This window comes from Schaedlerella arabinosiphila (genome assembly GCF_003885045.1).
Taxonomy (GTDB): domain Bacteria; phylum Bacillota; class Clostridia; order Lachnospirales; family Lachnospiraceae; genus Schaedlerella; species Schaedlerella arabinosiphila.
Genome location: NZ_RHJS01000002.1, coordinates 2,535,722 through 2,593,392 on the forward strand (window position 1 = coordinate 2,535,722; position 57,671 = coordinate 2,593,392).

At 47.5% G+C, this 57,671-nt stretch carries 63 protein-coding genes and 1 pseudogene (2 of these 64 running past the window's edge); 7 read left to right on the top strand and 57 right to left on the bottom strand.

Going from position 1 to position 57,671, the window contains the following annotated elements:
- The 36 genes from EBB54_RS12390 to EBB54_RS30395 all read right to left on the bottom strand — a co-directional run.
- On the bottom strand, positions 1-259 hold the start of the coding sequence (locus tag EBB54_RS12390; protein WP_125127646.1) for a hypothetical protein. The gene continues 338 nt to the left of window position 1, outside the view; the window shows 259 of its 597 coding nt (coding positions 1-259); its start codon is at positions 257-259; its stop codon lies off the left edge, out of view.
- Positions 260-277: 18 nt separating this feature from the next.
- Positions 278-922, bottom strand: coding sequence for a hypothetical protein (locus tag EBB54_RS12395; protein ID WP_243127643.1), 645 nt, complete (start codon positions 920-922; stop codon positions 278-280).
- Between the two features lie 45 nt (positions 923-967).
- Entirely contained in the window at positions 968-1,414 is a 447-nt protein-coding gene (locus EBB54_RS12400) for a zinc-finger-containing protein (protein WP_125127648.1), read from the bottom strand.
- A 183-nt stretch (positions 1,415-1,597) separates the two neighbouring features.
- A complete protein-coding gene (locus EBB54_RS12405; protein ID WP_016294871.1) occupies positions 1,598-2,566 on the bottom strand; it encodes a S1 domain-containing protein in 969 nt (322 codons plus the stop codon).
- Between the two features lie 145 nt (positions 2,567-2,711).
- Positions 2,712-3,020 carry a hypothetical protein gene (locus EBB54_RS12410; RefSeq protein ID WP_125127649.1) on the bottom strand — a complete coding sequence of 103 codons (309 nt, stop codon included), beginning with the start codon at positions 3,018-3,020 and terminating at the stop codon, positions 2,712-2,714.
- Positions 3,017-5,062 (bottom strand): VirD4-like conjugal transfer protein, CD1115 family, encoded by a 2,046-nt coding sequence (locus EBB54_RS12415; protein ID WP_330554491.1) that lies wholly within the window; start codon positions 5,060-5,062, stop codon positions 3,017-3,019. Before EBB54_RS12415 ends, EBB54_RS12410 begins: the two co-directional genes overlap by 4 nt.
- 17 nt (positions 5,063-5,079) lie before the next feature.
- Positions 5,080-5,739, bottom strand: coding sequence for a DUF6017 domain-containing protein (locus EBB54_RS12420; RefSeq protein ID WP_330554492.1), 660 nt, complete (start codon positions 5,737-5,739; stop codon positions 5,080-5,082).
- Positions 5,697-5,972, bottom strand: a complete 276-nt coding sequence (locus EBB54_RS31895) for a hypothetical protein (RefSeq protein WP_330554493.1) — start codon at positions 5,970-5,972, stop codon at positions 5,697-5,699. Before EBB54_RS31895 ends, EBB54_RS12420 begins: the two co-directional genes overlap by 43 nt.
- Before the next feature lie 31 nt (positions 5,973-6,003).
- Entirely contained in the window at positions 6,004-7,068 is a 1,065-nt protein-coding gene (locus EBB54_RS12425; RefSeq protein WP_125127650.1) for a hypothetical protein, read from the bottom strand.
- A 178-nt stretch (positions 7,069-7,246) separates the two neighbouring features.
- Positions 7,247-7,906 (bottom strand): DUF6100 family protein, encoded by a 660-nt coding sequence (locus EBB54_RS12430; protein ID WP_125127651.1) that lies wholly within the window; start codon positions 7,904-7,906, stop codon positions 7,247-7,249.
- Positions 7,907-7,925: 19 nt separating this feature from the next.
- The gene (locus EBB54_RS12435) at positions 7,926-8,477 is read right to left on the bottom strand and encodes a DUF5697 family protein (protein WP_125127652.1); all 552 of its coding nucleotides are present in this window, start codon (positions 8,475-8,477) and stop codon (positions 7,926-7,928) included.
- A gap of 182 nt (positions 8,478-8,659) precedes the next feature.
- A complete protein-coding gene (locus EBB54_RS12440; RefSeq protein ID WP_193554408.1) occupies positions 8,660-11,272 on the bottom strand; it encodes a VirB4 family type IV secretion system protein in 2,613 nt (870 codons plus the stop codon).
- Between the two features lie 46 nt (positions 11,273-11,318).
- Entirely contained in the window at positions 11,319-11,864 is a 546-nt protein-coding gene (locus EBB54_RS30680) for a hypothetical protein (RefSeq protein WP_193554353.1), read from the bottom strand.
- 5 nt (positions 11,865-11,869) lie between these two features.
- The gene (locus EBB54_RS12445; RefSeq protein ID WP_125127653.1) at positions 11,870-12,694 is read right to left on the bottom strand and encodes a hypothetical protein; all 825 of its coding nucleotides are present in this window, start codon (positions 12,692-12,694) and stop codon (positions 11,870-11,872) included.
- Positions 12,695-12,708: 14 nt separating this feature from the next.
- Positions 12,709-14,838 carry a transglycosylase SLT domain-containing protein gene (locus tag EBB54_RS12450; RefSeq protein ID WP_125127654.1) on the bottom strand — a complete coding sequence of 710 codons (2,130 nt, stop codon included), beginning with the start codon at positions 14,836-14,838 and terminating at the stop codon, positions 12,709-12,711.
- Positions 14,839-14,853: 15 nt separating this feature from the next.
- On the bottom strand, positions 14,854-16,740 hold the full coding sequence (locus tag EBB54_RS12455; RefSeq protein ID WP_125127655.1) for an ICP22 family protein: 1,887 nt from the start codon (positions 16,738-16,740) through the stop codon (positions 14,854-14,856).
- A gap of 75 nt (positions 16,741-16,815) precedes the next feature.
- Positions 16,816-17,208 (bottom strand): hypothetical protein, encoded by a 393-nt coding sequence (locus EBB54_RS12460; protein WP_243127644.1) that lies wholly within the window; start codon positions 17,206-17,208, stop codon positions 16,816-16,818.
- Between the two features lie 335 nt (positions 17,209-17,543).
- Positions 17,544-18,275, bottom strand: coding sequence for an RpnC/YadD family protein (locus EBB54_RS31175; RefSeq protein WP_243127645.1), 732 nt, complete (start codon positions 18,273-18,275; stop codon positions 17,544-17,546).
- 615 nt (positions 18,276-18,890) lie between these two features.
- Positions 18,891-19,244, bottom strand: a complete 354-nt coding sequence (locus EBB54_RS12475; RefSeq protein WP_125127656.1) for a hypothetical protein — start codon at positions 19,242-19,244, stop codon at positions 18,891-18,893.
- A gap of 234 nt (positions 19,245-19,478) precedes the next feature.
- Complete coding sequence (locus EBB54_RS30390; protein WP_162307124.1) at positions 19,479-19,940, bottom strand: defense against restriction DarA-related protein; 462 nt, start codon at positions 19,938-19,940, stop codon at positions 19,479-19,481.
- Between the two features lie 274 nt (positions 19,941-20,214).
- A complete protein-coding gene (locus EBB54_RS12490) occupies positions 20,215-20,676 on the bottom strand; it encodes a hypothetical protein (protein ID WP_125127658.1) in 462 nt (153 codons plus the stop codon).
- Positions 20,677-20,692: 16 nt separating this feature from the next.
- Positions 20,693-20,869 carry a hypothetical protein gene (locus EBB54_RS30160; protein WP_154677789.1) on the bottom strand — a complete coding sequence of 59 codons (177 nt, stop codon included), beginning with the start codon at positions 20,867-20,869 and terminating at the stop codon, positions 20,693-20,695.
- A 41-nt stretch (positions 20,870-20,910) separates the two neighbouring features.
- Positions 20,911-21,273: a hypothetical protein gene (locus EBB54_RS12495; protein WP_016294893.1), complete on the bottom strand. Its 363-nt coding sequence runs from the start codon at positions 21,271-21,273 to the stop codon at positions 20,911-20,913.
- Between the two features lie 24 nt (positions 21,274-21,297).
- Positions 21,298-21,489, bottom strand: a complete 192-nt coding sequence (locus EBB54_RS12500; RefSeq protein ID WP_016294894.1) for a hypothetical protein — start codon at positions 21,487-21,489, stop codon at positions 21,298-21,300.
- A gap of 38 nt (positions 21,490-21,527) precedes the next feature.
- Entirely contained in the window at positions 21,528-22,313 is a 786-nt protein-coding gene (locus tag EBB54_RS12505; protein ID WP_125127659.1) for a hypothetical protein, read from the bottom strand.
- Positions 22,314-22,339: 26 nt separating this feature from the next.
- A complete protein-coding gene (locus EBB54_RS12510; RefSeq protein ID WP_016294896.1) occupies positions 22,340-23,038 on the bottom strand; it encodes a hypothetical protein in 699 nt (232 codons plus the stop codon).
- A 42-nt stretch (positions 23,039-23,080) separates the two neighbouring features.
- Positions 23,081-23,287, bottom strand: coding sequence for a hypothetical protein (locus EBB54_RS12515; RefSeq protein WP_125127660.1), 207 nt, complete (start codon positions 23,285-23,287; stop codon positions 23,081-23,083).
- Between the two features lie 306 nt (positions 23,288-23,593).
- Positions 23,594-23,815, bottom strand: coding sequence for a hypothetical protein (locus EBB54_RS12520; protein ID WP_125127661.1), 222 nt, complete (start codon positions 23,813-23,815; stop codon positions 23,594-23,596).
- A 310-nt stretch (positions 23,816-24,125) separates the two neighbouring features.
- A complete protein-coding gene (locus EBB54_RS12525; protein ID WP_125127662.1) occupies positions 24,126-24,353 on the bottom strand; it encodes a helix-turn-helix domain-containing protein in 228 nt (75 codons plus the stop codon).
- Positions 24,343-24,786: a sigma-70 family RNA polymerase sigma factor gene (locus EBB54_RS12530; protein ID WP_125127663.1), complete on the bottom strand. Its 444-nt coding sequence runs from the start codon at positions 24,784-24,786 to the stop codon at positions 24,343-24,345. Before EBB54_RS12530 ends, EBB54_RS12525 begins: the two co-directional genes overlap by 11 nt.
- 370 nt (positions 24,787-25,156) lie before the next feature.
- Positions 25,157-25,609 (bottom strand): hypothetical protein, encoded by a 453-nt coding sequence (locus EBB54_RS12535; RefSeq protein ID WP_125127664.1) that lies wholly within the window; start codon positions 25,607-25,609, stop codon positions 25,157-25,159.
- Positions 25,610-25,625: 16 nt separating this feature from the next.
- Entirely contained in the window at positions 25,626-26,084 is a 459-nt protein-coding gene (gene lepB, locus EBB54_RS12540) for a signal peptidase I (protein WP_243127646.1), read from the bottom strand.
- 29 nt (positions 26,085-26,113) lie between these two features.
- A complete protein-coding gene (locus tag EBB54_RS12545; RefSeq protein ID WP_125127665.1) occupies positions 26,114-26,455 on the bottom strand; it encodes a hypothetical protein in 342 nt (113 codons plus the stop codon).
- A 19-nt stretch (positions 26,456-26,474) separates the two neighbouring features.
- Positions 26,475-27,416: a ParM/StbA family protein gene (locus EBB54_RS12550; protein ID WP_125127666.1), complete on the bottom strand. Its 942-nt coding sequence runs from the start codon at positions 27,414-27,416 to the stop codon at positions 26,475-26,477.
- 106 nt (positions 27,417-27,522) lie between these two features.
- Complete coding sequence (locus EBB54_RS12555) at positions 27,523-28,092, bottom strand: hypothetical protein (RefSeq protein WP_125127667.1); 570 nt, start codon at positions 28,090-28,092, stop codon at positions 27,523-27,525.
- Entirely contained in the window at positions 28,071-28,247 is a 177-nt protein-coding gene (locus EBB54_RS30395) for a hypothetical protein (RefSeq protein WP_162307125.1), read from the bottom strand. Before EBB54_RS30395 ends, EBB54_RS12555 begins: the two co-directional genes overlap by 22 nt.
- A gap of 589 nt (positions 28,248-28,836) precedes the next feature.
- On the opposite strand from EBB54_RS30395, the gene EBB54_RS12560 reads away from it, so the two are divergent.
- Positions 28,837-29,583 carry an RES family NAD+ phosphorylase gene (locus EBB54_RS12560; protein ID WP_125127668.1) on the top strand — a complete coding sequence of 249 codons (747 nt, stop codon included), beginning with the start codon at positions 28,837-28,839 and terminating at the stop codon, positions 29,581-29,583.
- Between the two features lie 211 nt (positions 29,584-29,794).
- Here the strand turns inward: EBB54_RS12560 and EBB54_RS12565 are convergent, their stop codons facing one another.
- From EBB54_RS12565 to argC, 14 genes are all read right to left on the bottom strand, one after another.
- The gene (locus EBB54_RS12565; RefSeq protein ID WP_125127669.1) at positions 29,795-30,055 is read right to left on the bottom strand and encodes a hypothetical protein; all 261 of its coding nucleotides are present in this window, start codon (positions 30,053-30,055) and stop codon (positions 29,795-29,797) included.
- A gap of 95 nt (positions 30,056-30,150) precedes the next feature.
- On the bottom strand, positions 30,151-32,154 hold the full coding sequence (gene ligA, locus EBB54_RS12570; protein WP_125127670.1) for an NAD-dependent DNA ligase LigA: 2,004 nt from the start codon (positions 32,152-32,154) through the stop codon (positions 30,151-30,153).
- Positions 32,155-32,435: 281 nt separating this feature from the next.
- Complete coding sequence (locus EBB54_RS12575; protein WP_193554354.1) at positions 32,436-32,750, bottom strand: hypothetical protein; 315 nt, start codon at positions 32,748-32,750, stop codon at positions 32,436-32,438.
- A gap of 64 nt (positions 32,751-32,814) precedes the next feature.
- Positions 32,815-33,492, bottom strand: coding sequence for a DUF4131 domain-containing protein (locus EBB54_RS12580; RefSeq protein WP_243127647.1), 678 nt, complete (start codon positions 33,490-33,492; stop codon positions 32,815-32,817).
- A gap of 59 nt (positions 33,493-33,551) precedes the next feature.
- On the bottom strand, positions 33,552-34,496 hold the full coding sequence (locus EBB54_RS12585; protein WP_125127671.1) for a GerMN domain-containing protein: 945 nt from the start codon (positions 34,494-34,496) through the stop codon (positions 33,552-33,554).
- Between the two features lie 69 nt (positions 34,497-34,565).
- Positions 34,566-35,963, bottom strand: a complete 1,398-nt coding sequence (locus EBB54_RS12590) for a sensor histidine kinase (RefSeq protein WP_243127648.1) — start codon at positions 35,961-35,963, stop codon at positions 34,566-34,568.
- Between the two features lie 49 nt (positions 35,964-36,012).
- The gene (locus tag EBB54_RS12595; protein WP_125127672.1) at positions 36,013-36,702 is read right to left on the bottom strand and encodes a response regulator transcription factor; all 690 of its coding nucleotides are present in this window, start codon (positions 36,700-36,702) and stop codon (positions 36,013-36,015) included.
- 13 nt (positions 36,703-36,715) lie between these two features.
- A complete protein-coding gene (locus EBB54_RS12600; protein WP_125127673.1) occupies positions 36,716-37,477 on the bottom strand; it encodes a helix-hairpin-helix domain-containing protein in 762 nt (253 codons plus the stop codon).
- A 142-nt stretch (positions 37,478-37,619) separates the two neighbouring features.
- Positions 37,620-38,054, bottom strand: coding sequence for a DMT family transporter (locus EBB54_RS12605; protein WP_004081025.1), 435 nt, complete (start codon positions 38,052-38,054; stop codon positions 37,620-37,622).
- A 226-nt stretch (positions 38,055-38,280) separates the two neighbouring features.
- Entirely contained in the window at positions 38,281-39,462 is a 1,182-nt protein-coding gene (locus tag EBB54_RS12610; protein ID WP_125127674.1) for an aspartate aminotransferase family protein, read from the bottom strand.
- Positions 39,452-40,351 (bottom strand): acetylglutamate kinase, encoded by a 900-nt coding sequence (gene argB, locus EBB54_RS12615; protein WP_004081035.1) that lies wholly within the window; start codon positions 40,349-40,351, stop codon positions 39,452-39,454. Before argB ends, EBB54_RS12610 begins: the two co-directional genes overlap by 11 nt.
- Before the next feature lie 28 nt (positions 40,352-40,379).
- Complete coding sequence (argJ, locus tag EBB54_RS12620) at positions 40,380-41,603, bottom strand: bifunctional glutamate N-acetyltransferase/amino-acid acetyltransferase ArgJ (RefSeq protein ID WP_125127675.1); 1,224 nt, start codon at positions 41,601-41,603, stop codon at positions 40,380-40,382.
- 29 nt (positions 41,604-41,632) lie between these two features.
- Positions 41,633-42,079, bottom strand: a complete 447-nt coding sequence (locus EBB54_RS12625) for a GNAT family N-acetyltransferase (RefSeq protein WP_004081039.1) — start codon at positions 42,077-42,079, stop codon at positions 41,633-41,635.
- A gap of 95 nt (positions 42,080-42,174) precedes the next feature.
- Positions 42,175-43,215: an N-acetyl-gamma-glutamyl-phosphate reductase gene (gene argC, locus EBB54_RS12630; protein ID WP_125127676.1), complete on the bottom strand. Its 1,041-nt coding sequence runs from the start codon at positions 43,213-43,215 to the stop codon at positions 42,175-42,177.
- Positions 43,216-43,386: 171 nt separating this feature from the next.
- On the opposite strand from argC, the gene EBB54_RS12635 reads away from it, so the two are divergent.
- On the top strand, positions 43,387-43,746 hold the full coding sequence (locus EBB54_RS12635) for a metal-dependent transcriptional regulator (protein WP_004081042.1): 360 nt from the start codon (positions 43,387-43,389) through the stop codon (positions 43,744-43,746).
- A 49-nt stretch (positions 43,747-43,795) separates the two neighbouring features.
- Here EBB54_RS12635 and EBB54_RS12640 read toward each other — a convergent pair whose 3' ends face one another.
- Positions 43,796-46,942: a hybrid sensor histidine kinase/response regulator gene (locus EBB54_RS12640; protein ID WP_125127677.1), complete on the bottom strand. Its 3,147-nt coding sequence runs from the start codon at positions 46,940-46,942 to the stop codon at positions 43,796-43,798.
- A 515-nt stretch (positions 46,943-47,457) separates the two neighbouring features.
- Here EBB54_RS12640 and EBB54_RS12645 point away from each other — a divergent pair.
- Both EBB54_RS12645 and EBB54_RS12650 read left to right on the top strand, forming a co-directional pair.
- On the top strand, positions 47,458-48,075 hold the full coding sequence (locus EBB54_RS12645; protein ID WP_004081044.1) for a TetR/AcrR family transcriptional regulator: 618 nt from the start codon (positions 47,458-47,460) through the stop codon (positions 48,073-48,075).
- A 53-nt stretch (positions 48,076-48,128) separates the two neighbouring features.
- Positions 48,129-48,548 (top strand): hypothetical protein, encoded by a 420-nt coding sequence (locus EBB54_RS12650; protein ID WP_125127678.1) that lies wholly within the window; start codon positions 48,129-48,131, stop codon positions 48,546-48,548.
- A 46-nt stretch (positions 48,549-48,594) separates the two neighbouring features.
- Here the strand turns inward: EBB54_RS12650 and EBB54_RS12655 are convergent, their stop codons facing one another.
- Both EBB54_RS12655 and EBB54_RS31900 read right to left on the bottom strand, forming a co-directional pair.
- Positions 48,595-49,065, bottom strand: coding sequence for a hypothetical protein (locus EBB54_RS12655; RefSeq protein ID WP_004081046.1), 471 nt, complete (start codon positions 49,063-49,065; stop codon positions 48,595-48,597).
- A gap of 291 nt (positions 49,066-49,356) precedes the next feature.
- The gene (locus tag EBB54_RS31900) at positions 49,357-49,449 is read right to left on the bottom strand and encodes a putative holin-like toxin (RefSeq protein WP_004075933.1); all 93 of its coding nucleotides are present in this window, start codon (positions 49,447-49,449) and stop codon (positions 49,357-49,359) included.
- A gap of 480 nt (positions 49,450-49,929) precedes the next feature.
- On the opposite strand from EBB54_RS31900, the gene EBB54_RS12660 reads away from it, so the two are divergent.
- The gene (locus tag EBB54_RS12660) at positions 49,930-52,986 is read left to right on the top strand and encodes a glycoside hydrolase family 2 TIM barrel-domain containing protein (RefSeq protein WP_125127679.1); all 3,057 of its coding nucleotides are present in this window, start codon (positions 49,930-49,932) and stop codon (positions 52,984-52,986) included.
- 24 nt (positions 52,987-53,010) lie between these two features.
- Here EBB54_RS12660 and EBB54_RS12665 read toward each other — a convergent pair whose 3' ends face one another.
- The 3 genes from EBB54_RS12665 to EBB54_RS12675 all read right to left on the bottom strand — a co-directional run bounded on the left by EBB54_RS12665 (position 53,011) and on the right by EBB54_RS12675 (position 56,191).
- A complete protein-coding gene (locus EBB54_RS12665) occupies positions 53,011-53,817 on the bottom strand; it encodes a carbohydrate ABC transporter permease (protein ID WP_125130765.1) in 807 nt (268 codons plus the stop codon).
- 16 nt (positions 53,818-53,833) lie between these two features.
- The gene (locus EBB54_RS12670) at positions 53,834-54,724 is read right to left on the bottom strand and encodes a carbohydrate ABC transporter permease (protein ID WP_193554356.1); all 891 of its coding nucleotides are present in this window, start codon (positions 54,722-54,724) and stop codon (positions 53,834-53,836) included.
- 153 nt (positions 54,725-54,877) lie between these two features.
- Positions 54,878-56,191, bottom strand: coding sequence for an extracellular solute-binding protein (locus EBB54_RS12675; protein ID WP_125127681.1), 1,314 nt, complete (start codon positions 56,189-56,191; stop codon positions 54,878-54,880).
- A 120-nt stretch (positions 56,192-56,311) separates the two neighbouring features.
- On the opposite strand from EBB54_RS12675, the gene EBB54_RS12680 reads away from it, so the two are divergent.
- On the top strand, positions 56,312-57,118 hold the full coding sequence (locus EBB54_RS12680; RefSeq protein WP_125127682.1) for an AraC family transcriptional regulator: 807 nt from the start codon (positions 56,312-56,314) through the stop codon (positions 57,116-57,118).
- Positions 57,119-57,179: 61 nt separating this feature from the next.
- Positions 57,180-57,272 (top strand): annotated as a pseudogene (locus tag EBB54_RS32620) (IS982 family transposase); the annotation flags it as partial.
- Positions 57,273-57,505: 233 nt separating this feature from the next.
- On the opposite strand, the gene EBB54_RS12690 reads toward EBB54_RS32620, so the two are convergent.
- Positions 57,506-57,671: the final stretch of a GGGtGRT protein gene (locus tag EBB54_RS12690; protein WP_004081047.1), read on the bottom strand. Its footprint extends 845 nt past the window's final position; the window shows 166 of its 1,011 coding nt (coding positions 846-1,011); the start codon falls outside the window, past its right edge — the gene reads right to left on this strand; the stop codon is at positions 57,506-57,508.

The following is a 57,671-nucleotide window of genomic DNA, read 5'->3' on the forward strand; positions in this document are numbered from 1 at the left end:
CCCTAGTAAGAAGCCGCCTGAGACAGAGCTGAAATTCCTCCCGGTCAATGTCTGTCTTCTCCGGCTGCCCTGGAAATGTAAGCTTAAGCAACCACACCATCCGTTCGTAGATTTCTGCCTCCTGGGTAAAAGACCAGAGCAGCGTGTTCCATACGTAACATTCCACTCCCAGCAGGTTCTTTGTATCTCTCCCTGCCCGGACACGGAATGCACCGTCTCTCGATTCCAGTTTCACTCCCACCGCCGTATACCACTTCATATAAACCTTCCCCGCTTCCTATAAAATTTCCAGAACCAAAAGCAGCTTAGGGATCAGGTAGCACAAAACAAATGCGAGTACAATATACACGCCCTTACGTTTCTTCTTCCGGTCCCACACCGTCTGATGTCTGGTGCCGATCACCCGTACCTTCCCCGGCACTTCCCACCGAAGTTTCCGGTAAAAATTTTTGAACTCCTCGTTTCCATAGCCCAGGGACCGGACACAGAAGATCTGCCGTGCCTGTTCCTCCTCATCCAGAAGGATGAAGCTCTCCCTGTCCGCCGCCTTCCCTGTGACAACATAAAATTCAGGAATTCCCCGCCTGCTGCCCTCTACAATCTTTTCCATCTCATTGTAAAAAATCCTGCAGGATTCATACCGTCCGTTCTGCTCCGGCTGGCAGACCGCCAGCGATTCCCCGTCAAGCTCCAGATAACAGCACCCCGCTTCCATGACCTGCCGGCCGGCCTTCCCTGCCAGACAAAGGCATAAGATACTGCAAAACCCGAATACGGCAGTAAAGTACAGGCAGTCCCAGAAAAAGACCTGCTGCATCATAAGATAACCGGAAACAGCCGCCGCTGCCAGGCAGAACCCGGCGCCATAAAGGTACCGGTCCCTTACATCCATCAGCTTATAAATATCCTCTTCTTTTGCCATCAACCGCATGTCTTATATCCTTTCTGTCAGATTCTTTCTTTTCCTTCACGCGCATTTTCCTCCTTTCCGGCTCTCCTTATGCCATTTCATAAACTCCTCACATTCCCGGATGGTCTGGCCGCAGTAGTAATCAGAGAACATGCCGATATGCATATCCTTTTCCCGCAGGCACAGCCGGGTCTGCAGCCAGATATAAGTACTGTGCCGGGTCATATACCCCTGCTTCCACAGCGCGTCCAGCGCCCGGTGTGCCAGGATTCTCTTGTGCCTTAACTCACTGTCGGCCAGCGTCCCCTTCGGGAGCAGGGATTTCTTATGTGCCCCCACATAGGCGTCACAGGAATCCGGATACCCGTCGCATACATACAGGAAACTATCCGCATCCAGCGTATCATCCCCATAGACGTAAGCTGCCGGACGCAGGCGTGCCGTCCTGCCGCAGTATGGACAGCGCAGTGTAGTCTGTACGGGCTTTTTCTTTCTTTTCTTCATTGATACCCCTCCTCCTGAAACCTGTTTTTGTTAATTTCAGGTATTGTAAACAATCCGGTTTTTGCAAGTCAACAGAATTTTTAGATTTCCCATCTAAAATATTTCTAAATTTTTATCCCGGATTCCCATGATACAGACTCCTGCCGGAGCATGTATCATGATTCCGATACCCTCACCGGGGCATTATACGGTTCCCCTTTTGATCAGCCTGGTAATGATCCCCTCTGCCACTTCGTACCGGTCATTGATCCTTGTTACCACGAACCCGACCTCATCCCGCTTAGAGGGAAGGCTTGCCATGTTACAGGAATGGGCCACCGCATTCACCCCGATATTGAGCCGCATAAAGTAAGTCCCCTTATAAACATCCGTAATGATCCCCACATATTTCCCCTGCCGGACGCATTTTTTTAAATTGTCCTTACTCACATTGGCCGCCGCGCTTTTAGCATCTACGGAAACTTCCATGTCCTCAATAGATTTCATCCGGATCTGGTTGACCGTCACTAACACCAGTTCCCCGACCTGGAATTTCTCCCCGGCATCCACCATCCACTCCCAGGCCATATCCCTTGCCCGTACGGATACTTCCACGCCAAAGACCTCCAGCCGTACGACCCTTGGGGCTACCGCAATCACACGGGCCTCCACCACGCGCCCCGGATACAGCATCGGTTTTTCCCCTTCATTCTCCGAGGTATAAAAGGTCTGGCGCTTTTTCAGCATGGCATCCTTTCTGGAGGCTACCACGCTCCTGCTTGCTTCGTCCAGATCCCGGATAATGAAATCAATGTCACTGCCAAGCATGTTGTTGGCGATCCGGGTCTGCCGGTTTAAGGTTTCCGCATGTTCTTTTCCATCCCCGGAAAGGTTGATCATCATCTCATCCATCGGAATAATGATACGGAATCCGTTATAATAAGTAACCGCAACCACCCATCCGCTCTCCAGCTTCTCAATACCGGCAAGCTGCCCGGTGAGGATCTTCCTGGTACGCTGCGCATTCAACAGCTGATGCCATCTGGCATCCTCCTGTTCCTCCGGTGTCTCCACGTGGGAATCCACCTCGATTGTCAGAATTCCTTCCGACAATACCGCTCTGGGGACTTTCTGCTCTGTTTCTCCCTTTGCTGCTTTTTTTATTTCTGCCATTACAAACCTCCTCCACATTAAAACAGACACTAAAAAAACAGCCATCCCTGACTGCTCTTTCGTGTCCTGCACTCTTTTACAGTTACCATTTTAAACCGGACGGTATCGGATGTCAATTTCACAGCCGTCTCAATACCGTCGCATTTTAGGTGCAATCTGATTTCCCTGCACATTTCACCCCGTCCTCATACCGGATTCTTGAAAAATACCATAGTTTTCCCTGAATCTCTGCCAGAATCCGGTGCGCTAACAGATACTCCCGGCCGGACTCTTCCGGATTATCCCTCTGCCATCCGGTCGCTTCATAAAATTCCTCCACACTGCCATAAATCTCAATGCTCTGCTTTGCCAGTTCAATCTTTTCTGTCTCATCTTCCCTTAACTGTATGCCAAACTCCCGCTCCAATAATTCTAAGAATGTATATTTCACCAGTATGCTCTCTGTAAATTTCATGACTCCTCCTTCCTTCCGGATGTGTGGTCTGCAAACAAGTCCTCCACCCTTGTAATGCGCGCCCCGTCCTGCTGTTTCCCTGCCGGCTTTACCCGCTCCCGTTTCCTGACCGGCGTATCCACTGCAAGCGGCGGTTCCGATTCTTCAGCGGTTCTCCCGTTTACAGGCTCTTTTATTTCTCCTCCTGAAACTTCTTTAAAACCAGACAGGCCATATTCTTCAGATATCGCAGTTTCCGGAAAATTCTCCTGAAGGACAATCTCCTGAGATAATGTAGTTTCTTCCATAGCCCCATCCATTTCTTTTGCTTCTCCAGGTTCTGCCCTTTCCCTCCCTTCCAATATCTGAAACTGCTTTTTTTCTTCCTGGCTCTTCTGATACCAGTCCGGGATATGCGCCTCCACTTTTTCCAAAGTCAAATGTTTGGAATCCGGATGCTCCAGATAATCCATCTTCCGGAATCGGCATACCTTCTGCCCCCGGATGATCAAAAGCCCCTGATCCAAGGGATAGCGTAAGATCTCGTCCGGCAGAAGCAGCATCCGCTTCCCAAGAGACGTAGATTCTGAATATTCCGGCACGTAATCGGTCACCCGCATCGTATAATAATTCTTCCGGGTGGAGGAAACCGATACCGTAATCTCCCCTGTCCGGTCACTGTAATAGCTGGCCGTTGTGATATCATTACAGCCTAAAAAAATAGAAAAATCACAGCCTCCTAAGATTTCTTCCCACTGGTTGTCCGGGTAACGATTCTGCAGCTGGGGGATGTTCTGGAACAGGATGCTCATCCCAATGCCCCTGCTCCTTGCCGTTGCCAGTTTCTTCTTAAAATCCGGGACAATACCGAGATTCGGGAACTCATCCAGAATGAACTGTACCGGAACCGGCAGCCTCCGTTCCTCCGTCCGGTCCGCATACCGTACCAGTTTAATGCTTAAAAACGAAGTAAACAATGTTGCCATCACGTCATAGGTGCTGTCCTGGTCCGAAGTAATACAAAAATAAGCGCATTTCTCTCTTCCCGGCAGGGATAAATCAATCTCATTATGGCTCGTGATCTGCTGTACCAGTTTATTCTGCATGATCTGCAGGCGGGTTCCAAGCCCTAAGACCGCATTTCCCTTCACCTTATCTGCCTTTGCAAAAAGCTGATACGGCCCCCTTGCTGGGTGGCTGGTGGGGAGACGCGCAAAAATCGCATCCAGCATTTCCACGCTTTTATTGATCAACAGTTTATAGGCCTCCGCAAAGGTCCGTTTTTCCGGCGGGTAATCATTGAACACATAAAGGCATAAGGCTTTTAATAAATCCATCTCCGTATTGTCATAGAAATGATCGAATTTGTCTGTTGTATTCCGGATTACTACATCACAGAATACATCAATCAGGCTCCCATCGTCAATCTCCCCGAGACAATTCCATGCATCCGAATGCTCCAGATGGATCAGGTTCAGCTGCCGGACCGTATAGCCACAGGAACGCAAATATGCACAGAGATCCTCGTAAAGCTCCGACTTGGGATCAGTTAAATAAATACTCTCCCCCCGCCGGACGCACTGCAGCGCCATCACCCTTGCAAAAGCCCTGGATTTCATGCTGCCCTGGGAACCGCATACGGCAAAGTTCCGGTTCAGCCTGGAATCTACCGGCAGGCTTAAGATCTGCCCGTCTTTTAAATCCCTCCCAAAGATTACGCCTTTTACATCTCCTGCCTGCCTGTTGGTCTGAAGCACCTTTTCCTGTTCCTCCCCATTCATAAACCCTGCCGTCCCGTAGGTTCCCTGTCTGGAAATCTCAAAATTCCGCTCATCGTAAGTTTCCTTCCCGGAACTCCTTAACATAATCAGTACTGCGATTACCCCGAAGAGGACTATCACTGCCGCCGTACACTTTAACCCTGAAACCCGGGATATTCCATGCCAGAGATTTCGTATGGGATTCAAACGCACCGCCGATTCCGTAAAAAGCTGCTCCAGGAATCCTCCCGCATAGCAGGCCAATATCAGAAACCCTAACCCGACAACGACAGACTTTCCCAACCTTCGTTTGTCCTTTTCTATTCTTCCACCTTCTTTCCATACTCCCGGCCGTTTTCCTGAACACCATTTGCCATATGGTACTGTACCAGGTTCCCATAATAGCTGGAGATCGTATTTACGGAGTTATATAGCGCCGTAATCAAAAGTGCACGTATATTCCTTGCCCTGGTACTGCTCTCATTCATACAGTGTAAGACAAACTCAATATGCTGTTTACCAATTTTCTGAAACTGCGCTTTCACCACCTCTGCCGACTTATCCTCCCGGTTCACCCGGATCACCTCTGCACCTGAACCCAGCACTTCCACCATGATTCCCAGCAGTTCATCAATCCGGTCATCATAAGGATAATCCGTTTTCAAGGCATCATAAGAAATCTGTTCTTTCACCAGTTCCTCTGTTTCCTGATAAAAATTCATGCTGCCGGATTGGAGCGGCGACCAACGCTCTTTTGCCTCTGGCAATGCTTCCTTTAATTCTTCCGGATAGGTCAATTTCATCAGTACATCCATATTCAGCTCTAAAAACATTACATCCGAACCCGCCCTGCTATCCAGCCCCTGTGTCTGTGATATCCGGCGGATGACTCCCATCTGTTCCAGTTCCGTAATGGTATTCCTAACACCTCTCCTTGTTAAGCCAAACTGATCTGCCAGCTCCTGACAACTTCTTTGCAAAGTATCCGTCTGGAGCTTTTCCCTGATGATAAACCGCCCGCCATCTCATCCCGTACTTCTACTGCCCGGTACCAGTATACAATATCTGCAAGAATCAGAACCGCTGCTAAGTTTGATCTTCCGTTTGGCTTTCGTATTGTCCGGTACCAGCTTACAGGAATCACATACCCGGTTAGCTGCATACAGCCCATCCTGTCCACAGTAGGGTTTCCCGTTTTAAATACATTTTCCATACTCCACCTCCATTATTTTTACACAGGCAGCCTATTCATCCTGATTTAAGAATTCCAAAACCTTTTTTGTAATGATTTCACGATATAATACTTTCTTTCCCAAAAATAATTCCAGCACCGGCTTCTGGTAAGAAAAGCAGAAAATATTCCCTTTCTGTTTCCACTCTGTCTCCTGCCTGATCCTAAGCAGTTGGCACAGATCCAGTTCATAGCAAAAATACACCGGATTCCCGGAACCGTCCGTGCCGACACTCAGCTGGTATTCCGTATGTTCCGCTTGCCCAAAAGCCGTACAGAGAAAGTTGTATAATTTTTCACGTTTCCTGCTGTCGGCCAGGAGCATGACCTGAATCTCTGCTTCCCGGATTCCCGGCACATAGTAATAATGCTCATAGATATCATCAATCTGGAATAAATCCCCTTTTACCCCTCCGTCACTTTCCAAAAGCTCTGCCAGAAGTTCGACGGTATCTCCCATCACAACCGCGTCAAACCGCCGAAGCTTCCCACACTTCATACTCTCCCTCTCCGCAAAGCTCCTCATGGTGCGCTCCATCTTCTTCGCCCACCGCATCCGCTGCGAAAGGGAATGATAAACAATATAACCGGACTCCCCGGCCAGCAGTATCCCGCATGCCCTAGAACCTTTGATGGCGTCTGTCCGCCCTTTGAATTCCTGGCTGCCGTAATATGCCCTTATCCCCCTCCCATCCTCCGAAGCTTTATAAAACAGCTCTGGCTTTTCACTCCGAAAGATGGGAATACCCGTTTTCCAAAAGAAAACCCATACCTTGCTCATCCGGTGTAATCGTAACCGTTTATCAATCTCCCCTTTCACATGGTTCGTCCCGGCCGCCCCTTTTAAGAAGCTTTCCGTATCCTCCCCAAACTTAGAAAGGACATAATGCCTGCCCTTCGCCCGCAGCACATATCCTTTATATCCGGATTTATTGCGTACAAGCACATACCCCTCCTGTTTAAGACGAGTAAGGACTGCCGCTGTATAGGACGGCGAACCAATCACCGTCTCTGCCATGTCCGCAGGCAGCTCTCCGCTCAGTGAAATCAGCACCAGCAATGTATCCTGCTTATTCATGTGAACCTGCCTTTCTTCCTCCTGTCCGCCCCAAAAATCAGTACCCTATCAGCGGATACTTGGGGCGTAAATAAGTCTCCCATCTGGCGAAACCCTCTGATATTTCCTGCATTTCCACTAATTTTTCCCATATCGAAATCGCATCGGTAAATACGCCTGTTTTTTCGATATGGATTTACTACCCGAATGCCCTTACCCATAAGGGAAATTTCTCCGCATCCATGACATAAATTTTCGTAGCATCCCGCTCTGCCATCCGGGTAAGATGGTAGGTATCCGCGTGTAACCCTCCGTCAGAAACCAGAAAGAAATTGGAGACCACATCCAGCACATGCTTTTCCTCCATATTGTCATGGTCACGCACCCTGCCAAGGGGCAATTCCCGGTCATACAGGTGTAAAAAGCAGACCGTACATTTCTGAAATTCCGGCACCTCTTTGTTTTCTTCCTTCCGTTTCCTGCACCACTGCCAAAATGCCGTATGTAAAGGCTTATACAGATAATCCGTATAGCTTTCCTTCCGGTGCGGAACCAATACTGGGGCTGTCACCTCCAAAATGCCGTCTGAAAATGCAACCTCTATCCCATGAATCCGCACCAGCTCCGACTGGTACTGCTCATATTTCATATCGTCTAAGACTACCTCCAGGGAGAGCCTCCTTAACTTTTCCGTCAGCTTTTCCCCCGTCTTTGACGCCTCCAGCACCATGTCTGTCAGGCTTTCGTATCCGGACTCGGCATGGCTTCTGGTATAACATGCTACAAGATTCCTTGACTCTGCCAGGAGGCGTTCCACATCCGAAGCCAGTTTCTGCGCTTCATTCAGCTGCTTTTTCATCTTCCAGAACGCCTCTTTATTACCGGCTGTCTTTTCGATAGTATTCGATTTGACCCTCCTCCTTCACTGTACAGTATCCGATGACATCCGGGATCCGGATTTTGGGAATATCCTCCGGCTCCTCCACGATCACGATATGCCCGCACCCGTCTATGCTCTTCCGGGCAAACAACTGGTTTGTCAGCTCAATATCCTCCGGCGCGGCATATAATATATCATAGATCTCCCCGTCTCCCACAAATACGATCCGGACCGGATATTCTTCCCTGGAAGCCACAAAGTGTTCTTCAATCTTTTTCTGATCCATCAGGCTTAACAGCACCCAGACAGAAAGGCCAAGACCCCGCTCCCACGCTGCATGGGCTGTCTCACTTGATGCCACCTGCTTCGTCTCCTGGCAGACGTAGACAGAACGCTCTTTTTCCAGATTCCTAAGCGCACGCCCTACAAACCTGTCCCGTCCGGACTTCCCGAAATAAGCGTAAATCTGGCTCTTATTAAGCACATTGTACTTGTAGACCAGCTCCTTTAATTCCCGCTCCACATCCTTTTGCTTATTCTGATTTTCCATTTTGTATTTCAATCCTTCCTGCTGTTTCTTTACAGTTCCTAATTATGACGCATAAAAAGTGTCCTTCAAAACGTATTCTATGACGCTTTTCCCGCAAATCTCCACTCATACGGGGGAAGGACACCTATAAGGACACTTTTTATGACACCTTTTATACGTTTTCAGATAATTTCCGATTTCATCTACATCTGCTCCTCCCTCTTTCCGTATGCCTGGTTTCCGTATTTCTGAAGCCTCTGTTTCAACTCCTTAAGGTCCTTTCGGTCTGTTGTGATGAGGTCCTTTTCCAGCTGGCTTGCCTTAAAATCAACGGTCAGGTTATTACTGTTAGTAGAGATCAGGCCGGTTCCCCGTTCAAACCGGGTAATGGACATGGCCTCTGCTTCCGACAGATCCAGCTCCTCCCGGATGTTCCCGGCTTCGCTGGTCTCCATGTTCAGGATGATCTTTGTCTTGGAATTATTAAGAATCCCTCGCCCCAGCTTCCCTCCCTTTAATGCAAAGAAGTCTACCAGATCCTGTGTTGCACAGACTGCCGAACCGCCATAGGCACGGATGACCTTGAAAATCTCCAGAAGATATTCCCCGGCCAGTTCATTTGACACCAGAAGCTTCCATGCCTCATCAATAAAGATTGCCTTCTCCACCGTCCGGTCCTCTTTCGCCTTCGCCCAGACAAAATCCAGGGCGACGAACATGCCAAGCAGCAGATCCCCGGAAAGCTCCGAGATATCCAGTACCACATATTTATTGGATAAATCTACATTTGTCTGCTGGTTAAAAGTGGATGCCGAACCATGTACCAGGCGGTTTAAAATGTTTGCCATCCTCCGGCATTCCGGCTTACGAAGAAGCACCTCATATAAATCTCCCAGAATCGGCATCTCCTTATAGCGTCCAGGGGCTGCCGCATTTAACAGGCTTTTATTATCGTGGGTAATCCCTTTTTCCGCGTAAGTCATGACCAGCGCTTCATCCAAAAGCTGCTTTTCCTCATGGTCTAAATCCGGAATCAGGAGGCTGAAGAAAATATGCAGGCTCTGGATCTTCATTGCCAGCTCCGAACGCTCCACCGTATAGCCGTCCAGCAGTTCACTGGCAGACGTATCCGCCGGCCGGATCTCCATGATATTGATACAGTTCGGGGAAGCCGGGGAAATCTGGATAAAGGCTCCGCCTGTATTTGTACATGCCCTGGCAAATTCATGGCCTTTATCCGGCGCAATGATAAATACCTGCACATTCTTCCGCCTTAACCGAAGCGCCATCAGCTGCATGGTAAAGGTCTTTCCTGCGCCGGATGTCCCTAAGATTGCAATGTTTGCATTCTTGTAAATCTTCGTATTAAAGATATCCACAATCACCAGGGAATTGTTCGCCTTATTTACCCCCATCATAATCCCGTCTTTATCCGACATCTCATAGGAAGTAAAGGGATAGCAGCTTGCCACCCCGGAAGTCAGCACGTTCCTTTTGGACCGCTCATAGAGCTTCTTATCCAGATTCAGGATCGGCATGGAGGACAAAAACGCTTCTTCTTCCCGGAACAGGCAGCTTACCGTTCCGATATCCTGGGAATTTAGAAGCTTCGTCATCTCCTTGACCCGCCATTCCACTTCCTTCTGGCTGCGCCCGGTAATGGTGATCAGCGTACTCATGTAATAAAAATCTTCGCTGCCGCCTAGTCCCCGCTTCAGATAATACCCGGCATGGATGGATTCGCTTAAGTCATCAAAATCACTGTTCGTATCATACGTATCCTTAATCTTGGAGCGGTTCAGCCGGATCCTCCTTCCAATCCGTTCCATTGTCCGGCTTTTATCCTGCTTAAAGAAGAACAGATCCACATCAATCCCCTCTCCTGCATTGATCAGCAGGGAAATCCAGCCTGCCGGAACCTTTGTCCGATATTTATGGGAAGGAATCAGAAGATAACTGTAATACAGCCCGTCCATCACCAGATAGTTCCGGTGCCTGAAATCAATGCTTTCCGGCGCAATCAGTTCTGTCACCGGGATATGGCGGATACTGTCCTCCCCGTTCTCCCGGCGGTAGTAATCCGCTACCTTCCGGGTACGCTCTTCCAGCGATTCATAGACACTGGTTCTCCGATTTAAAATCTGATACAGCACATCCACCAGGAAACGGGTATCATTCTCATGCTCCAGTACCGCGTTTCCGCACTGCGACAGATATTTTTTTGCAGTCTGCGCTGCAGACCTCATATACAAAAGGACATCCTTCTCTGCCGGATTTTTATTATGATTGTAAGACTGGTATTCAAAGATCAGGAAAAAACGCCGGGTAACTGCCTCTTTGCGCCCCAGCGTCTCAATCAGCCCTGCATAATCCTCCTGTAAGAGCCGGACGCGTTCATCCTTTTCTTCTGCCGCTTCTTCCTTGATCTTCTCAATATACTCCGCAATGTCCGCTTTTTTCGATATGATCTTAAACTGCAGGTTCACAGGGGCAATCTTTAAATAGGACATAAAGGACATGACAATATTCCTCTGCTCCGCGGAGGAACGCAGAAGGAAGTTAATCGGCAGGATCTCAATCAGCTTGATATACCGGTGGTCCGTAGTAAGAATGACCCCGTTTTTCACCTGCCGGATTGGAAGATAGGAGGATACCCATGTCACAGGAAGCAGGTCAAGCTCCGGCACCTTCTCCTGCTTCGGCTTCACCTTCTCCTGCTTTCTATTTTTTTCTGTTTCCACAGATTCCCCTGTCTGTCCGGACTTTGTAAGCTCCTTCTTCACTTCCTTTTCCTCTTTCATATGGACCTTACGCATCCGCTCTTCCTCCCGGATCTGCTCCTGCCTCTTTTTCTTTTCTTCCTTACGGTTTTTCTTCTCCTCCTTCTGGTTTTTCTTTTCCTCCCGCTTCGCCTGTCTCAGCTTTTGCTTCAGTTCTTTTACTTCGTTTCCGATGATCTCCGCCTCCCTTTCCTCTCCGGCTCTTATTTTTTTGTTTCGCAAGCCTCCGGTTCCTCTTAAGCCTGTACTTCCCATCCGGAACCGTAAGCATCCTGCGCCTGTTCAGATACTTCAAAAACTGGAACAGAAAAGAGGTCAGGCTCTCTCCCTGAATCCCCAGGATGGCAAAAATAAGCGCCGGAATCAGCACCGCCACGCCGACATAGATTTTCACCCGTATGCCAAAGTCCATAGATAACAGTATCTGTAATAAAAAAACTCCCAGAATGCCCGCCTCAAATGCATTCCGAAACCTCACCCTTCCGGAGAGGATCGTCCCCTCCTGTGCAAAATTCGGTGGTATAGTATAGACATCCACCCGTTCTCTCTGTGCGATTTTAAAAGCACCTCCTACAAAATAGCCGGGGAAACAGCTAAAGAAATTTCTCCTTTCCTGCCGTTTCCCCAACGCTTTTAATGATATTTCTTTTTTCTGCTTCTTACCAATAGCCCGGCTGCCAGTATCACGACGATACCTGCGCCAAGGAACAAATATTTCAAATCTAAGGAATGTGTACCCATACTCCCTTCCCAAATCTTATCTTTACGACGAACCGTTTCCCTTCCTGACACTGCCTGCCTCCTTTCCCCCGTATTTTCTTCTTCCGGACGGTCCTCTGTCTCGGCGGGAGTCCCTTGTTGCTTCTGCTGGACTTCTCCTGCCTTCTGGTCTGTCACTTGGATACTGCAAAGGAACAGCCCGTTTTCTTCCATACAAAATGGCTCCCGGCTGTATTCTGCCAGATAAACATGTGCGTCATCTGCCGCTTCTACCCGCAAAATACGGTATCTTCCGCTGTGTGCCGGTATATTAAACTCATACAGGTTCGCGGGAGATAAGACATATTTCTTTACCGTACCGTTTTCTTCCTCTACCGTAACAGAAATCTCCCCCGCAAACCCTTCAAAAACCTCGGAACGGAGCGCAATGGTTCCCGTCTCCTGCTCCGTGGATGTAAAATACTCCCCTGCATCCTCCCGGCCTTCCCATCTTTCCGCTTTCCTCTGCACCATTCCGTTTTCATCAAATAATACATATTTCCCGGCCTCATTGACACTGTCATACGCCCAGCCCCCTGTAATCTGCATCCCGGCGCTGTCAAACCCGCAGCCTTCCTCCCACCTGGCAATCACAGGCAGGTCTCCTGGGATTTCTTCTGCCGACACACAGCTGCCAGACATAAAAAACACCAGACATGTAATCAGGATTGTTCTGCAGATTCTTTTCTTTCCATGCATAGCACCAACCTCCTTTACTTCCCGATAATCCAGAATGCCCCGGCGCTTAAATCCCGTCCATAAGATTTGATGGTATTTACGCTGTACACCTTTCCAGTCCGCTCCCTGCTCGCACAGTCGGCGATGGTAATATACCCGTCCCTCGTCACTCCGGTAAGGACGATAAAATGCCCGCTGCCTCCGCCGGTAATGGTATAGGCCTCGCAAATTTCCACTACCATCTTTCCCTCTTTTAAGGACTGCACAACATAGTCCATCTGGTCTTTCCCTACCCGCTCACAGGTTAAACCCCAGTGCTTTGCCGCATTAGTCGGAAACGAATGCGCGGTTCCCACCCCGGAGACATATTCCCCGTTGCTGATGGAAAATGCACAGGTTGTCTGGGGGTTCACCGTCTGCCCTGTCAGGGTAGAAATCACGATTGCCAGGGAGGTCGGGCCGCAGCCGGCAGCGCCTATGGTGCTGGTACCGTAAGGCATATTTCTCCAGGGTTCTTCCCCCTGGTTAAAATAGATGACCTTTTTTACACCCCTGCCTACGGTATCATAAGTAATGATATCCCCGGTCGCGTCAATATTCCCGATATAGGAATCCGAACCGCCCCCGGTTACAAAATCCCTCCAGGAAAACAGGGAGAAAAAGGAGTCCTTCAGGGAATCTATCCCCTCGCTCATTAATTTCAGAACTTTTAACACCAGCTCAAAGGTGCTCTGGCTTGTTACATATTTGTACTCATATCCGCCGCCCGAAGAAGGGCTGGAGCTTAGGATGAGTGCCAACGTATATTCTACGGATTTCACTTTTGCCGAAACTGCCTCTTCCGCCACCCTTTCCCCCTCTGCTTTCAACTTATTATATATTTCCTTTGTGATTTCCGTCTTCCCGGATTCTGAAAGCTGATAATATACCGTCTTTGTGGTATCGGTTTCTGTTTCCCCTATTACCGACCAGGAAAAAAAGCGGTCTGCATGTCCTGCCACCGCCTCCTTCAGCTGGCTGTACGGGCCGCTTAAATCCTCATCCGGATCCTCAGAGCTTCCCGTCCGCCGCTCCTGTATCGTAAGATAACCCAGTACCGTCTTCACATAATTCTGCGTTTCCTTAAACGGCGGTATCTGGTATCCATATTTGATCACATTCCCCGGACCTGCATTGTATGCGGCAATGGCAAGCTCCAGCCCGTTTGAATGGTCTTTAAACTGCTCCAGGTTCTTTGCCATATATTTCGCCCCGCCCATGATATTCTCACGGGCATTGTGGGGATTTACCCCCAGGGATGCCGCCGTTCCCGGCATGAGCTGCATCACACCGATCGCCCCTGCTCTTGAAACCGCATTCTGGTTAAACCTTGATTCCGTCATCCCCATTGCCTTCAGCAGGGCAACAGGCACGCCATACTTCTGTGCCGCCTCCTCGAAATAAGCATCATACTGGCTGGTAAGGTCTGTTGACATCTCTCCCCAGTCGCTGGAATAACCCAAAAAAGAATGGATCGTGCCGGTATCCCAGACTTCACTTAACAGAATGGCAAGGTAATAGCTTGGATTCATTTTTAGCTTACTCTCATATTCATCAATAACTGTAATCTCATGCTCCGCATAATTGGAGGCTTTATCCGCCTGGATCTCCTGCAGGCCTTTGTCTCTTGCCTGTTCAATTAACGCAAGGATTTCCTGCTTATATTCTTCTTTTTTCAGGATGGCCTCGATCCGCACCTTCATGTTGGATAATTCCGCCGACTGCGCTTCATTGGCAAATGCGTCCGCATCTGCAAATCCCAGGTAAGTCAGGATAATCCCGATCATGTTTGCGATCAGGAACATCCACAGAAACAGGGCTGCGAAAATCCCTACGATTACCTTCCGGAATGTCTTACTTGTGGCAAGGGCCCCGACCACGGTTCCTAACGGTCCCCCTAATGCCGTCCCGGTGGCAGCCCCTGCCGCTGTACTTCCGCCTTTTGCCGCGGCGGTCACTGCATAGGCTGCCTGGGAAGTGTGGGCCGCTTTCTGCGCCGCGCCTGTCCCTTTAGCTGCCCTTTGCATCTGAACCGCCTGGTTTACTGCTTTCTGTGCCTGCACTGCCCCGTATGCTGCTCCTGCGGCCTGGTCCATTGGGGAAGCATCCGCTCTGTCCTCCTTCATGTGCCGCCCCCTTTCCTACACCTTCGAATCCCCGTTTTTCGCTTTTGGATTCTGTTTTTTCTTCTTTTTCAGATCCTTCCTGGATTTCGGTACTTCCCGGAATTTCCGTTCCTCTGTGATTTTCCGGTATTCCTGCTTTCTGCTCTCGGAAGATACGGTTCCTGGACCGATGCCCGGATTTCCCTGCACCTGTGTCGGCCCCGGTGTATCGAAATCATGGTAACCAAGCCCGTTCACCTCGTGCCCGCCTATAACCGGAAGAACTTTCGTATCCCCTTGTCCTGCACCGGAAGAACTATCCGTCAGCTCCATCTCATGCCCTGGCTCATGAAGCGCTGTTTCTCCTCCGAATACCGGAGCATTTCCTGCCTCTATGCCTCCTTCCGAATCAAAGGATTCTGTACTGCTGATACCGGCCTCACTTCCAATCTCACTAAGGATCCCCTGTGTTTCAGCAGAAAGTCCTGTCTCTGCTGTATGGCTGCCTGTGGAAATACTGCCGTCTTTCTCAAAGCCATCCATACCGCTTCCGATTCCGGCATCCTCGATCCCGCTGTCTCCAGGCACAGTACCCTCTAAGTTCATACCTGCATCCTCGGTTTCCCCTGTCTCCGGTTCCTCTTCCTCTACCGGATAGTCTCCCAGTTCTCCGGATGCGCTGCCTTCCATGCCAAAGACCGTCTCTGTACTCTGTTCTTCCATTCCGGCCAGATCCTCGCTTCCAGGCCCGTCCTCCGGCATCATGCCCATTTCCTCCAGGACACTTCCCTCTCCGTCTGCCATGGTATCGAAATCACCGGATTCCAGGCCTGCATCTGCCAATTCTTCCTCCATGCCGTTTCCAAAGTCCGTTCCGTCCTCTGCCTGTATGCCGTCTGCTCCAAGCCCCATCGGAATCGGTCCCCCTGTATCCGTCATGCCGGAACCGTCCATATAGGAATCATTTCCTGCGCCGGTCCCTTCTCCGTTTCCGGAAGGGCCTCCTGCCGTCTGGCTGCTCCCTCTCCCCACATGGGAAAAGATCCGTCCGGCTGCCATCATCAGACCTAAAGCGCCCATTCCCGTTGACGGACGGCCTAAATTTACGCCCAGAGAAGACAGGTAGGAATCCAATTTAAAGGTCACTTTACAGAACCCGACCAGACAAAGCGTCGCCGCAAAGAACTTGGTAAACCCATAGCTGCTGGCAGTTAAATTCCCATAGCCGGATAAGAACATCTTCAGGCACCAGGAATTTAAGATGATCAGGACAATCTGTCCGCCAAACATCTTCGACCAGGAGGCAAGGATGTTATTGGTTGCTTTCGACCCTCCGGTCCCAAACGCCAGCGGCGCCGTATACGAAAATACGCCAAGCAGCACATACCGTTCTGCGATCACAAACAGCATTTTAAAATAATTCCATGCCACCACAAACTGTAAGATCAAAGTCAGGATTGCAATGTTTAAGCTGTCAATCCCGATTCCTGCCGTAATCCCCTCCAATACGGAGACATACTCGGAAAAGCTGCTCACCTCGATCTCAGTCCCTGCCACCCACTGATAGGGCGTTCCCGCCACCCTCAGGATGTAATCCACCATCGGCTTTGCTGCCACAATAAAAAACAGACAGATCCCGCTGCGCAATACCAGCTCCACCGGATCCTCGCTTGCGACCCCCGTCTTTCCGAACATGCTCTTAAAAAGCTGCCAGACACAGATCAGAAGAAGAAGCGCCGCCCCCATAGGCAGAATGGCATTGGAATAGAGATCGCCTGCCACAGAAAACAACTCCTCAAATAAACTTAAGTCACAGGATAAAAGCTCCGTGAACATATCCGTCACTAAGGACATCATATCAACAATGAACTGCGAACACAGCTCCCGGATACCTTCTATCAATAATTCTAATAACCATCCCATATTTTATCTTTCACCTGTTAAGGCATCCCCCTTTCTGCCGGGAGAGCGCCGGCACATGTTTATCTGTCCGGCATTTTAGCCGCCGAACATACTCTTTGGAATAATACTCTCAAAATAGGTCACGATTGCGCCAAGCGTCATGAGCGCCGCCCAGCATACGATGATCCGTTTCAGCCATGACCTGGATTCATCTACGGTCCGCCCGGATTTTGAGAAATTCATCAGAAACAGGCACACTGCCGAGCACACGACAGCCGCCACGGTTGCAATGCCGGCCACATCCTTATAGACCGTCTGCATGGCATTCTTTGCCGTATCAAAGATCGTATCCGCAAACACAGGCGCTGCAGATACGGCCAGTAAAACGACCGCAAGAAATGCCGTAAACGCAAAGCGGGGAATCAGCATCGCAAACTGATTCCCCGGCTCCTTTATCTCCGTATTCTGTTCTCTTAAATTTCCTGCCAATGAGTCCCCTCCCTTCTGTTCTGGAAAAAATAACAAATAAAAAAGACAGCCCTTTTTAACTCCGGCTGCCAGCTCCCTGTAATGTCCTGCGGCTCTCCATGCATGTCATCCGCATGCACAAAACTTTACTTTACCATTGTATACGGACTGGAATTGTATGTCAATATCACAGGAGACGCAATACCGTCGCAATTTCGTCGCAATTGATTCTTTCATGATCTTCCTCCTGCAGCTTTTAAAAATACAGGGTACAGATTTCTCTGCACCCCATAAAAGAATCATCCTGTTATTCTGCCTTTGCTCTTTCAACACCATATAAGGCTTTTTTGCTCTCATTATCTTGCCACTTTAGTCCCTGCAATCCATTCCTGCACGATATTTAAACCTACATCCAGGACTTTGGCAATCATACTTTCCGGCAGCCCCTCTGCTTTCATGTTTATAGCTGCCTCCTTTTTACTTTCAAGCTTCCCTTCTTCCTTCTTTTCATTTCCAAACTGTTCTACTGCTTTCTCCTGATCAAATAAACCCATCATTATATTTATAACCTCCTTCTCACGACCCGACAGATACTCCTTCAGTACGTTTCTGTCCTGGCATATCCGTATTGTACTAAGCACTGCCTCTCTTGTTTTGCCGTATAGCCTCACCTGTTCATTATATACTTTTGTGAAATCCACATACTGGCTGATAATATCACCTTTCCCATCTCCATAAAGTACCTTTACATTTACTTCAAGATACTCCTTGTTCCCTTCAAAGAATTCTTCCGAAAGACGAAGCCATTCCGGCCTGTCCTTTCGGTCGCCCGAATATATCACATAGAATTCAGGTCTGGGAACAGCCAGTTTTTTACTTCCATACCGGTTTTGTCTGGTGCTCTCAATAAACTCATTCCATGTATGTGCCAGATAAAGAAAAATCCGGATGATAATATTCACTGTCCAGCTGGATTGGGCTTCCAGCATCAAAAGTAACTTTCCCCGGACTGTCATGCCCAAATCATTATACTGCTGGTCAGTAAATATATTCTTTATCGTTACGTTTCCTATATCTGCTTCTGTCACATCCGTATCCTCCGGATGGATTGCCTGGTATAATTGCAAAGCATACTTACGGTCTCCAAACAAATCACGGAATACAGAATCCTTGGATGTAGTTTTCACATCTGATTTCTGGGAGTTAGATTCTGATACTGTCTCCGTTTTTATTCTGAAACTGTCGGATCGCTTCTGCTCAAAATCCGTATCAGAAGTATTGTCTGCTACCATCTCTATCCTATTGTTTATATCTGCCTGCCTTTTATCCATCGTATTTTCCATCCCTCCCATTCTCCAAACTACTCTATCTCTTCTTCATATTCATTATATCAGATTTTCGTAAACCTGCAACGTCCTCTATAAGATTTCAGGACGGCTGCTTTCCTCTTTTCTTCCGTATCCCAACTCGGAGGAAATAGAATATCACCTCCCCTGACATATTTCCTATCTCCGTTACATTGTAAGGCATCTACCCTACATCAAATATAGTATAAAAGTCCGTATCATGCCAAAAATCATTTCTGGAAAAGAAATATGTATATTCCATCCCTTCCGGCCACTAAAACCATAACACGCCCTTTAAAGGCAGAAGTTTTCCATTACACTTTGCAGAATCTCCGAAATTGCAAGGTAATGGTATTCTCATTTTCCACTTTCCTCATGTCTGTCTTCAACCATTCTGATCTGTTTATCCACATAAGCAAAGAATTCTCCCTGATACTCCGCTTCCGTAAGTTCTGTCAGTTTCTCCATCTCTTTACCGAACAGCTCAATATTGGTATACTTCTTTATGAGCTTTGAATTTGCTGTAATCTCTAAAAAATACAAATGGACAAAAAGTTTTCCGGCTTTTGCAAAAACATAGCTTATCTGCCCGATACTCCCGTCAACTCCTGATTTAAAATAGATCTCTTTGAGTTTATCCGTATAGAAATTCTCCATTTTTACAATCAAGGCATTTTTCTTCTCTTTCTCAACAGCCAATTTTTCTTCCAAAGCATCCTGACTGTTCAGGCAGCTTTTTAGTTGTTCATCATATGGGCTTACAATCATCCTCATCGTTTTCCTGTCTCCTTACTTCATCCAACATTTTAACTAAAGTACCATGCATCTGTTTTATAAAGATTATGGCTTTTCCTTGTTAATGTAATCTCATCTGTTACTTCTTCTTTGCAACTTTTCTTCACTGCTCTCCGCCTCCCTCGCGAAGTGCATCTTTTTATATAACGCTTATTCCTGATTCCTGCGAACCTGTTTTTGTGATACATTCCCATAAAAACCTCCTGTGTCCTCTATCCGATAGTCCATATCCCCGCAAAGCGGATAATCCGGCTCGCCGTCTGGCTCATTACTGGAAGCCCGGAACAGCCTGTCATGCCTCTCTTCCGGCATTTCCCCCGGATCGCTGTATTTCCAGAGCCTTCCCGCCTCATCTTTATATACCCGGCGTCCCCATGAATCCACTCCAACAAAGGAAAGGTTCATGATTTTATCCGAAACAGGCATCAGTTCATACTCTGCCGCATCTTTGGGATGAAGCGGCATTTTGTACTCAATATATCCCCATGCTTCCTGTCCAATCTCCTCACAATATGTTCTGGAATCAAAATTGACGATATTAAGGACTTTCATAAATGGCGACTTCGGATAACTGCCCGGTGTAATCGGCCGTTGCGTGCTGTAATATCTCATCTGCTTTCCTCCTCATTTCTAACTGAACAATATTCTGTATCTGCCAAAGCACAGTCTTCACATCCCTTATTTAAAAAACACTGGCTACATCTCATGGCAGATCTGCTGTATTCCTCACATTCTTCCTTTACCGTTTTAGGGCAAGTGCCATCTACGCATGCCACGCCGACATAATCCCTGCATCCTTTTTTCATATCTTACTCCACACCTCCACAATATTCTTCACAGTTTTCTACCGATGCAGAAATATATCTCTGCATCGGTAGCACCTTTCTCAAATTCTAAAATCGTATCCTTTTAAAATCAGTGCACAGAAAATCGCCAGACAATCATTTTCATAATATATGCTTTCTACTCCGTTACATTTCGCTTCATGAATCAGCCTTTCTCCCCGTTCTTTCAATATGCGCCTCTTTTCTTCACTCAACTTTTCATATTTTTCCATCAACTTCTCATTCGCGTCATTAAAATGCACATATAATTCGTAAAAAAAGCGTCTATCTTCAGCTTTTATTTCTTTCAAACTGTCCCCTTTTCCGTATTCAGCTTGACTAGCATCCACTACTTCTACTGCCTTTAATGCTTCCTGCAAAAGAAGATCAACCAAACTCTCTATCGTCATTCCACATTCAAGCGCAAGTTGGTAAACTTGTGTGTATGTTTCTAGCCGAACTACAACACTGGCCAGTCCCCGTGGTATTTTGGTTTCTGATTTCTTCAAAATAATTTTTTCCATTTCATCCGTCTCCCTCTTACTGCAGCCAAACTTCCTGCAGTATATTTTCTATCAGCCTGTCTAACTCGTCCACCTCTGGAGCATAACTCCGCCACGTAAATCCATCCGTTGCCTCGTTCGCCTTTTCGTACAACTTTTCAATCTGATCTACCATTTGGAGATAGCCTGTATTGGAATCACGCAATATATCCATCGCCGCTTTAATACAGTCATATCGGTGCCGCAATTAGAAGACTATACTTCCCAAAGGGAAGGAAACCTTTCCATCAGTAGCCGTTTCACTGCCTCCGGATGCTTCAGCGGAAAATTATACGGGCTTCTCTCCATTCCCAGAAGTATATCCCCGGCAATAATACCGCCATGTTCATCCACACCATAGAAATAAGATGCCACCGGATTAACTGGCTTGTTTTCTGCAAATCCCGAATCATCTATAAGCATCACAACCATATCTCCAAAAAAGTCATACATCCGCTTTGTTCTTACAACTTCAAGATACTCGGCTCCGATTGCTTTCGCTTTCTCCTTCAGACTCCAATCTAAAAGCTCCACTATGGATATCTGGTTTCCTGTCGTAATCTTTATTGTTTTAACCATTTTTCACCTGCCATTTTCATCCATTCAAAGAATCTCTTCTATGTATTCATGCTCTTTTGCTTCAAAAATTTCAAAAAAGAACTCTGCAAAGTTCTCTCCATCTTTCCGCTCTGGAGCATCAACTGATAAATCGCACCACTGCCTGCAGGCTTCTTCCAGCAAAGTATTGAAAACAGCCATCCTCTTCTTATTCCCTGCCACATCATAAATCGTCATATTTTTGTCCTCCTTAAAACTCCTTATTTTCCCTTTACTCAGATGTAATTTGCATACCTGCTGCTAATAGTAGAAACCCACTCCTTATCCAGTCTGTCCGGATACGTACTATATGCTTTTTCGTAACTGTTCCACCACCAGCCACGACCTTTTAATGCCACATGGAGTTGCCGTTTCGGTCTCATAATAAACTTGATATATGCCCTGTCTCTTTCTAAATAAGCCGTTAAGTTTTCGTCCTCAAAGAAAATTTCTTTTCGTATTTCTTTAATTTCACCGGCAAGCGACTGTTGATACAGTTTTGCAATAGTACTGTTTTTTCTCCACTTATACTCTGGATATAACTCCTCATACAACTGAATAAACGTCTGGTTATCATGTCTTGCCAATGCTCTCAGATAGCATGTTGGATTACAGGAATTATCTGATTTCCGGCAGAACTCTATCATTTCCAGAAGTTCTTCCGCCTTACTATTTTTCTTCTGGCTTTGCTTGATCTGTCCTTCCAAGTCTCTGAACCAGTTAGAAAACGCCGCCGATAATTCCAAAATCTTGTCTGATTTGTCCAGTTTCCGGGAGTTATATCTTGCCGGGCCCGCAACAGCCACACTCACATGCTGCGCCTCATATTTCAAGATCTCACTCCATTTTTCATATAACTTATCCAAAAGCTTCTGCTTCTTTTCCTCCGAAACCGGCCACGATAAGATTTTTTCAGCATACGCTTCATAGTCGGCTTTTGAAAGGTCTCCCCTCTTTCCCATCATACTATTGTAATTTGCTGATTTTATCATACCTTCACTCAATTTTTTTACCATCGCCATAATATTTCTCCCTTCAATAAATTCACTCACTGTATCCACGCCTCTTGAGGCAAATTCCCTAAAATCCTGTCCAGCTCCCTTACTGACTTACACCATTTATAACGAAAGCCATCCGATTCCTCATCCGCCTTTTCATACATCTCATCTATCTGCTTTATCATCTGCAGATATCCGGTATTCTCATCCCGTAATATATCCATTGCTGTCTTCAGACAATCATACCGATGTCTCAAGGCTATAAATGACTGATAGATACGAAAACACTGTCTGGATGCTGCTATCAGATTATCCTTCGTTAACTGCTTAAGAGCTTTTTTACTTTCATCTTCTGCAAATGCTTCTGTACAGGATAATCCAAAGTAGTCCTGTTCATAGCTGTCATACCCCAGCAATCCTCCATAATCTTCACCGGCTCCTACTGCCACAAAAAACTTATCGAAGCACTTCGGAATCCATTCCGCCCTTAAATCTTCAAGCATTTTCTCACACTCCGCGCATAGATCAGCAAACATCATCTTAAATTCATATGCTTCATCCTCATCTCCATCCAATGCGTTAATCAATGTCTCATCGTCTGTATCAAAATACCAGTGAACATCTTCACATTGCTCCTGAATATCCCATAACTCCTGATAAATGCTCTCCAGATTCAAAGCCTTAACTATTGGCTTTTTATATCTGAGCTGTTTTGCTTTTTGCCGTTTTGTTTCTGCTGCATCCACCATTTTACGCCTCCATGAAATATTGATCTGGTTATCAGATCATTTCTATTTTTTATGATACTTTCTTCTGAATTTTTTATATGGCGTCCCCTCTCTCTCACTTCTGCAATAGCCATTCCACTTGTAGCAATCCTTACATCCAGTCCTGCAATACCATAGATATTCTTTTTCAAATGTACATTTCCAGCTATGCAGCCTGTCCAATGGTGTTTCTAAGAAAATCCCATATAATGCCCCTATGATTCTCTTCACGCGTATCTCCTCCTATTATTTTATATACTTTCTTCCTTCTACACCGTATGGATCTTCCGGCTCCCAATCCACCCGCAATTGACAGTCTTCACACATCAATACTTTCCTTCCGGTACAAAGCGGATATGGATTATCTTTTTCCGGTATAAAACATTCTGGTCTCTCATATGATTGGTCTTTGCGCATATCTTTTTCCCTCCATCAAAAATACATATTTCGTTACATTGAACAGAAAAGACACCGATTACTTGAAAAATAACCAGTGCCTTCCTCTTTAACTACTCCCTTTCAGACTTGTCTATCCTCCTATGCTGCCGCAAGCAGAGCACCAGCTTCGTCATTCCGAAATTCAATGCAGTACCGGATGCGGTCTGTCTCAAATTTAATATGTTCCTCCGTCACCTCAACTACACGCCTTACCCTTGCTGTTTTCTTCCATGTCCCATTGCAGAAATAGGTTGCGGCCATCCCTTTCAACACCGGCTGCACAACTTTCCCGTAAATAAATATAAGCTGCTTCTGTCTCATTCGTGTTCCTCCTTCCATCCTGATTGTTTTCTGCTCCGATTTCCGATCCTTCCTTTAAATTTTCACATCTCCCACATTCTGAACAACAAAAAAGACACCAATCATCTTCTAAAAATAATCAGTGTCTTCCTATCTGTTATCCGCAGAAATCCTGCCAAAATTTGAGTCTGGGCCATTGCCGAAACAAAAGTTGATTTTTCAGTCTAATTACTGAAAATAAAATATAACAATTTTATTGTATATCAATATATAGCGTTTGTCAATCTATTAATCACTAAATATTGTGTATTATCAAAAAGCTATATAATTCTTATTTCCACAAAACAGCATCCATCCGGTTCCCATCTTCGTATTTCTCTACCGGGAATTTCAGGATGCACTGCAGCATGGTATACACAAACTCCTGATATAAGTCCTCGTCAAATCTTCCATTCACAACTGCATATTTGACCATCAGGGGGCGGTACATCTCTATCACCTCCATCATTGCCTTCCTGTCATATTCCCTGGCTTTCTGCAATATTTCCTTAAATTCCATCTCTTGTGCCTCCCAGAATCTTACGGATCTTCTTTACTGCGTTATAGTATGTATTTTCTGCTTTCTTTTCTGCCATCCCTACAATTAAGCCAATTTCCCGGAATGATTTCTCGTAGAAAATCCGCAGCACAATCACATCCTTCTGCCGCTCCGCAAGTGAAGTTATTGCCTGAAAGAGCCGGTAATCCTCTATCTGGTCCAAAAGCAGCCGGCTCTCTATCACGCCCCGGAAAATCTGTTCTGATAAAAGATCCCTTTCTCTTAGCAGGTCTTCTATCCCCTGCCCCGGAACTGCCAGTTCCTCTTCATAATTTGTTTCATTTCTCTCCACCCTGCACTTTTTATCCAGATAATGCCCTTTTGTATTCTTCACTGCCTGCTTCACATATGCGCTGAAGTGATTCTTTAATTCGTCTGTATTTTTACGTTCCATATCTTCCTCCTGAAAGTTTTCTTAAAAATCATCTGTTTCACCGAAAACTTCAGGCGGCGGACGCGCACCGGGGATTCCTTCATTTCTTCCCCGATATAGGCGGCCTCCGTCATGGATGTTTATGGAACTGCCATACGCTTTCTTCCTGCATATGGCTGTACAAAAAAAGACCGTCAGGAAATCCTCCCGACAGCCTGGTAATACGATAAGTTTTTTAATACTCCTGATAATACTAACCTGAATCCCAAGTTAATAAAAGCAAAGAGTATTTGTTGTATCTATCTTCCTGAGATTGTGCCTTTCCCATGTGCATTCATTCGATAAAGTGTTTCCTTTCCCCTATCTTATCCCCGGAAAGACTGCCAAATTCTTACATTCCCCCTACTTTTCTTCTGTCTGAAATATCGCAAATACCTCCCCGTTCCCTTCTGTCTAAGAATTCCGCAATATCTCCGTCAAAGGATGTCACCTCATCCAGCACAAATTCCTCCACCTTCTCAAAATTATAATCAATCTCTTCGGATGTCAGGGCATCCACCTTCTCCATCTCCTGTTCAAGCTGGTCCAGTATCTTTTCCTCCCCTATCCCTTTCTCATACTGATGCCCACATTCCGGACAGATCCTGACCTTTCCCCAAGCAGCGGCACCACATTTCGGACAGGACTTTAATTTCCTGTTTTTCAGCGCCGTCCTGCTGATATATACCATCTCTCCCAGACAGCTTCCCAGGATTACTGCACATCCTGCCTTCCAGTTCCAGAACTGCATCCCTAAACCAACAATCTGAAGAACATTAAAACAATAAAGTTTTCCTGCTTTCATTTCTGCACACCTCCGATTAAAATAATTTGCAAACCACTATCCCACGGACAGCGCTTTTACCGATACACCCAAAAACCCGGGAGTCCAGCGACACCTCCTGATTCTCCCCGATCAGGAAATACTGATCCGGAGGCAGGATAAACTCCTGCCTCTCCTGCTTCTTCCTTTCCTCCTGAATCCCTTTTACAGATTCCGCCACCATTTCACCATTTAAAAAGAGTCCTTCATAAGCAGTTGTAACCCGGTCTCCCTCCGACGCCAGAATCCTTTTTACTACGTCATAATCCAGTTCTTCTATGTATGCTGCTACCATATCGCCCTTTTGGGGCATTCCCCATTTTCGCAGCAAAAGGATATCTCCTTCATAAAAAACAGGCTCCATGGAATTTCCGCTGACATAGGCAATATCAAAAAACACATGAAATACCGCCACGATCAGACATGCAGTTATCACTGCACTTGCAACTTTCCCCATCCTCCACTTTCTATGCGTATCAATCCCCCCTATTCCATATCCTCGAACATTGCGTAATTCTGCCGCATCAGTTCCGCTTCCTCCTGGTCCATATCCCCGCTTCCACTGCTGTCCACCTGAATCAGCCTGCCTTTCCTTATATCAGCTTTGGTATCCGTAAGCTTTCCTTCCTTCTTTTCCGTTCTGTCCTCCCCGGACTTGTTAAGAGCAGGATTTCTCCCTTCCTGTAAAGCCCAGTAAGCCAGTATTGCCTTTACCACATATCTTGCCTTTTTCCTGCCGCAGCTGTTCAGGAACTCGCTGACGCGCCGATGGTCTTCATCTGTCTCGTCAAACTTCAGGTTAAAACGGTATTCATCCTGTTTTCCCATAAAAAACTGCCTCCTCCTGCTAACAGCCGCCTTTATCGTACAGATATTTCTTTTTGTATCCCAATACATTTACTTTGGAATCATTGATCACATAATATTCTCCCCGGTATCTTCCCCATACCTTATCAATGATCCTGGATAACAGGATGGAACCGCCGCCCACAAAGACAGTCACAGACAGCCGCAGGTCAATCCCGCATTCCCGGAGCATCCCAAGCGCATCCGCCACATGGCTTTCTGCAAGCTCTGTTACCCTTTCTTCAATCCCCCGGTCATACATGGAAGTTTCTCCCAGGATGATCGCATCCATATCATTTTCTTTCAGATCCAGGTCATACTTTTCCCGGATTCCCTTATTGATACGCTGGTACATGGAAATCACCCCTCTGCCGGTAGAATCCGTATATTCCCATGAGATCATCCCTTTCTCCAGAAGCATATAGTCCAGTGTAAACCCGCCAATATCCAGCAGGAGAACCTTCTTTTTAAACAGGTTTAAGTCCCTTGCCACATATAGATAGGCCGCGTAGGTCTGCATGTGGACATATACTCCTGAGAAGGAAACCCGGTAGGACATCCCCATATATTCAAACTCTACAACTTCCCCTCCACGGTAAAAATATTCCCGGAACTTTTTATACTGCCCCCGGTAGTATAGCGGCGGAAGGCCTACCACCAGATCTATCTCAAGAACCTCCCCCGGCAGGAACAGCCTTGGCGGCTTTAATTCCCGCAGCTCCTTTGCAACGGCAAACAGCGTCAGGATATAATAACGCTCGTCTACGGACTTGTCCGGAAGATATACATTCCTCTCCGGACTCAGCCGGTAATATCTGCCCTGGTATTTTACCGCCTCTTCTCCTTCTCCCGGCACATCCTCCAATACGGATATCCCTGAATGGAACTCAAAATGTTCCGTTTTAATTGCTTTGTTCCCTGTATCAATCGGCATCATCAACATCGTAACTCTCCTTTCCGGTCTCAAAAAACACCTACATCGTTTTGTATCACTCATTGTATGCGCATTAATGATTAGCACCTACTATAAAATTTTTGCTTTTTCCAAGTCAACAGTATTTTGGGTCAGATTCATAATTATTTTTAAAATATTCCATAATCTTTCTGCTTTCCTCTTCATACCCCCATAAAATCCCGCTGACCGCCTCAAATGCCTGCTCGCGCCACCGGAAATAGGTTGCCCTGTGGATACGCGTGATTTTGGGGAAATGAGGCTCTAATTTGTCCAGGATCTCTTCGATATTTTCCGCCCGGTAAGCCGACATATAGCTGTAATACAGAACCCAGTACAGCCGTTCCCCCTGGGGATGGAATTTACGCATAAGCTCCACCGCTTCGTCAATCAGCTTCAGGAATTTGTTGGAACGGTTGATCGTCTCGATCCGCTCCTTCATATCCCCCAGATCCTGATTAATGTCCATGCCGGCCTGGTAAACACTGTCAAGGAATGTATCAATGTCTGTGCCGTATTCCCACTGTATCCGGTGCTTTACCTGGCTCACCTTTACCTGCATCCGCCAGTTTACGGAACGGTATATTTTAAAAAGCGCTATGATATCATGATAGGCTTCGTTCTCTTCTCCGGCAAACTGCTTGTTTATGACTCCCGATCTTCCCATTTGTTCTTTTCCCCGACTTTCTGCTCGCTGGAATGTTTCCTCTCCCATAAGCGTTTCTCTTCCTCTGCACTATGCTTTCCTACAAGAATACAGCAATACATAATTCCTGCGCAAAAAAGCATTGCGACTACTTCTGAAATTGCTAAAACTAACATCTAATCCCTCTTTACTTTCTGTGTATTTGTATTTTGACTTCCATGTACACCGCCTAAATTATCCGGTTCCCTTATTTTGTTGTCAATGTGCCGAACTTCACTTAATAGGAAGTCCAGAACATTCCAAATCCTGTAAAAACATAAAATTTTGTTCAAAAAAAGAGTTACCAGCTGGTAACCTCGTCTCCATTTTTATACTCAAAGCATATGGTGCTATTTAACTTCATATGTTTTATCCTTTAATGCTTCATTTTCAACCTCAAGATCTTTTATCCGTTGTTACAGCATTTCGATTTCCTTTTGTACGGCACGTTTTATTATTTCTTGTATATAAACATCGTACTGTTTCCTTTGCCATCTACATTGATTAATTTTATTATAATCATCTTTTTTCACCCCTGCACTCTTTGTATCCTTTCTGCTGTCGATTGGATTGGAACTTTTCTCCCATTTTCATATTATAAGACTCTCTAATATAACAATTCTCTGTAAACCCATCCTCATCCTTCAATAACATAAATGTAATGACAAAGTTTGAAATACATGATAAAATAATGTCAATCTATATAACATGAAATGAGGTGCTGTAATGATACTTTCTTTCTATTGTGATGGACGTAATAGGGACTATCAAGTTTCTGATAACATTTATACAAGCACTTTTAAATTATGGGAAAATTTCAAGGAAGAGATTATTTGTCGTAACAGATACTTTCCAAATCAAGAAATCACACGAATTTTATCAAATTTGAACTATATGAATGTATTTCCCACTGATAGCCACCTCACATTTTATCGTGCAAGAGTTGGTGACTACCTTCATGCAGACGACAGCGAAATGATGGCTCCGCCTATTCGCAAGCCGTCAAATGGACGATGTAACCCCTCAGGAATACCATATTTGTATTTGGCAAATAATGAACTTACAGCTATTCAGGAAATAAGACCACAAATTGGTGATATTGTGACTTTAGCAGAATTTGATGTTAATGTATCAAACGTTTTTTCTTTTGATGTCTATCTAATGGAACACTATAAAATTAAGGCAGCTGATGAACAAACTAGATGTTTGTTATTTCTGATACTTCAGGATTTATCAAGCCCAGTAAAAACTGATAATCAACTTGACTATATTCCTTTGCAATATATCTGTGAATACGTAAAGCGTATTGGATATAACGCATTCATATATTCAAGCGTGTATGGAACGGGCATGAACTTAGTTATGTTTGATTGGATCAATCGTATTTCTTTGTGCAGTAAAAAAACGATCCATATTAGAAAGTCGCAAATTGAGTATGACAAGGTCTCTTGCTTACAGTCTGCAAATCATTGATATGACTGACTTTTTTTGAAGTCCTAATTACACTCTGACCAATCTTCAATCTACACATGATGTAACTGTTCAGCACAGGCCGAGGCACTTCCCACGGAACGCCCTCGGTGTTCTACTGAGGCCGTAAATGCATAATCCAGGAGTGCAAAATACCATTGCCACAGGCGATTTTCAATGGATTTTGCATCGTAACTGTGAAGGTACTGAACAGTTACCACATGATTTCTTTTATAGAAAGAAACGACGTCTTTTTGTCATTTGTGCAAAACAAATATATCTCCTCTTGATTCAGACATATTTCTCGTATTGCTGATAAGTATTGCTTTAAATTTCGCACTGCACCATTTTCTACCGAAATTTCAGCTACACCAAACTCATGATCCCAGGTAATATTGCAACACTTAGATTCTGCCTCTTTCTTTAAACTGTGATGCCCGTTTCTAATACTTCTTGCAAGTTCTTTATAACCCATACCGTTCTCTCTCCTTTAATAATAAAGAGGCATTGACTATTCTGTAAAATAATCAATGCCTTTTTTGTTCTTTCAATAATGATTCCCTGCTTTGCCTATGCAATCATATCCAAAAATTCTGTTTCTGAAAGAATTGTTATCCCAAGCGACTGCGCTTTTGCCAGCTTACTTCCCGCTTTTTCGCCGCAGATTAGATAATCCGTATTCCTGCTGACCGAGCTGCCCGGTTTCCCTCCAAGCTCATATATTTTTGAATTGATTCCATCACGTGTAAAATTCATAAGCTTCCCCGTGGCAACAATCGTACAGCCCTGAAATGGATTTTTAGAACTTACAAGTTCTTCCTCTGCCGATTTGATCTCCACAGTCCTAAAATTCATTTCCATCTGCAAATTCCTCCATAAACTCAGATTATCTTCATCCGCAAACCATGTGTGTATATTCCGGTTCAGGGTATCTCCGAAATCTTCCAGCTTTGAAAAATCATAGTTTCCAGTAGCTGCTTTCTCGAACCTATTAAGACTCCCTTCAAACACTTCGCACAATACCCTGCTCTTTGTCCTGCCTACCATCGGGATATCCATTGCAGTCAGATAATGGATAAAATCCGTATTCCTGCTCTCATTGATTGCCGTCCAGAGCTTTTCATAAGATTTTTCTCCATAACCTTCCAAGGCAATCATTTCTTTCCGATATCTGTCTAAATGGTAAATGTCCTGGAATGAGGTAAGCCATCCGCACTCCAGAAAGCGCCGCAAAGTTGACTCGGAAAGCCCGGATATGTCCATTGCTTTTTTCGCTACAAAGTGGACGTATTTTTTCAGGACCTGGCTGTCGCATTCCGGATTGTCACAATGAAGCGTCTCCAAAACTTTTCCTTTATTCGTTCTCCCTTTCCGTATTCTTGTAGGGCTGCCACAACAGGGACATTGAACCGGATACGTGTCATAATAGAATCCCCGGTCAAGATTATCCTCTATATGTGGAATGATCATATTCCGCTTTGAAACCAAAATACGGCATCCGGGAACCAGCTCCAGATTTTTGATGAAAGACAGGTTATGAAGTGATGCCCTTGAAACATCCGCGCCGTCAATCTCCACTGGGTCAAATACCGCAACCGGCGCCAGGTCTCCAGACTTGGAAGGCGTCCATTCGATTTCCTGCAGTGAGGTTTCATAAGTTTCATCTTCAAATTTGTAAGCAAGCCCGTCCTTATAGTGGTGTCCTGTCCTGCCGCATTTTGCAGAATGACTAAGGCTGTCGTAAATGAGAACCAGGCCGTCTATGGGTAATTCCTTTTCTCCTGCAACGTCCATTAGTTTTCCAATCTGCTCACTAAGCTCCTTCTCGCTGTATCTTCCTGCTTCCAGCCATACATAAGGGCATATATCAAATCCCAAAGCCTCAAGCTGCATCAGCTTAAACTCCCGGCTGTCAATGCCCTCTCCTCCATCCAGTCCTTCTAATACATTGAACGGGATAAAATTGATATGCCTTCCTTTGCACACTTCCGGATTCAGATTGCGGACGGATCCGGAAGCCAGGTTACGAGCGTTTTTATATGGTTCTCCATTTCCATCCCGAATCGTATCCTTTAGCTGCTGGAAAACATCCTTGTAAATAAATGCCTCCCCAACTGCAACAAGTCTTTCCTTATAGCTGATTGAAAGAGGAACATTTTCAAATGCAGGGATATTGTGGGTTATATCCTCCCCAATATCTCCGTCACCACGCGTAGATGCTTGTAGCAGTCTGCCTTCTTCATAAACAAGCTTAACAGTCAGTCCATCCAGTTTCAGCATCAGCAATGTATCCTGGTTTTCCATAAAATCAGCTAACTCCTGGATTTGCTTTGTTTTTTCAAGAGAAAGCAATGCCCTTGGATGCCTTACTTTCTTCAGCTCACTGACCGGATAATAACCGACGCTCTGTGTTGGGGAATTGGAAAATACAATACCAGACTCCTTCTCCAGTTCTGCCAGACGGTCAAAGAGACTGTCATATTCCTTATCTGTCATCGTTGAAGAATTCCGATTGTAATAAGCATCCCTCTGTTCATTTAGTGTCTGTACTAATGTTTTGATTTCCTGTAACATATTTTTTGCAGCTCCTTTCTTTTTTGGGTTGAGTGAAAACTTTCCTCCTTTCCGATACAACTTTCGTTTAAACGCAAAAAAAGACACTGATTATTCCATAAAAATAATCAATGCCTTTCTGCATTCTAAACATAATGGCAGAACTAATCTGCAAAAATTAGGGTTCTAATCACTCTACTTAGAACAAAAGTTTCGTAATTCCTTCTATAATCTTGGAATTATAAATATATGACATATTCATTTTATATGTAGAAGTCATATCTGTCAATAGAATACTTTTTCTACTGAAGTCTTTTAATGGTGTTAAAACAAACTCCCTCCGTATACTTACGCTTTAATCTCTTATATTCACCTTTCGCACGTAAATAACTATAATAGTTCCAAATATTTGCCGTAATTGGCATATTTTTCAAATATTCAAATTTAGTCATTACATGTATTTTATGAGCAATACACCAACAATAAATATCTCTCATATATAATTTTTCTCCTGCTTCAATCCTATTGTTCAAATACCAAAATTTATAGATATCTTCTTCTCTTTCCAATACTAAATAAAACTTTACATTATAATACTCCACAACTGCCCACTGCATACACATTTTTACTCCTTCTGTGTTTTCTGTTTATAATCACTTAAATTTTTATTCACTATCCACACTATACACATATATATTCATTAGTACATTTTTTCGCCAGGATGTGGCCGATGCCGCTTTTCTGATACAGTTCCTTAAGCTCCGTATCCAGCCCGCTTTTGTCTCCCAGCAGGATGGCGGACATGCTGTTTCCGTAATAATCCCCCAGACAGGCCGTCAAAAGCTCCTTCCAGCGGCAGCGGAGCACTGTCAGCCCTTCCCGGATACGCCATACCCGGGGATCAAGGATCTGAACCTGATCTGCCCAGACATTGGCATGGATTCCCTGTTTCTGATAATAAAATTTTTGATTGAAATTCCCCGGATTGGAAGCCTCCTGAAAAAAACGGACTTCCCCGGTAAGATACAGTGTATTGCCGACGGCAATCTCTTTCTTTTCCTGATCTTTCTGATTTTGAAAAAATTGTGATTCTTCACGTTTGACATAAACAAGAATTTTTGATTCTTCTATGATCTGATTTTCCAGACGGACCCGATTGTCCGTCAGATAATATACCTGGTACTTCGGTTTTTCTTCCCTGCGGGATACTGTTCCCGCAAGGCTTATGACGTCTCGATCTTCCGCGGCCAGCTCCAGCGGGGAAGCTTTCAGATCCTTTGCGATCCGAAATCCTCCCACGAGAACCGCCTGTATTCCAATCAGCAAAACCGCAGCCAGGCAGAGCGGTCTTTTTACCATGCTCCCTCCTTCGTATACTCTGGTCGGAAGGCATTTAAAACCGCCTTCCTTCCGACATATTATGATTCGGTTTCCTTCTCCTCCTCCAAGCTTAAGTCCCGTACCAAAGGCTGTGAAAGATCCACAGACTCCTGATAAGAGACATTTTTTTCTCCGTTGACCATGATCTGCACACTTCCCGCGTTGGTTCCTTCAATCAGGGAATTTACAAGAGAATACACGGTCACCTCCGGCCGCACATCGTAAACGCTGTTCTGAAATTCCGAATCAAAGTTTACATAGCAGATCCCTTCCTTCACAGTCACGCTCAGAAGCGCGGCGGAAGGGTTCAGCGCCGGATATGCCCCGCTTTTCTTCGGGCCTCCCATCAGCTTCTCCACGATCAGCTTTTCCCTGGATACATTGGTGTTGTATCTCACGTCCATCTGCTGCCTGACCAGCCTGTCGCCGGCTTCATTTGCAAAAAACAGCGTCAATGTGGTCTGTTCGTAGGCGCTGGGCGAAGATCCGGTGCTCTCCGCAAAATCATCCCCGTTGAGCACTCCCAGAACCTTTCCGGATTCGTTTTTCAGTGTTTCCTCCTCCACGGTGATCCATACCCCGTTGATTCCTTCCAGGCGCACCAGGGTCTGCACCACCGCAGCGCGCACCAGCTTCTCCTCTATGGCAGGAATCTGATTATATTTTTTATTAAAATCAATGTATGCAATGTCATGCTCTACCTTTAAAGACCTGACCTTCACGTCCTCCGGGATGGCAGGCATATACTCAATATCCTCCGAGGGGCTGGCCATCTTTTCCAGAGCCTCCTCCGCCTCTTTGTCCGGCGATCCCTGTGAAATGTCGCAGGCCACCTTAAACAGCCCGGTCCCTTCGCCGTTGATACAATAGACAAAATCCTCTCCCTTCGCCACTTCCGTCTGCTTTGCACAGGATGGAAGCAGACACAGCAGGCAGCAGGCTGCCACACCTGCGGACGCCCATTTTTCTTTTTTCTTTTTCATCCTGTCCTTCCTCCCCTTGCAGCCTGGTCCGCGCCGCAAATTAAAAACCCCTGTGAGCCGTTCCTTTGCCTATACTGCCGCAGCCTGTGCCGACACATAGATCATGGGAACCCGAACCGTAAATGTAGTTCCCTCGCCCGGATTGCTGTATACCTTGATGGACCCCCGGTGCAGAATCACCGCGTTTCTTGCAATTGCAAGGCCCAAGCCGGTCCCGCCGATCTCCCGGGAATGGGACTTGTCCACCCGGTAAAAGCGTTCGAAAATGTGGTCCTGGTCCTCCTTTGGAATCCCGATTCCCGAGTCCGCCACTTTAATATAGAAGAACTTGTGATCCGCATTCAGCGACGCATGCACCCAGCCGCCTTCATTGTTATACTTGATGGCATTTTCCACCAGGTTAGATACCGCCAGCGTCATCTTCACCTCGTCGATCTCTGCGGTCACGGGGCGGAAGCTTTCCAGAACAACCTCCACATTTTTCTTTTCCGCAATGGGCTTGAGCCGTTTGAGGGTCAGCTCCAGAAGCTGGTTGATATTGACCTGCGTAATGTTCAGATCCGGCGCGGTCTTGCCCATCTTCACCAGGGTCAGAAGGTCGTTGATGATGTCGTTTTCCCGGTCAATCTCTTTGGCGATGTCTTCCATAAATTCCTGATACAGCTCTACAGGCACCTGTTCCTGGAGCAGAAGGGAATCCGCCAGTACCTTCATGGACGCCAGCGGCGTCTTCAGCTCATGGGATACGTTGGATACAAATTCTTCCCTGGAAGCGTCCACCATTTTCAGCCGGCCCAGCAGTTTGTTGAAGGCTTCGGAAATCTGCCGCGTCTCCCGGAACGTATTCACATGCAGTTCTTCATCCTCAAAGCCCTCCGAAATATTCTCGATGTCATTTGTAATTTTCCGCAGGGGCTGTACGATGCGGTAGGCGATCAGTACGGAAAACGCCAGCATCAGCATTACAATGATCCATAGGATGCCCCGGCCCTTTGTATAGAAGATCCGCAGGCTGTCCTCGATCGTATCCGTGGAAACACTGGCAAGCATGACCCCGGCAATCCCCTCCGACCCTACCTCCGTGATCGGGGAGGTCACTTCGATGTAGCGGTTTTTCTTGTCATAATAGTTGGTGCTTTCCCCTTTCATGCAGCGGATGACATTTTCCGAGACAATGGTCTTACCCTCATCCAGCGCATAGGTATCCTTGATCACGGTCAGCTCCCGGTTGATGATCATGACGCGCCCGTTATAAATATTGGTCAACTGTGTCAGGCTGGCATTGATGACATCGGAAGAATTGTCTGTCAGATAATTGTAGCTGTTCAACTGATCGCATAGAATTGTACATTGATTCTGTATCTCCGCCGTGCGCAGAGAAACCGCCCTGGATTCATATGCTTTGATGATTCCCATATAGGCAATGATCCCAGGCAGTATCCCCGCACACAGAATGATCAGTATCATCCGAAAATACAGGCTTCTTATGATGGTATCTCTGATCTGAAAATGAAATTTAACCTTTGAAATAGTAACCAACTCCCCACTTGGTATGCACGTACTGCGGTTCGCTGGGGTTGATCTCGATCTTTTCCCTCAGCCTTCTGATATGTACATCTACTGTTCTGGCTCCTCCGGGATAATCTGCGCCCCATACGATGTTGAGCAGGTTCTCCCTGCTGTATACCTTGTTGGGGTTCGTGGCAAGAAGCTCCAGTGCGTCAAATTCTTTTGCTGTCAGGTTGATCTCCCGTTCTCCGATAAATACTCTCCTGCTCTCACAGTCGATCTTCATATTGCCCTTTACAAGAATGGTGCTCTGGGGAGTCTCCTCCCTGCGGGCAGTCCTGCGCATGATGGCCTTGATCCTGGCTTTCACTTCGAGAATATTGAAAGGCTTTGTAATGTAATCATCCGCGCCGTATTCCAGTCCCAGTATCTTGTCCATATCCTCGCTTTTTGCCGTCAGCATCACCACCGGCATATCCGAAAATTCCCGGATCTGCTGGCAGACCTGAAAGCCGTCCAGCTTGGGAAGCATCACGTCCAGGATGACCAGGTCATACTCGCACTGCCTCGCGAGGCTAAGCGCTTCTTCCCCGTCATATGCACAGTCCACTTCCATGCCGTCCTGCTCCAGGCTGAAACGGATTCCTTTTACAATTAACTTTTCATCATCCACAACTAAGATTTTCTTCGCACTCATATGACTCTTTCCTTCAATTCACTGTAATATCATCTTTGAGTTTATTGTATACCCCTTCTTTAATTCCCTCCACCTTCATCAGGTCCTCAATGCTCCCAAACGGCCCGTACGACTCCCGGTACGCCAGGATACTTGCTGCCCTTGTATCCCCGATCCCGTTCAGCGCCGTCAGCTCCTCTTTGGAAGCAGTATTGATATTTACCTTTCCGGCGGCATCTCTGCCGCCCCGGCCGTCAGCAGACCCGGCAGGCGATGCGCCCGCGGCTGCGCTTCCCACGGCAGTGCCGGATTGGAGATACGCATCCAGTCCCTGACGGACTTCCTCCTCTGTGGGAATGTAAAGCCGTTCCCCGTCTGACACGGCCTGAGCCTGGTTGATGCTTTCCTCTGCCCCGTCTTCACGTACGCCGCCTGCACATGCAATGGCCTCAAAAAGCCTCGCGCCCTCTTGCAGCTCATAGACTCCGGGCGTATTCACCGCCCCGCATACATAGACAAATATCCGCTGCGCGCCCTGCTCTTCATTCTTACTCCCGGCTGTCCCGGTATTCTGTAATTCCTCTGTCTTCTGAATGTCTCCGGTTCCCTCCGGATTGCCGGTGCTTTCCTTTCCTTCGGAAAGCTCCCGCAGCATGTCCTGATCCTCTGCACCCCGGCTGCCTTCCAGCCGGAACTTCTCCGGCAGAGCCTGCTCTCTGCGCCCGCATCCGCTGCACCAGATACACAGCGCAAAAGCCATCCACAGTCCTGCCGCTTTAAGTCTTTTTTTGATCATCTCTGAATCCCTTTGGGAAAACCAGTGCAAAACCCCTTTTACACCAGACATATCTATTGTATCGAATTAAGCACCAAATTACAATAGGTAAAAAGATTTTTCTCCCGGAATACGGATTCTTTACATATTTTTTATGATTCTTTTATCTTTCCCACTGAAATACAGCAATTCCCACAAGTGCCAGCAGGAGTCCCCCTGCTTTCACCCAGTCCCAGGAAGCCTTTTCCATACCGAACAAGCCAAAAAGCTCGATGAGATATGCCACCACCAACTGGGCGACCACGATCAGAAGCGCGGATTTTGCCGGCCCCAGCGCCCCCACACTCTTGATCACCGTCCACGTAATCCCTGCTCCGATGGCCCCTCCCAGAAGCATATACTTAGGCTCTACCCTGGCAATGGCAGAAATGTCATCCCGTCCCATCACCAGCCACATCACGGCGCACACGGCAAAGGCGCTGAGCTGCACCCAGGCATTGGACACCCACATCCCGGCCGTTTTTGTAACCTGTGTGTTAAACACACCCTGTATGCTCATCAAAGCCCCTGACAGAAGCGCAATTAAAAAACCAATCATCACTCATACCTCCCTGTTAAAGGATAGTATGCGTCTCCATCCCGCTTTTTATTCTTTTCTTTCCCTGCGTCCTGTATGGCCGTCCCGCAGACAGGCAAAACCGTTTATACAGGGGTCTTCTTCCGGCAGCTTTTCTGCAGGCGTCGGCAGACAAACGACGGAAGACAAAAGCCCCGCGAACACAGCGGGGCACTCTGCCCGAGGAACCGCCGAAAGGCGGAACCGTTCAGGCCAGAATCTTTTCCAGTTTTTCAATCATTTCATCTACGTGCTTTTCTTCTATGATCAGCGGCGGAAGGAGACGGAGCACATTCCCCTCTGCGGGCAGGACTAGCAGCCCCTCTTCCAGAGCACGAAGGTTGACCTCCGCGAAAGGCTTTGTAAGCACCAGGCCCTGCATCAGCCCTTTTCCGCGCCGTTCCAGGATACAGTCCGTTTTTTCCGTCAGCTCGTCCAGGCGCGCGCTGAGGTAAGGCCCGACCGCCTTCACATGCTCTACGATGTTCTCTTTTTCGAAAATCTCCAACACCTTGCAGACCGCCATACAGGCAAGGGGATTGCCGCCGTAAGTGGTTCCGTGATCTCCCGGCTTGAGGGAATGCCCTGCCACTTGCTCTGTCATGGCAAACGCCCCCACCGGAATCCCGTTTCCGATGGCCTTCGCCATCGTCATGATGTCGGGGCGCACCCCGTAGTCCTGCCATGCGAACATGGTTCCGGTTCGTCCCATGCCGCACTGCACCTCGTCGCAGATCATCAGGATATCCTGTTCCGTACAGATCTTCCGGATGCCTTCCATAAATTCCTGTTTAGCCGGATGAATCCCGCCCTCTCCCTGGAGTGGTTCCAGGATGATGGCGCAGGTCTTTTCACTGACCAGAGCTTTCACGCTGTCCAGGTCGTTATAATCCGCAAAATGTACGCCCGGGAACAAAGGCTCAAAGGGCTCCCGGTATTCCGGATGGCCGGTGACGGACACCGCACCCACGGTCCTTCCGTGGAAGGAATGGTTCATGGCAATCATTTCATACCTGCCAGAGCGCTTTTCCCAGGCATATTTCCTGGCCGTCTTCAAGGCCCCTTCGATGGCCTCCGCCCCGCTGTTTGTAAAAAATACCCTGTCCATGCCGGAGGCGGCGGCCAGTGCTTTTGCTGCCTTCCCGCAGTTTTCATGGTAATACAGGTTGGAAATATGGCACAGCCTGTCAATCTGCGCTTTCAGCGCGTCGTCCAGTTCCTTGTTGTGATACCCAAGTCCGGTGACGCCGATCCCGGCGGCAAAGTCAAGATATTGCTTTCCTTCCGAATCATACAGATAAACGCCCTCCCCATGATCCAGCGCCACAGGGAAACGATTGTAAATATGGAGCAGATTTTCTTCTGCGCTGCGGATGTTCTCATTCACCATAATAATACCTGCTTTCTGTGTCATTTAAGATCGCCGTACCGATTCCTTTATTCGTAAAGATTTCCAGCAGCAGGCAATGTGGAATCCTGCCGTCCAGAATATGTACGCGTGACACCCCGTTTTCGATGGCGTCAATACAGTTCTGCAGCTTGGGCAGCATCCCGCCTCCGATGTAGCCTTCCGTGATCAGCTTTCTCGCTTCCTCTGCCCGCAGCTCCGAGATCAGCGTCTTCGGGTCGTCCGGATCCTTGTAAACGCCCTCAATGTCCGTCAAGAACGCCAGCTTTTCCGCTTTCACCGCGCGGGCGATCGCACAGGCTGCATCATCTGCATTGATATTATATGTCCGATAGTCATCATCCATCCCCACCGGGCAGACAATGGGAAGAAAATCTTTTTCCAGCAGGTCGAACAGAATGGCCGCGTTGACATCCTTGATCTCCCCTACAAAGCCGATGTCCTGTCCGTCGGAATATTTTTTGTCAACCCGCAGAAGCGCGCCGTCCTTGCCGCTGATGCCGATGGCGCGCACCCCCAGTTGTTCCACAAGCTGAACCAGTTCTTTATTGACCTTTCCCAGCACCATCTCCGCCACTTCCATGGTATCCTCGTCGGTGACCCGCAGGCCGTTTATAAACTTCGCCTCCATGCCCACCTTTCCAACCCATCTGCTGATCTCCTTGCCGCCGCCGTGGACGATGATGGGCTTAAATCCTACCAGCTTGAGCAGCGTCACGTCCTGGATGACCTGCTTTTTCAATTCTTCATCAATCATCGCGCTTCCACCGTATTTCACCACAATGATCTTCCGGTTAAACCGCTGGATATAGGGAAGCGCCTCAATCAGCACCTGGGCCTTATCCAGATATTGCTGCATATTCTTATTCATGTTCTATTCCCCTTTTCATTTACCTGTGTCAGCTTCTGTAATCCGCATTGATGTCGATGTAGCCGTGGGTCAGATCGCACCCCCAGGCAGACGCCTGCTCCGTGCCTTCTTTGATATCCGCAATGGCGGTCACCTCCGGCTCGGACAGAATCTGGGTGGCTTTTTCCTCGCTGTACGCAACCGCCGAACCGTCCCGGACGAGCTGGATCTTCCCTGCCCGGCTTTCCAGATACAGGTCTGCTTTTTCCGGGTCAAATTCCGCGCCGGAATAGCCCATCGCACAGAGAATCCTTCCCCAGTTGGCATCGTGCCCTGCCACCGCCGCTTTTGTCAGGTTGGAGCAGACGATAGACTTGGCCAGCACTTTTGCCTGTTCCTTCGTGGACGCGCCTGTAACCTTTGCTTCAAACAGCGCGGTGGCACCCTCGCCGTCGCCTGCTATTTTTTTCGCAAGGGTCTCGTTGACCACGTGAAGGGCCTCCGCGAACCGGTCGTATTCCGGGGTGTTGCAGCGGATCTTTTCATTTTTCGCCATGCCGTTGGCCAGCAGCAGCAGGGTATCGTTGGTGGAAGTATCCCCGTCAACAGAGATCATGTTATAGGTGTCCTCCACATCCCGGCTCAGCGCTTTTTTCAATGCCTTTTTGGAGATCACGGCGTCTGTCGTGATAAATGCCAGCATGGTACACATGTTGGGATGGATCATGCCAGACCCCTTTGCCATGCCGCCGATGGTCACGGTCTTCCCGCCGATCTCGATCTGAACGGCTGCTTCTTTTTCCCGGGTGTCCGTAGTCATGATCGCCTTCGCCGCCCGGCTGCCGTGCTCTAAGTCCCCTCCCAGATCCGCCGCCAGCTTTTCGATCCCCGCCTTTACTCTTTCCATGGGGATCTGCATTCCGATCACGCCGGTGGAACCGATCAATACCCCTGCCTCGTCGATCCCAAGCACCTCTGCCGCCTTCCCCGCCGTCTCCTGGCAGATCCGGCCGCCTTCCGCTCCGGTGCAGGCATTGGCAATGCCGGAATTGACGATCACTGCCTGGGACTTGACACCGCTCTCCACAACGGCCCTGTCCCATGTTACAGGGGCCGCCTTTACAATATTAGAAGTAAACGTCCCTGCCGTCTTGCAGGGCTTCTCACTGTAGATCATGGCCATATCCGTGCGGTCCGCATATTTGATGTGCGCTGCCGCCGCTGCCGCCTGAAATCCTTTTGCCGCTGTTACGCCGCCTTTGATCCTCTCCATCTCTTTCATCCTCTCTCACCTGTAAATTCTCACTGCTGGTTAAACGCCGTAATATTTTCCGTATTCAATACAAAGTCATAATAATTCAAATCCAGGCGTTCCGTCCATCCGATGGTATTCCAGAACGCGTTTCCGATATCATTTTTTGTAAACGCGATCAGGGAAACCTTGCTGATCTGTTCCGCCTTCAGAGCCTCCATGGCGTACACCACCATAGCCTTTCCAATGCCCCGCCTCCGGTAATCCTCATGCACGCAGACATGGTAAAGACAGCCTCTGCGTCCGTCATGCCCGCAGAGGATACTGCCAACGATCTTCCCGTCCTCCACGGCCACCACGCTGGTGGTGGGATTCCGTTTCAGAAAACGCCTGACGCCTTCCCTGGAGTCGTCAATACTGCGGATTCCAAATCCCCGGATGGTCATCCACAGCGCAAATACTCCGTCATAGTCTTCTATCGTCATTGTCCGTATCATACCTTACCTCCCACTTGCAGCCGGCTCAAAACCCCATCAGCCGGCCAAGACCAATCTGCCCGGTTTCCTGCACCCTGTCTGTAAAACAGGCTATTTTATGGAAACAGGGGCACAATTTCCAGCCCTTCGGATTCCTTGAGTCCAAACATCAGATTCATATTCTGCACCGCCTGTCCCGCGGCGCCCTTCACCAGGTTGTCGATGGCCCCCATCAGGATGATCCTTCCGGTCCGGGGATCAATCTGGAAACCGATATCCACGTAATTGCTGCCTTCCACCCATCTTGTCTCGGGACATACGCCTTTTTCCAGCACCCGGATAAACGTCTCTTCTCCATAGTACCGGTCATAAATGGCCTTCACTTCCTCATAATCGGTTTCCCTTTTAAGCTTTGCATATTCCGTGACCAGGATTCCCCGGTTCATGGGAACCAGATGAGGGGTAAAGTTGAGCACCACCTTCTCTCCGGCTGCATATCCGAGCTGCTCTTCGATCTCCGGAGTATGCCTGTGGGACGCCACGCCGTATGCCTTGATGCTTTCGTTGACCTCACAGTACAGGTTGGGAACCTTAGCCCCCCTCCCCGCACCGGAAACTCCGGATTTTGCGTCGATGATCAGAGTCTCCATATCAATCAGCCCTTCTTTTGCCAGCGGGTATGCCGTCAGGATCGAACAGGTCGTATAGCACCCCGGATTGGCCACCAGACGCGCCTTTTTTACCTCCTCCCGGTTCACCTCGCATAAGCCGTAGACCGCCTCCTGTATGAACTGTGGGCTCTGATGCCGGATTCCATACCACTGCTCATAGACGGATACATCCTTGATCCGAAAATCCGCGCTCAGGTCTATGATCTTGACCTTGGATAAAATGTCTTCGTTTACAAGAGAAGCGCACAGCCCCTGGGGGGTAGCCGTAAAGATCACATCCGCCTGCTCTGAAAGCTCCTCCATATTGTCATCCATACAGTCCGCATCCACAATCCGGAACATATTTCTGTACACGTCCGCATACTTCTTATCTATATAGCTTCGGGAGCCATACCATACAATCTCCGCCTCTCTGTGGGCAGTCAGGAGCCGTACCAGCTCCCCCCCTGCATATCCGGTAGCCCCGATTATTCCTGCTTTGACCATCTTTCGCACATCCTTTCTTAAAACGCTTGCATAATTATACATCCATAATGAATATTATGCAAGTGTAAATTTTTCTTCGACACCATAGACGCGTATAGCAGCTATGTTGATTCTTGAAAAAATAACGATTCTATGATAGCATGAATAGGAAAGAAGCGAGGTGAGGAACTCATGCATACCAATGAATCGGAAGAAAATTATCTGGAAACCATATTGATCTTAAGTGAATCCCGCCCTGTGGTGCGGTCCGTAGATATTGCGGCAGAGCTTGATTTTAAAAAATCCAGTGTCAGCGTCGCCATGAAGAAGCTCCGGGAGCACAACCACATTACCGTGACGCCGGAAGGCTTCATTTATCTGACAGAAAGCGGAAAGGAGATCGCAGACCGGATCTACGAACGCCACAAGCTGCTCTCCTCCTGGCTGGAACGGCTCGGAGTCGATCCCGAGATCGCCGTCGCCGACGCGTGCAGGATTGAGCATGTCATCAGCGCGGAAAGCTTTGAAGCGATCAAGGGCCATATTTCCTGACACAATCAAAAGAGAGACATTCACCGAAGCGTGTACGTCTCTCTTTATTTCATTTCAGTATCTGCCTCAAAGTGCCGAACAGGTTGTCAATGTCAATGGGTTTTGCAATATGGCCGTTCATTCCGCACCGCAGGGCAGCCTGCTTATCCTCTTCAAAGGCATTGGCCGTCATCGCCAGGATCGGGATATTGGCGATCTCCGGATTATCCAGGCTGCGGACCTCCCTGGTCGCCTCATATCCGTTCATCACCGGCATCTGGACATCCATGAGCACCAGCTGATAATATCCGGGCTCCACTTTATTCAGCATATCCACCGCAATCTGCCCGTTCTCTGCGATTTCCACCTCAAAGCCTGCATCCCCCAAGATTGCCTCGGCAATCTCCTGGTTCAACTCATTGTCCTCTGCCAGCAGGATGCGTCCCGTCCGGAACTCCGGCTGCTTTGTGTCCTCCTGCTCCAGTTCCTCTTCCTCGTCCGTATTGACAATCGAATACAGACAGCTCCTGAGTTCTGAGAAGAACAGCGGCTTGCTGCAAAATGCCGTAACGCCTGCTTCCTTCGCCTCTTCTTCGATATCGGCCCAGTCATATGCCGTCAGGACAATGACCGGTACGTTTCCGCCTGTCTCCTTCCGGATTCGGCGAGTCACCTCTACACCGTTCATATCCGGGAGCATCCAGTCGATGATGTATACGCAGTAATCGTCTCCCCGCATAACCGCCTGCCGGGTACGCAGCACTGCTTCCTTCCCGGAAAGCGTCCATTCCGCGCGCATCCCGATCTGTCCCAGCATGTAGGACACGCTGTCGCATGTATTGAAGTCGTCATCCACAACCAGCGCCCGGCAGTTTTTCAGCTCGGGGATATTCTGGGGCTTCCTGGCTCCGGAATGAAGGCGGAACGTAAAGGAAACGATGAACTCTGTGCCTACGCCCAGTTCGCTTCTCACTTCAATGGAACCGTTCATCATATCCACGATATTTTTCGTGATCGCCATCCCCAGCCCGGTTCCCTGGATTCCGCTGATCGTGCTGTTCTTTTCCCTTTCAAAGGGTTCAAAAATATGGGTCACAAATTCCTTGCTCATACCGATGCCGGTATCTTTGATATGAAATTCATAGCTTGCGTAATCCGCCGTCACCTTGGATTTTTCCATGACCCGCATACTGATGATGCCGCCTGCCGTCGTATACTTGATGGCATTACTCAGAAGATTCAAAAGCACCTGGTTCAGACGGAGCTTGTCGCAGTAAATGTCCTCGTCCAATACATCCACCGTATCAATATACAGCTCAAGCTGCTTTGCGTGGATATCGGACTGTACAATGCTGCGCAGCCCGTGCAGGATATCCGGAAGGCTGCATGGCTTCTCGTCCAGATGCATTTTGCCGCTTTCGATTCGGCTCATATCCAGCACGTCATTGATCAGGCTCAGCAGATGGTTGCCCGACGTCATGATCTTTTTCAGATACTCTTCCACCTGATCCGGCCGGTCAATATGCGTGATCGCCAGCGCCGTAAAGCCGACGATGGCATTCATCGGAGTACGGATATCATGGGACATATTGGAGAGGAACACGCTCTTGGCCTTGCTCGCCCTGTTTGCCTGTAAAAGCGCGTCCTGCAGCAGGTTTTTCTTCTCCATCTCATTGCGGATCTCCTCATCCACACTGCGGAGTCCCAGTACAATGCCGTGGCCCTCGCCCCAAACTCCCGCACGCACGATCTTCAACTGAAAATATCTCATCTCGCCGCCCCGGATCGCGCGGTAATTCACATAGTAGGACTTCTTTTCGGACAGCTCCTTTTTGACGTTCTCCTGGGAGAAAGACTGGCGCATCAATTCCCGGTCTTCCTCATAGACAAACTCCTGTATGTATTGTTCCATACTGTCTCTATAGGACATCGCCTCTGTAAAAATATCTCCGTATATGTGCCGGATGCCTTCGTCAATCCGCAGCGAACTTCCAAGATCCGTATCCAGGTCATAAAAGCAGACAATATTGTAATCCGTACTAAGCGCCTGCACCAGTTCCATATGGCGCCGTTCCTTCTTCTCTTCCTGAAGCTTCTGAGCCGTACAATCCAGAAGGAAACGCTGGTAGAAAGACTCCCCTTTCTCCTTCAGGAGCTTGACATTGCCCATGATATGGAGGAGCTTCCCGTCCTTGTGCCGTACACGGTACTCCACACTGACGCTGTCCCCCTCTTTTTTTAATTCGCGGATGGAGGAGCGCAGCATCTCCTTATCCTCGTCTATGACAGAAGCCGCCACCATGTCAAAGCCCTCGTCCATCAGTTCATTCTGGGATTCATACCCCAGAATGTTGAGCGCCGCACGGTTTACACTAAGAATACGGGAACCGTCCACAGAGTGGGTCATCACCCCGCAGTCCATCGTGGTAAAGATCGTCTCCAGCGTATGGTTCTTCTGGACAATCTCCTGCTCATAGGCACGCTCCTGCGTCACATCAATGGCGACGCCCACTGTTCCCATCACGCTTCCGTCAATATCATACAGCGGTGATTTGTACGTGGTGAGGAGCCTGGTTCCGTCCCCGCTCTTCACGGTTTCCTCGGATATACAAGTCTTTTTCGTATTCATGACTTCCAGCTCGGACTCGATGCAGGCCGGATCGTCATGATCCACGTCCCAGATATACGCGTGTCCGCGGCCTTCCACCTGCTCCTTGGTCTTATTGACCGTCTTGCAGAAGCTGTCGTTGACCTTGGTGTGAATGCCCTTTTTATCCTTATACCAAATCAGGTTGGGTACATTGTTGATGGTAGATTCAAAAAAATGACTGGTCTGCCAGAAATCCTTGCTCATCTTGCAGGTCTGCTGCCACCTCAAAAATCGGAACCTGATCTCCTCATCTGACATAGGCATCGTCCATATATCTTTGATCTCCGGCAATTTGTCTGTCAGAAGAAGAATCTGATCCCTGTCCGCAAGCAGAATCAGCTCCGCCTCACTGCCCTTGGCCGACAGAAGCTTCGGAACCGCTTCCAGGACATCCACGTCCTGCAGATCCGCCAGAATCACATCTGCCCTGGCCGCCAGCTCGGGATCGGGCCGGATGCTCTCAGAAAATACATGTGTAAAATGTGCAAGCGGGGACATTCCTTTTATAATTTCAAATACTTTGCGCTGATGACCTGCCAGATAGAAATGAACATTACAATGGTACATACCAGTATATCCTCCTGTTATGAAGTGCTCCGCACAATAGCTGTGTAGGTAATAGCCGCATTCAGATTTTCGTACTGTGTAAAGTGGTTAGATCCACATAAAAGCAGCCGCCACTATTGCCGATAGTGACGGCTGATACAAAACATAACTCAAATGATTACTGTTCACACCCTGACCGGATGTTCACAATAACCTCAAATGTTCTACAGAAAACCTGCTGACAGCCTTTCTATCTATAAGGTATTCAAATGGCAGCCGCCTTTGCTTTCCCTCTCGTTCTTAATATAGCATATCAAAATCGCTTTTTCAAGCACAAATCGCATATTACTGCATGGTTTCGCCGATACTTGGTTTTGACTTTTTGTCAAATTATGATACAATACGCATAGGACATATAGTTACGATTCACAGTCATTTCACTCACATGCGCAAAAGCAGCCTGCAAAGCTGACTGCCGGTCTTTATCTGACTGTGAATCATAACCACATATCACATTCAAAGCGGGAGTCGATATTATGCACAACAACAAGAAATCCGACCTGATCTTAGATTCCATGCAGAGGCTTATGCAGAAAAAGGATACCCGGTCTATCTCCGTCAGCGAAATCGCGAAGGAAGCCGGAATCGGAAAGGGCAGCATTTACTACTACTTCAAATCCAAAGAAGAGATTGTGGACGCGGTGATTGAGCGTTCTTATTCTGATGCGATCCAAAAGGCAAAGGAGCTGGTACAGGACCCGGCGCTGGACGCGCAGACAAAAATGGAGATCATTTTCCAAACCTGCAGAGACTCTTCCGTGGAACTCTCCCGCCAGGAGGCAGGCAGCTACATGGAGCGGCAGCAGAGCGCCCTTCTGCACCAGCAGTATATCTATATCATGATCCGCAACCTCCGTCCGATTCTTGCCGACATCATCCGCCAGGGCAACCAGGAGGGGACGATCACCTGCAGTTCGCCGGAGGAAGTGGCAGAGATCGTACTGATCATCCTGACCATCAAATTTGACACCTACCTTTCCAATGCCGATGCCGCGCAGATACAGAGCACTCTGGATGTATTTACCTACATGCTGGAGACCAGCTTTCATATTGAAAAGGGACGGTTGGACTACATCTGGGCGAACCAGCCATAAAAACGAGTGCAGAATTTTCGGATGCACCCGGAAGCAAGAGGGGGAATGATCTTATGAACAACAAAAAGGACCGCTATTTTTCGATACTGGATCAAGGAAATATGTTTCAGGATTCCGGGCACCGCACCCGGTTTAAAGAACTGCTGGACTGCTATGCGGATTTTCCTTTTTTTACAAAAGGGCTGTGCAAATGTATGTACCTCTCCGCATGGGATGACGAGCATTTCTGCATCCTGCTGGAGATCCTCACCGACATGAGCCTGGGCCGGGAGACGAATACCCGGGAGATGCGCGTCAAGGGGGAGGCTCTTGCCGAGGAGCAGCACAACGCGGAATATTATGTATACCAGCTTTCCAACGCATTTCTTGACAATGCGTCTTATCATCTGCCTGAAGGAGCAGAGATCCCGCCGGAGATCCGGCATATCATTTCCTGCGCCCTGCAGGCGGCCGAGCTGATCGACCAGGTATAGAGGAAAACGGCCTCATCCCATACAGCAGGAGGGGGCCGCCTTTCGCTTAACACATGACTACGATCTTTCTCGGCGTCGTCTGAGGCGGGATACTTCTGGTCGTAACCGTATAATAAACCAGCAATGTCCGGTTTCCGATATCACAGAAAAAGTTCTGGCCATTGATGGTCTGTATTTCCGTGCTACGCGCTTGATTTAACTGCAGCGAATGGTCCTTGGCGACCAGATCGCCGTCAAAATAATTCAGCATAATCTGCTCGTTTTTCCCAAGCACGGCAACGATCACCGCATGGTATTGCGGCGGAAAGATCATCGGCACGGGCACACTCTGGTCGTAGAATGCCGCCACACGCATTCCCGGACGGAGCTGCCTGCTGTCGATCACCTGTGTCTCCGGGCCTATGACAAAGTTCACGATCCCCTCTCCTACGCGGAGGACGATCATCTGATTGCAGCAGCCGCTTCCGGTGATATTCAGGACAGCTCCCACAACAGGAACCAGATTTGCATATTCCATTGATAAAGACTCCTTTCACAGCCCGCGATATGGAGCTGCTTTTTATTTAAAATATGGGAGCAGGACGAAAATGGTTCCGAATCATAGAAAGTTACTGTGAGCAAGTGCACGGCACCGTGTGAACAGTAACGAACACCTTTTCAACCTTTTCCTGTAACGGATTTTTTCCTTGAATCCTGCTGCCGGATATGCTATATTAGAAATGTGAAGGAGCAACCGACCACAAAGTGGTTGACCTCCAAGATTAGACAATAAGCCTACCTGTACCGCCAAGTAACAAGGTAGGTTTATTTATTTTCGCTTGTTCTTCCTATCTATGTAGGCAAGCAGTGCAATTAAAAATGTCGCAAACAGCATTAAATCCTGAAATGTAAACATTTCCATCCACACCACCTCCCTTCTTTTTCAAGTGTAGGGAGGCTTTCCACCTTGTAACACGATCACTCCGTAATAGATTCTACCATATTCAGTTAGTTCTGACAACACATACAGCGCCTATATATAAATGACCAAGTTTCGCACATAGATTTTGCCGATACACCTTGAAAATTCAATACCTGGCAGTTATTCAGTTGTCAAAAAATATCCCATATGACGATATTTGAAAAATGCCGACAAAGTTGGAATATATTGTTGAATACCATGCACAGATTATGTCCCAATACCTTGTTTTGCAGCCCGATACATAATCCCCTGAATCTTCCGATCATCTAATGTGTACCGTCCCTCCTGTTTCCAAATATCCTATTATTTGTTTTGTCATCCTACACATTCCTCAGCCTCCATGTTATATAATGAGGTGCAGTGAGCTGCGCTGCAGTTTGACTGCAGGCATGTTCAAAACAGGAGAAAGGGGAAATATGTATGACTCATACATTTGACTATGAAAGATTAAAGGACCCGCGGTATTTCCGGGATGGAAGGCTTGATGCCCATTCGGATCACAAATATTATACTTCCCTGCCGGATCTGGAAACAGGACGGGAGGATTTTAAGGAAAGTTTAAACGGAATATGGAAGTTCCACTATGCCGTAAATTACAGATCCACAGTTTCCGGATTTGAAAAAACGGACTACTGCTGCAGGAGCTGGAAGGATATCCATGTTCCCGCCCATATCCAGATGGAAGGCTATGACGTACCGCAATACGTGAACGTACAGTATCCCTGGGAAGGACATGAGGAGATCCAGCCAGGAGAGATCCCAGAATCCTTTAATCCCACGGCCAGCTATGTAAAATATTTTACCGTTCCAAAACGGATGAGGGGAAAGCGCCTTTTCATCTCCTTCCAGGGCGCGGAAAGCGGGCTGGCCCTGTGGCTGAACGGTACATTCATAGGCTACGGGGAAGATTCCTTCACGCCGTCGGAATTTGAACTGACGGATCACCTTGTGGAAGGCGAAAACAAACTGGCTGTACAGGTATTCAAATGGACCGCTTCCAGCTGGTGTGAAGATCAGGATTTCTACCGTTTTTCCGGCCTTTATCGAGATGTTTATCTGTATACGGTTCCGGATATCCATGTACGGGATATGAAGATCTGTGCCGTCCCAAACGAATCCTTGACAAATGCCTCTCTTGAGGTCTGTCTGGATATGATGGTTTCCAAGGGACCGGCAGAGGGAACGCTCCTCTTTCGCTTTGCCAGGAACGGCTCTATCCTGTGGGAAGAAAAGCATCCCCTGAAGACCTCGTTTTCCCATTCATGGTTCCTGGATAGGCCGGATCTCTGGAGCGCGGAAAGCCCAAATCTCTATGACCTGACCGTCGAAGTATATGACGCTGCCGGTACCCTGCAGGAAGTAATTCCGGAAAAGGTTGGCTTCCGGCGTTTTGAGATAAAGCACCATATCATGGCATTGAATGGAAAACGGATCGTGTTTAAGGGCGTCAACCGTCATGAATTCAGCTCTGTAAATGGCCGCCATGTAAGCGAAGCAGAACTCCGCAAAGATCTGGAAACCATGAAACAGAACAACATCAACGCCATCAGGACGTGCCATTATCCGAACTGCTCCCTGCTCTACCGCCTCTGTGATGAATACGGGCTCTACCTGATGGCTGAAAATAACCTGGAATCCCATGGCACCTGCGATATTCCGATCACAACCGGGGATTATACCGATGTAATTCCAAACGACCGGCCGGAATGGCTGGAGATGATGCTGGACCGAGTCACTTCCATGTATCATCGGGACAAAAACCATCCATCAATCCTGATCTGGTCCTGCGGCAATGAGTCATTCGGAGGAAAAGACCTCTATGAGATGTCCTGCCTCTTCCGGAAACTAGACCCACACCGTCTCGTTCACTATGAAGGCATACATCATGACCGCCGATATAATGATACCAGCGATATAGAAAGCCAGATGTACACCTCCGTGGAGGGAATCCGTGATTTCCTGGCAAACGACCGGAACAAGCCGTTTATCTGCTGTGAATATACCCATGCCATGGGAAACTCCTGCGGTGCCATGCATAAGTATACTGATCTGACCGATACGGAGCCACTGTACCAGGGCGGTTTTATCTGGGATTACATTGACCAGTCCATCTGCAAGAAAGATCGCTATGGGAAAGAATTTCAGGCTTACGGCGGAGATTTCGGTGAACGGCCGACGGATTATCAGTTCAGCGGGAACGGAATCGTATACGGCAGCCGGGAAGTTTCCCCAAAGATGCAGGAGATCCGGTTCAATTATCAGAATATCACTGCGGAGGTCCGGGATACCGAAGTAACCGTAATCAATAAGAACCTATTTGTCAATACGGATACGTTTGAATGCTGCGTCGTCGTCTCAAGGGACGGGCATCCCATACGCGGAGCCGTATTAGAAACCCATGTAGCCCCCCTCAGTGAAGAAACGTATACGCTTCCGTTCCCCAGGGAGACCCTACCCGGGGAGTATACCGTTACCGTCTCCTTTCATCTGCCGGAAGATACGGTTTGGGCGCAGAGAGGCCATGAGACAGCCTTCGGGCAGTACATATACCAAATCCCGAAGCGGGAAACAATCTGTGAGAAAGAAATAGAAGTCATACGCAGCCCTCACAATATCGGTGTCAGAGGAGCACATTTTGAGGTTCTCTTCTCCCTTCTGTCCGGCGGACTCGTTTCCTATAAATATGCTGGAAAGGAATTGCTGGAGACGATTCCAAAGCCAAACTTCTGGCGGGCACCTGTGGACAACGACTGCGGCAGCCAGATGCCGATACGGTACGGGCACTGGAAGCTGGCAAGCATGTATCTCTCCAACAGACCTTTAGGCGCCGACATGTTCGCATTGTGCAATCCGGCAGTCAACGAACGGGAACACAGCGTGTCTGTATCCTTTTCCTATCATCTTCATACCACACCTGCCGCTGTCTGTCAGGTCACCTATGAGGTCTTCGGAGACGGACGTGTAAAGACGTCCCTTACCTATGATCCGGTGAAGGAACTGGGCGATATGCCCGAATTCGGCATGCTTTTCAAACTGAATGCGGATTATGACCATCTGAAATGGTATGGGCTTGGCCCTGCAGAAACCTATGCTGACCGGAAAAAGGGAGCAAAGCTGGGGATCTATGAGAATCTTGTGAAGGACAATCTGGCAGACTATCTTGTCCCCCAGGAATGTGGAAATAAAGAAGAAGTGCGGTATGCGGAGATCACGGACCGAAAGGGCAGGGGGCTGCGGTTTGAGATGAGCCCGGAAAACGGGCCTATGTGCTTCTCGGCACTGCCTTATACCCCCCATGAAATGGAGAATGCCATGCATTCCTTTGAATTGCCGGAAGTTCATTATACCGTCATCCGTGCCGCGAAGGCACAGATGGGCATTGGAGGAGACGACAGCTGGGGCTCCTGTGCGCATCCGGAATATCTGATCCCCGTAGACCGGAAACTGGAATTCAGTTTTTACTTCTGCGGAATATAAAAGAAGAGCTTTACAGCTCTTCTTTTATTTTACCGCCCCGGTAATCCCTTCTGCAAACTGCTTCTGCAGTATAAAGAATACAAGCATTGTAGGAAAAGAACAGAATAAGACACCCATCATGATCATTCCATAGTCGATCTTGTAGCCGCCGATCGTATTTGCAATCAGCATGACCATATTCAGGGATTTTCCATCTGTCATAATTACCTTAGGCCACAGATATGCATTCCAGGCATTCATAAATGTAATGACTGCCGCTGCCGCGTATGTAGACCGCATAGTCGGAAAAAACATGCGGAAAAAAATCTGGATCTCATTCAGTCCGTCAATGCGTGCTGCTTCGATGATATCGATGGGAAATGCACGGGCATTCTGCCTGAACATCATGATCATAAACGGCGTTGATATCATCGGCAGGAAAAAGCCCACCGCCGTGTTCAGCAGCTTTGCCTTGGAAAACATCTGGAACAGCGGAATCATCGTCGCCACCTGCGGGACCATCATTGCGAGAAGCAATATCGAGAACAGCTGATCCTTCCACCGGTCATGATAGATTTCAAATCCATACCCTGCCAAAGAGCAGATCAGGAGACAGATAACCGTTACGCCGATTGCATATAAAAAAGAATTCGCCATGGCACGGCCCAGCGGCTGCTGCGACACCAGGCTTCTAAAGTTTTCAAGTGCATATTTCCCCGGCAGCAGCCGTCCCCTGGAAATGTCTATATAGTTGTTGGTAGCTGCGGAAATCATCCACAAAAACGGAAAAATCGAAATGAAGGAAAACATCGTTAAAAATACATACGTTGGTATCAGCCTGCGCTGGATCATGGATCTGTTTTTCCTTTCAGTCACGGGTATCACCTACTTTCAAATTGATAAAGGCCAGAACGGCAACAATGATAAAGACAAAAAATGCCATCGCGCTTCCATATCCAAAGTTCGGTGCATGTAAAAAGCACGTATTATAAATATAATGCGACATGGTAATCGTTGCGTTGGCCGGACCGCCGTTGGTCAGGTTGACCGATTCGTCGAACAGCTGCAGCGTACCGTTAATAGACATGATAAATGTCATGATAATCGTCGGCTTCAGAAGCGGAACCGTAATACGCCAGAAGGTCTTCCAGCCGTTGGCACCGTCGATCTTTGCAGCCTCATATACGGAATATTCGATGTTTTGAAGCCCTGCAAGATAGAATACCATGTTGTACCCTGTCCACCGCCAGATCAATGCCAGTATGATGACAGCCTTTGCCGTGCCGGCACTACCGAGAAAATTGTATCCGGACTGTAAGATCCCCAGCTTGACCAGCGCACTGTTGATCAACCCGTCCTGTGCAAACAGAAACCGGAAGATAATGGAATAAGAGACCAGTGAAGTGGCACAGGGCAAAAATACGCAGGTTCTGAAAAGCCCTTTGCATTTTAAATCTTTGTTATTCAAAAGCTGTGCAAGCAGGATCGCAAGCACCAGCATAATCGGTACCTGGATTCCAAGATAAAAAAATGTATTTCCAATGGAACGCAGGAATACCCGATCCTCAAACATCCTTGCATAATTTGTAAAGCCGGTAAACCTGTAGTTGGAGCCTTTACCTGTCTGCAGAGACAGGAGAAATGCCCGGATCATCGGATAGAAGCTCATGACCACGATCATTAGGGCCGCAGGCGTCAGAAATGCCCAGCCGGCAGCTCTCTGTTTTTCGATCAGAGACATGCTTTTCTTCTGCTTCATAATGAAAAACCCCCTTTATTTTTTTGGTCATCAGACACAATATATTGTACCCGCTGCTAATTTTCAAACATTTTATTGTATATCTGTTCTTCTTTTTTACACACAAAAGGGAACCGCATGACGGTTCCCCCTGCTTACCATTGATCACAACCATCATTGATAATAAAATTCCGCGTCAGCCTGCGCCTTTTCTAATATTTCTTCCGGCTCTCCTCCTGCCATGATATCCTGGATTGCCGTAGAAACAACATCGCGTACGTCAGAAAAATACGGACTGTTGTTGCAGGTAGGTGTCTTCTCTGCATACTCCACAATCTTCAGAAAGATCGGCTCATTGCTCCAGAATTCCTGCGGTTCCTGATAGGCATCCGATTCCGCCGCAGGCCCCCATGTACCGATCGCCCCTGTTACAGGAAGGATATTTGCATACAGATCTACACTTCCGGCAAATGTTTTGCCAAGGAAATCGAACGCAAGCTCCTTATTTTTACAGTTGGTGGTCACATACCAGGATGATCCGCCGTTGTTGGAATAATTTGTGGCGCCGGAAGTCTCCACAAGCTTGGGCATATTTGTAATCGCCCACTTGCCGGATGTATCCTCCATGCCCATGATCGTCGCTGTCACCCAATTTCCATTAATCGTGCCTGCACACAGTTCATTCGTAATGGAAGACACATACTCGTCCCACTCATTGACTTCATAAAAAATCCCTTCTTTTACCATCCTCTGGTAAATATCAATACACTCATTCAAAGGCTTATTTCCGACAATATTGGGGCTTCCATCCTCATTGAATAGAGACTCTCCTGCGGACTGCAGCATCATCATAATGATATCCTGGCTGCCTGCCTGTCCTGAAAGCATAAATTTTCCTGTTTTTTCCTTCACTGCTTTTCCAATCTCAATAAACTGATCCCAATCCACATCGGTAATATCATCTATAGTATAGCCAGCTTCATCGAGAATATCTGTCCTGTAGCAGGATATCACAGCCGCATTGTCAAAGGGTACTCCGTAATTTTTGCCTTCTGCTATCGAGTAACTCAGTTTGCCTTCTGCAAATTCCGAAAAATCAATTCCGCTGTCCGTGAGATCTGTAAATGCCTCCGGATAAAAGGAAACGAACTTCTGAAATGATTTGTCCTGCATCAAAACAATATCCGGCATGGTTCCAAAATCACCGGATTCCGCACAGGTCTGCAGCTTCGTCTCACAGTCCGCAGACGTTGTCTCAATGACTTCAACGGTAAAATTCTCATCCACTGTTTCCCTGTAGATCTCTCCAGCTTCTTCAATCGCGGGAATGTTGAACGACGGGTCCCAGGTCCACACAACAAGCTTGTTTTCGCCGCCTTTCCCTTCTTCTGACGGTTCCTCTCCATCACCCGCGGATTCGCCGCCGCATGCTGCAAGCAAAATAAACATCGTACCCGCAAGCATTGTTGAAAGTAACTTTTTCTTCATGAATCTTTGTCCTCCTTGTTTTTTTCGTTTTTTATTTCCTGCTTATTATATTATGGATAGACAAATGAAAGTGTAGTATGTTAAACTAAATAATATAATATTTGGAAACAGGTGATACTTATGCCAATGCATTTTAAAAATCCCACGATTAATGAACCCTTTGTTTTTGAATCGATTGGTAACTGCTGGAACCAGGATCGGATCGTACGCCCGAAAGGGTATCCTTTTTACCATTATCTGCACACCGAAAGCGGCAGCGGAACCGTGGAAGTTCAAGGAAGTGCCTATGTCCTGCATGAGAACGAGGGCATTCTGATCTCCCCATATCTCAGTCATTCCTATGGAAAAAATACGGAAGAATGGTATGTTGCTTTTGCCACCTTTACCGGAACCATAGACAGCAGCATTGACAAAATGGTAGGCAACAGACCTGTCATCTTTATAGAAAAAGAGCAGGGTGCACGCATCGGCGCCCTGATCAATGACGTCATGGACAATTGGGAAACTCTGTCGCTGGATACCCATACACTTTCGCTCAAATGCTATTGCCTGCTGATGAATTTTACAGACAGTATCTACACCCGTATCATGACAGACGAGCCGCTATATCTCCGTTATGTAGAGCCTGTTTTAAAGGAGATTGAGGCAAATTACACTGAGGAACTGACCGTACAGGAACTGAGCAGAAAGGTTTATATCACCCCCCAATACCTGTCCCGCCTTTTCCGCCGTTTTTTAGACTGTTCGGTCTATGGATATCTGACCTCCTACCGGATCAACCGGGCCAGAGAGTTTCTGGTATCCCATCCCAGAATGGAGGTTCAGCAGATTGCCGCCAAAACCGGATTTACAGATTCCAGCCATTTTATCGCCATGTTCAAAAAAGCGACCGGGGTTACGCCCCTCGAATTCCGCAGGATAAAGTAAAGGGCTCCTGTGCCTATAAATGCAGTTTCCAATATTGGGCCGCCAGAGAAACAAGGATCTTGGAGATAAAGGATACATAGGTGAAAACCTTTACGATGACATGCACAGAAAAGAGATATGTCTGATGTCGCTGAAGCCTTCTAATTATAGAAGCATAGGCCGCACGATGCCCGGCACTCTTTCATCACTATGGCAAAGGCTGCAGATATGAATGAGCACATTCTGAAATTATTCGTTGGCCATGCTGTAGAGGATATCACGGAAAAGACATATACCCATAGGGCAATTGAGGATTTGCATCAGGAAATTCAGAAAATCAAATAAAAAAGGCTATACTGGATCATTTATCATGTGATTTCAGTATAGCCCTTGATTTTACACTATTTCTCAGAACTTGCCAGCCTTAGCCGCTTCTTCTACAGAAACCGCAACCGCAACAGTCATGCCGACCATCGGGTTATTACCAGCGCCGATCAGACCCATCATCTCAACGTGAGCCGGTACGGATGAGGAACCTGCAAACTGAGCGTCAGAGTGCATACGTCCCAATGTA

Coding starts and splice junctions, on each gene's coding strand:
- EBB54_RS12395 (WP_243127643.1), bottom strand. CDS start 922: ATGGCAAAAGAAGAGGATATTTATAAGCTGATGGATGTAAGGGACCGG.
- EBB54_RS12400 (WP_125127648.1), bottom strand. CDS start 1,414: ATGAAGAAAAGAAAGAAAAAGCCCGTACAGACTACACTGCGCTGTCCA.
- EBB54_RS12405 (WP_016294871.1), bottom strand. CDS start 2,566: ATGGCAGAAATAAAAAAAGCAGCAAAGGGAGAAACAGAGCAGAAAGTC.
- EBB54_RS12410 (WP_125127649.1), bottom strand. CDS start 3,020: ATGAAATTTACAGAGAGCATACTGGTGAAATATACATTCTTAGAATTA.
- EBB54_RS31895 (WP_330554493.1), bottom strand. CDS start 5,972: ATGGAAAATGTATTTAAAACGGGAAACCCTACTGTGGACAGGATGGGC.
- EBB54_RS12425 (WP_125127650.1), bottom strand. CDS start 7,068: ATGAATAAGCAGGATACATTGCTGGTGCTGATTTCACTGAGCGGAGAG.
- EBB54_RS12430 (WP_125127651.1), bottom strand. CDS start 7,906: ATGAAAAAGCAGCTGAATGAAGCGCAGAAACTGGCTTCGGATGTGGAA.
- EBB54_RS12435 (WP_125127652.1), bottom strand. CDS start 8,477: ATGGAAAATCAGAATAAGCAAAAGGATGTGGAGCGGGAATTAAAGGAG.
- EBB54_RS12440 (WP_193554408.1), bottom strand. CDS start 11,272: ATGCGTAAGGTCCATATGAAAGAGGAAAAGGAAGTGAAGAAGGAGCTT.
- EBB54_RS12445 (WP_125127653.1), bottom strand. CDS start 12,694: ATGCATGGAAAGAAAAGAATCTGCAGAACAATCCTGATTACATGTCTG.
- EBB54_RS12450 (WP_125127654.1), bottom strand. CDS start 14,838: ATGAAGGAGGACAGAGCGGATGCTTCCCCAATGGACCAGGCCGCAGGA.
- EBB54_RS12455 (WP_125127655.1), bottom strand. CDS start 16,740: ATGGGATGGTTATTAGAATTATTGATAGAAGGTATCCGGGAGCTGTGT.
- EBB54_RS30390 (WP_162307124.1), bottom strand. CDS start 19,940: ATGAGATATTACAGCACGCAACGGCCGATTACACCGGGCAGTTATCCG.
- EBB54_RS12490 (WP_125127658.1), bottom strand. CDS start 20,676: ATGGAAAAAATTATTTTGAAGAAATCAGAAACCAAAATACCACGGGGA.
- EBB54_RS30160 (WP_154677789.1), bottom strand. CDS start 20,869: ATGGATATATTGCGTGATTCCAATACAGGCTATCTCCAAATGGTAGAT.
- EBB54_RS12495 (WP_016294893.1), bottom strand. CDS start 21,273: ATGGTTAAAACAATAAAGATTACGACAGGAAACCAGATATCCATAGTG.
- EBB54_RS12500 (WP_016294894.1), bottom strand. CDS start 21,489: ATGACGATTTATGATGTGGCAGGGAATAAGAAGAGGATGGCTGTTTTC.
- EBB54_RS12505 (WP_125127659.1), bottom strand. CDS start 22,313: ATGGCGATGGTAAAAAAATTGAGTGAAGGTATGATAAAATCAGCAAAT.
- EBB54_RS12510 (WP_016294896.1), bottom strand. CDS start 23,038: ATGGTGGATGCAGCAGAAACAAAACGGCAAAAAGCAAAACAGCTCAGA.
- EBB54_RS12520 (WP_125127661.1), bottom strand. CDS start 23,815: ATGAGACAGAAGCAGCTTATATTTATTTACGGGAAAGTTGTGCAGCCG.
- EBB54_RS12525 (WP_125127662.1), bottom strand. CDS start 24,353: ATGGAATTTAAGGAAATATTGCAGAAAGCCAGGGAATATGACAGGAAG.
- EBB54_RS12530 (WP_125127663.1), bottom strand. CDS start 24,786: ATGGAACGTAAAAATACAGACGAATTAAAGAATCACTTCAGCGCATAT.
- EBB54_RS12535 (WP_125127664.1), bottom strand. CDS start 25,609: ATGAAAGCAGGAAAACTTTATTGTTTTAATGTTCTTCAGATTGTTGGT.
- lepB (WP_243127646.1), bottom strand. CDS start 26,084: ATGGGGAAAGTTGCAAGTGCAGTGATAACTGCATGTCTGATCGTGGCG.
- EBB54_RS12545 (WP_125127665.1), bottom strand. CDS start 26,455: ATGGGAAAACAGGATGAATACCGTTTTAACCTGAAGTTTGACGAGACA.
- EBB54_RS12550 (WP_125127666.1), bottom strand. CDS start 27,416: ATGTTGATGATGCCGATTGATACAGGGAACAAAGCAATTAAAACGGAA.
- EBB54_RS12555 (WP_125127667.1), bottom strand. CDS start 28,092: ATGGGAAGATCGGGAGTCATAAACAAGCAGTTTGCCGGAGAAGAGAAC.
- EBB54_RS30395 (WP_162307125.1), bottom strand. CDS start 28,247: ATGTTAGTTTTAGCAATTTCAGAAGTAGTCGCAATGCTTTTTTGCGCA.
- EBB54_RS12560 (WP_125127668.1), top strand. CDS start 28,837: ATGATACTTTCTTTCTATTGTGATGGACGTAATAGGGACTATCAAGTT.
- EBB54_RS12565 (WP_125127669.1), bottom strand. CDS start 30,055: ATGGGTTATAAAGAACTTGCAAGAAGTATTAGAAACGGGCATCACAGT.
- ligA (WP_125127670.1), bottom strand. CDS start 32,154: ATGTTACAGGAAATCAAAACATTAGTACAGACACTAAATGAACAGAGG.
- EBB54_RS12575 (WP_193554354.1), bottom strand. CDS start 32,750: ATGCAGTGGGCAGTTGTGGAGTATTATAATGTAAAGTTTTATTTAGTA.
- EBB54_RS12580 (WP_243127647.1), bottom strand. CDS start 33,492: ATGGTAAAAAGACCGCTCTGCCTGGCTGCGGTTTTGCTGATTGGAATA.
- EBB54_RS12585 (WP_125127671.1), bottom strand. CDS start 34,496: ATGAAAAAGAAAAAAGAAAAATGGGCGTCCGCAGGTGTGGCAGCCTGC.
- EBB54_RS12590 (WP_243127648.1), bottom strand. CDS start 35,963: ATGATACTGATCATTCTGTGTGCGGGGATACTGCCTGGGATCATTGCC.
- EBB54_RS12595 (WP_125127672.1), bottom strand. CDS start 36,702: ATGAGTGCGAAGAAAATCTTAGTTGTGGATGATGAAAAGTTAATTGTA.
- EBB54_RS12600 (WP_125127673.1), bottom strand. CDS start 37,477: ATGATCAAAAAAAGACTTAAAGCGGCAGGACTGTGGATGGCTTTTGCG.
- EBB54_RS12605 (WP_004081025.1), bottom strand. CDS start 38,054: ATGATTGGTTTTTTAATTGCGCTTCTGTCAGGGGCTTTGATGAGCATA.
- EBB54_RS12610 (WP_125127674.1), bottom strand. CDS start 39,462: ATGGTGAATGAGAACATCCGCAGCGCAGAAGAAAATCTGCTCCATATT.
- argB (WP_004081035.1), bottom strand. CDS start 40,351: ATGAATAAGAATATGCAGCAATATCTGGATAAGGCCCAGGTGCTGATT.
- argJ (WP_125127675.1), bottom strand. CDS start 41,603: ATGGAGAGGATCAAAGGCGGCGTAACAGCGGCAAAAGGATTTCAGGCG.
- EBB54_RS12625 (WP_004081039.1), bottom strand. CDS start 42,079: ATGATACGGACAATGACGATAGAAGACTATGACGGAGTATTTGCGCTG.
- argC (WP_125127676.1), bottom strand. CDS start 43,215: ATGGTCAAAGCAGGAATAATCGGGGCTACCGGATATGCAGGGGGGGAG.
- EBB54_RS12635 (WP_004081042.1), top strand. CDS start 43,387: ATGCATACCAATGAATCGGAAGAAAATTATCTGGAAACCATATTGATC.
- EBB54_RS12640 (WP_125127677.1), bottom strand. CDS start 46,942: ATGTACCATTGTAATGTTCATTTCTATCTGGCAGGTCATCAGCGCAAA.
- EBB54_RS12645 (WP_004081044.1), top strand. CDS start 47,458: ATGCACAACAACAAGAAATCCGACCTGATCTTAGATTCCATGCAGAGG.
- EBB54_RS12650 (WP_125127678.1), top strand. CDS start 48,129: ATGAACAACAAAAAGGACCGCTATTTTTCGATACTGGATCAAGGAAAT.
- EBB54_RS12655 (WP_004081046.1), bottom strand. CDS start 49,065: ATGGAATATGCAAATCTGGTTCCTGTTGTGGGAGCTGTCCTGAATATC.
- EBB54_RS31900 (WP_004075933.1), bottom strand. CDS start 49,449: ATGGAAATGTTTACATTTCAGGATTTAATGCTGTTTGCGACATTTTTA.
- EBB54_RS12660 (WP_125127679.1), top strand. CDS start 49,930: ATGACTCATACATTTGACTATGAAAGATTAAAGGACCCGCGGTATTTC.
- EBB54_RS12665 (WP_125130765.1), bottom strand. CDS start 53,817: ATGATCCAGCGCAGGCTGATACCAACGTATGTATTTTTAACGATGTTT.
- EBB54_RS12670 (WP_193554356.1), bottom strand. CDS start 54,724: ATGAAGCAGAAGAAAAGCATGTCTCTGATCGAAAAACAGAGAGCTGCC.
- EBB54_RS12675 (WP_125127681.1), bottom strand. CDS start 56,191: ATGAAGAAAAAGTTACTTTCAACAATGCTTGCGGGTACGATGTTTATT.
- EBB54_RS12680 (WP_125127682.1), top strand. CDS start 56,312: ATGCCAATGCATTTTAAAAATCCCACGATTAATGAACCCTTTGTTTTT.